General features: G+C 52.7%; 45 protein-coding genes (2 of these 45 only partly in view). 28 read left to right on the top strand and 17 right to left on the bottom strand.

Annotated elements, in window-relative coordinates; all coding sequences use genetic code 11:
* Positions 1–298, bottom strand: the 5' end (the start) of a protein-coding gene (locus tag H9Q13_RS00960; RefSeq protein WP_191181888.1) for a 2-hydroxyacid dehydrogenase. 632 nt of this gene lie to the left of the window's left edge; the window shows 298 of its 930 coding nt (coding positions 1–298); it begins with the start codon at positions 296–298; its stop codon lies beyond the left edge, outside the window.
* A gap of 181 nt (positions 299–479) precedes the next feature.
* On the opposite strand from H9Q13_RS00960, the gene H9Q13_RS00955 reads away from it, so the two are divergent.
* The 5 genes from H9Q13_RS00955 (at position 480) to H9Q13_RS00935 (ending at position 6,341) form a co-directional block, all read left to right on the top strand.
* Complete coding sequence (locus tag H9Q13_RS00955) at positions 480–2,036, top strand: protein adenylyltransferase SelO (RefSeq protein ID WP_191181887.1); 1,557 nt, start codon at positions 480–482, stop codon at positions 2,034–2,036.
* 225 nt (positions 2,037–2,261) lie between these two features.
* On the top strand, positions 2,262–3,323 hold the full coding sequence (locus H9Q13_RS00950) for a hypothetical protein (RefSeq protein ID WP_191181886.1): 1,062 nt from the start codon (positions 2,262–2,264) through the stop codon (positions 3,321–3,323).
* Positions 3,324–3,399: 76 nt separating this feature from the next.
* A complete protein-coding gene (locus H9Q13_RS00945) occupies positions 3,400–4,326 on the top strand; it encodes a hypothetical protein (protein WP_191181885.1) in 927 nt (308 codons plus the stop codon).
* 25 nt (positions 4,327–4,351) lie between these two features.
* Positions 4,352–5,026 carry a response regulator transcription factor gene (locus tag H9Q13_RS00940; protein ID WP_191181884.1) on the top strand — a complete coding sequence of 225 codons (675 nt, stop codon included), beginning with the start codon at positions 4,352–4,354 and terminating at the stop codon, positions 5,024–5,026.
* Between the two features lies 1 nt (position 5,027).
* Positions 5,028–6,341 (top strand): sensor histidine kinase, encoded by a 1,314-nt coding sequence (locus tag H9Q13_RS00935; RefSeq protein ID WP_191181883.1) that lies wholly within the window; start codon positions 5,028–5,030, stop codon positions 6,339–6,341.
* Positions 6,342–6,623: 282 nt separating this feature from the next.
* On the opposite strand, the gene H9Q13_RS00930 is transcribed toward H9Q13_RS00935, so the two are convergent.
* The 4 genes from H9Q13_RS00930 to H9Q13_RS00915 are packed head-to-tail and all read right to left on the bottom strand — an operon-like array spanning position 6,624 to position 9,285.
* Positions 6,624–7,565, bottom strand: coding sequence for a hypothetical protein (locus H9Q13_RS00930; protein ID WP_191181882.1), 942 nt, complete (start codon positions 7,563–7,565; stop codon positions 6,624–6,626).
* Complete coding sequence (locus tag H9Q13_RS00925) at positions 7,562–7,744, bottom strand: hypothetical protein (protein ID WP_191181881.1); 183 nt, start codon at positions 7,742–7,744, stop codon at positions 7,562–7,564. The genes H9Q13_RS00930 and H9Q13_RS00925 overlap by 4 nt, the downstream gene beginning before the upstream one ends.
* Positions 7,744–8,838, bottom strand: a complete 1,095-nt coding sequence (locus tag H9Q13_RS00920; RefSeq protein WP_191181880.1) for a toxic anion resistance protein — start codon at positions 8,836–8,838, stop codon at positions 7,744–7,746. The genes H9Q13_RS00925 and H9Q13_RS00920 overlap by 1 nt, the downstream gene beginning before the upstream one ends.
* 9 nt (positions 8,839–8,847) lie before the next feature.
* On the bottom strand, positions 8,848–9,285 hold the full coding sequence (locus H9Q13_RS00915; protein ID WP_191181879.1) for a hypothetical protein: 438 nt from the start codon (positions 9,283–9,285) through the stop codon (positions 8,848–8,850).
* Positions 9,286–9,656: 371 nt separating this feature from the next.
* Between H9Q13_RS00915 and H9Q13_RS00910 the strand changes: the two genes are divergently transcribed.
* The 4 genes from H9Q13_RS00910 (at position 9,657) to H9Q13_RS00895 (ending at position 13,808) form a co-directional block, all read left to right on the top strand.
* Positions 9,657–10,226 carry a pseudouridine synthase gene (locus H9Q13_RS00910; RefSeq protein ID WP_191181878.1) on the top strand — a complete coding sequence of 190 codons (570 nt, stop codon included), beginning with the start codon at positions 9,657–9,659 and terminating at the stop codon, positions 10,224–10,226.
* Between the two features lie 118 nt (positions 10,227–10,344).
* Positions 10,345–11,940 (top strand): M20/M25/M40 family metallo-hydrolase, encoded by a 1,596-nt coding sequence (locus H9Q13_RS00905; protein WP_191181877.1) that lies wholly within the window; start codon positions 10,345–10,347, stop codon positions 11,938–11,940.
* A gap of 193 nt (positions 11,941–12,133) precedes the next feature.
* The gene (locus tag H9Q13_RS00900; protein WP_191181876.1) at positions 12,134–13,273 is read left to right on the top strand and encodes a putative sensor domain DACNV-containing protein; all 1,140 of its coding nucleotides are present in this window, start codon (positions 12,134–12,136) and stop codon (positions 13,271–13,273) included.
* Positions 13,274–13,352: 79 nt separating this feature from the next.
* Positions 13,353–13,808 (top strand): exonuclease domain-containing protein, encoded by a 456-nt coding sequence (locus H9Q13_RS00895; protein ID WP_224743989.1) that lies wholly within the window; start codon positions 13,353–13,355, stop codon positions 13,806–13,808.
* 137 nt (positions 13,809–13,945) lie between these two features.
* On the opposite strand, the gene H9Q13_RS00890 is transcribed toward H9Q13_RS00895, so the two are convergent.
* On the bottom strand, positions 13,946–14,338 hold the full coding sequence (locus tag H9Q13_RS00890; RefSeq protein ID WP_224743988.1) for a winged helix-turn-helix transcriptional regulator: 393 nt from the start codon (positions 14,336–14,338) through the stop codon (positions 13,946–13,948).
* A 149-nt stretch (positions 14,339–14,487) separates the two neighbouring features.
* Here H9Q13_RS00890 and H9Q13_RS00885 point away from each other — a divergent pair, with 149 nt between their 5' ends.
* From H9Q13_RS00885 to H9Q13_RS00870, 4 genes are all read left to right on the top strand, one after another.
* The gene (locus H9Q13_RS00885) at positions 14,488–15,117 is read left to right on the top strand and encodes an NAD(P)H-dependent oxidoreductase (protein ID WP_191181874.1); all 630 of its coding nucleotides are present in this window, start codon (positions 14,488–14,490) and stop codon (positions 15,115–15,117) included.
* A gap of 75 nt (positions 15,118–15,192) precedes the next feature.
* The gene (locus tag H9Q13_RS00880; RefSeq protein WP_191181873.1) at positions 15,193–15,894 is read left to right on the top strand and encodes a DsbA family oxidoreductase; all 702 of its coding nucleotides are present in this window, start codon (positions 15,193–15,195) and stop codon (positions 15,892–15,894) included.
* A gap of 51 nt (positions 15,895–15,945) precedes the next feature.
* A complete protein-coding gene (locus H9Q13_RS00875; protein WP_191181872.1) occupies positions 15,946–16,974 on the top strand; it encodes an LLM class flavin-dependent oxidoreductase in 1,029 nt (342 codons plus the stop codon).
* A gap of 307 nt (positions 16,975–17,281) precedes the next feature.
* Positions 17,282–17,641 (top strand): spore germination protein GerW family protein, encoded by a 360-nt coding sequence (locus tag H9Q13_RS00870; RefSeq protein ID WP_191181871.1) that lies wholly within the window; start codon positions 17,282–17,284, stop codon positions 17,639–17,641.
* Between the two features lie 44 nt (positions 17,642–17,685).
* Here the strand turns inward: H9Q13_RS00870 and H9Q13_RS00865 are convergent, their stop codons facing one another.
* Positions 17,686–18,294, bottom strand: coding sequence for a hypothetical protein (locus H9Q13_RS00865; protein ID WP_191181870.1), 609 nt, complete (start codon positions 18,292–18,294; stop codon positions 17,686–17,688).
* A gap of 250 nt (positions 18,295–18,544) precedes the next feature.
* Here H9Q13_RS00865 and hflK point away from each other — a divergent pair, with 250 nt between their 5' ends.
* Together hflK and hflC are read left to right on the top strand one after the other, a co-directional pair.
* Positions 18,545–19,516 carry an FtsH protease activity modulator HflK gene (gene hflK, locus H9Q13_RS00860; RefSeq protein ID WP_191181869.1) on the top strand — a complete coding sequence of 324 codons (972 nt, stop codon included), beginning with the start codon at positions 18,545–18,547 and terminating at the stop codon, positions 19,514–19,516.
* A 3-nt stretch (positions 19,517–19,519) separates the two neighbouring features.
* Positions 19,520–20,458, top strand: a complete 939-nt coding sequence (gene hflC, locus H9Q13_RS00855) for a protease modulator HflC (RefSeq protein ID WP_191181868.1) — start codon at positions 19,520–19,522, stop codon at positions 20,456–20,458.
* Positions 20,459–20,694: 236 nt separating this feature from the next.
* On the opposite strand, the gene H9Q13_RS00850 is transcribed toward hflC, so the two are convergent.
* The 5 genes from H9Q13_RS00850 to H9Q13_RS00830 form a co-directional block, all read right to left on the bottom strand.
* Positions 20,695–21,534 (bottom strand): MBL fold metallo-hydrolase, encoded by an 840-nt coding sequence (locus H9Q13_RS00850; protein WP_191181867.1) that lies wholly within the window; start codon positions 21,532–21,534, stop codon positions 20,695–20,697.
* A gap of 187 nt (positions 21,535–21,721) precedes the next feature.
* Entirely contained in the window at positions 21,722–26,689 is a 4,968-nt protein-coding gene (locus tag H9Q13_RS00845) for a DNA repair ATPase (RefSeq protein WP_191181866.1), read from the bottom strand.
* Between the two features lie 125 nt (positions 26,690–26,814).
* Positions 26,815–27,543 carry a hypothetical protein gene (locus H9Q13_RS00840; protein WP_191181865.1) on the bottom strand — a complete coding sequence of 243 codons (729 nt, stop codon included), beginning with the start codon at positions 27,541–27,543 and terminating at the stop codon, positions 26,815–26,817.
* A gap of 67 nt (positions 27,544–27,610) precedes the next feature.
* On the bottom strand, positions 27,611–29,743 hold the full coding sequence (locus H9Q13_RS00835; protein WP_191181864.1) for a flotillin family protein: 2,133 nt from the start codon (positions 29,741–29,743) through the stop codon (positions 27,611–27,613).
* A 5-nt stretch (positions 29,744–29,748) separates the two neighbouring features.
* Positions 29,749–30,375 (bottom strand): OB-fold-containig protein, encoded by a 627-nt coding sequence (locus H9Q13_RS00830; protein ID WP_191181863.1) that lies wholly within the window; start codon positions 30,373–30,375, stop codon positions 29,749–29,751.
* Positions 30,376–30,555: 180 nt separating this feature from the next.
* Here H9Q13_RS00830 and H9Q13_RS00825 point away from each other — a divergent pair, with 180 nt between their 5' ends.
* The gene (locus H9Q13_RS00825) at positions 30,556–31,206 is read left to right on the top strand and encodes a CatA-like O-acetyltransferase (RefSeq protein ID WP_191181862.1); all 651 of its coding nucleotides are present in this window, start codon (positions 30,556–30,558) and stop codon (positions 31,204–31,206) included.
* 80 nt (positions 31,207–31,286) lie between these two features.
* On the opposite strand, the gene H9Q13_RS00820 is transcribed toward H9Q13_RS00825, so the two are convergent.
* Positions 31,287–32,021 carry a Mut7-C RNAse domain-containing protein gene (locus H9Q13_RS00820; RefSeq protein ID WP_191181861.1) on the bottom strand — a complete coding sequence of 245 codons (735 nt, stop codon included), beginning with the start codon at positions 32,019–32,021 and terminating at the stop codon, positions 31,287–31,289.
* A 116-nt stretch (positions 32,022–32,137) separates the two neighbouring features.
* On the bottom strand, positions 32,138–34,621 hold the full coding sequence (locus H9Q13_RS00815) for a TonB-dependent receptor domain-containing protein (RefSeq protein WP_191181860.1): 2,484 nt from the start codon (positions 34,619–34,621) through the stop codon (positions 32,138–32,140).
* Between the two features lie 359 nt (positions 34,622–34,980).
* On the opposite strand from H9Q13_RS00815, the gene H9Q13_RS00810 reads away from it, so the two are divergent.
* Both H9Q13_RS00810 and H9Q13_RS00805 read left to right on the top strand, forming a co-directional pair.
* A complete protein-coding gene (locus H9Q13_RS00810; RefSeq protein ID WP_191181859.1) occupies positions 34,981–36,291 on the top strand; it encodes an NCS2 family permease in 1,311 nt (436 codons plus the stop codon).
* Between the two features lie 59 nt (positions 36,292–36,350).
* Positions 36,351–39,629 carry a S41 family peptidase gene (locus tag H9Q13_RS00805; RefSeq protein WP_191181858.1) on the top strand — a complete coding sequence of 1,093 codons (3,279 nt, stop codon included), beginning with the start codon at positions 36,351–36,353 and terminating at the stop codon, positions 39,627–39,629.
* Between the two features lie 157 nt (positions 39,630–39,786).
* On the opposite strand, the gene H9Q13_RS00800 is transcribed toward H9Q13_RS00805, so the two are convergent.
* On the bottom strand, positions 39,787–40,551 hold the full coding sequence (locus H9Q13_RS00800) for an oxygenase MpaB family protein (protein ID WP_191181857.1): 765 nt from the start codon (positions 40,549–40,551) through the stop codon (positions 39,787–39,789).
* Between the two features lie 248 nt (positions 40,552–40,799).
* Here H9Q13_RS00800 and H9Q13_RS00795 point away from each other — a divergent pair, with 248 nt between their 5' ends.
* Both H9Q13_RS00795 and H9Q13_RS00790 read left to right on the top strand, forming a co-directional pair.
* Positions 40,800–41,660, top strand: coding sequence for a bestrophin family protein (locus tag H9Q13_RS00795; RefSeq protein ID WP_191181856.1), 861 nt, complete (start codon positions 40,800–40,802; stop codon positions 41,658–41,660).
* A 94-nt stretch (positions 41,661–41,754) separates the two neighbouring features.
* On the top strand, positions 41,755–41,988 hold the full coding sequence (locus H9Q13_RS00790; RefSeq protein ID WP_191181855.1) for a DUF3820 family protein: 234 nt from the start codon (positions 41,755–41,757) through the stop codon (positions 41,986–41,988).
* 6 nt (positions 41,989–41,994) lie between these two features.
* On the opposite strand, the gene H9Q13_RS00785 is transcribed toward H9Q13_RS00790, so the two are convergent.
* Positions 41,995–42,456 (bottom strand): DUF4268 domain-containing protein, encoded by a 462-nt coding sequence (locus H9Q13_RS00785; protein WP_191181854.1) that lies wholly within the window; start codon positions 42,454–42,456, stop codon positions 41,995–41,997.
* Between the two features lie 169 nt (positions 42,457–42,625).
* Here H9Q13_RS00785 and H9Q13_RS00780 point away from each other — a divergent pair, with 169 nt between their 5' ends.
* Both H9Q13_RS00780 and H9Q13_RS00775 read left to right on the top strand, forming a co-directional pair.
* A complete protein-coding gene (locus H9Q13_RS00780) occupies positions 42,626–43,264 on the top strand; it encodes a dioxygenase family protein (protein ID WP_191181853.1) in 639 nt (212 codons plus the stop codon).
* A 139-nt stretch (positions 43,265–43,403) separates the two neighbouring features.
* Positions 43,404–44,843 carry a M48 family metalloprotease gene (locus tag H9Q13_RS00775; protein ID WP_191181852.1) on the top strand — a complete coding sequence of 480 codons (1,440 nt, stop codon included), beginning with the start codon at positions 43,404–43,406 and terminating at the stop codon, positions 44,841–44,843.
* Positions 44,844–44,941: 98 nt separating this feature from the next.
* Here H9Q13_RS00775 and H9Q13_RS00770 read toward each other — a convergent pair whose 3' ends face one another.
* Positions 44,942–47,761 carry a DUF4961 domain-containing protein gene (locus H9Q13_RS00770; protein WP_191181851.1) on the bottom strand — a complete coding sequence of 940 codons (2,820 nt, stop codon included), beginning with the start codon at positions 47,759–47,761 and terminating at the stop codon, positions 44,942–44,944.
* Positions 47,762–48,184: 423 nt separating this feature from the next.
* Here H9Q13_RS00770 and H9Q13_RS00765 point away from each other — a divergent pair, with 423 nt between their 5' ends.
* The 6 genes from H9Q13_RS00765 to H9Q13_RS00740 all read left to right on the top strand — a co-directional run.
* Entirely contained in the window at positions 48,185–48,751 is a 567-nt protein-coding gene (locus tag H9Q13_RS00765) for an RNA polymerase sigma factor (RefSeq protein WP_224743987.1), read from the top strand.
* A 357-nt stretch (positions 48,752–49,108) separates the two neighbouring features.
* On the top strand, positions 49,109–50,149 hold the full coding sequence (locus H9Q13_RS00760; protein WP_191181849.1) for a FecR family protein: 1,041 nt from the start codon (positions 49,109–49,111) through the stop codon (positions 50,147–50,149).
* A gap of 14 nt (positions 50,150–50,163) precedes the next feature.
* Entirely contained in the window at positions 50,164–53,466 is a 3,303-nt protein-coding gene (locus H9Q13_RS00755) for a SusC/RagA family TonB-linked outer membrane protein (RefSeq protein WP_191181848.1), read from the top strand.
* 11 nt (positions 53,467–53,477) lie between these two features.
* A complete protein-coding gene (locus tag H9Q13_RS00750; RefSeq protein WP_191181847.1) occupies positions 53,478–55,082 on the top strand; it encodes a RagB/SusD family nutrient uptake outer membrane protein in 1,605 nt (534 codons plus the stop codon).
* A gap of 74 nt (positions 55,083–55,156) precedes the next feature.
* Positions 55,157–56,245, top strand: a complete 1,089-nt coding sequence (locus tag H9Q13_RS00745; protein ID WP_191181846.1) for a SusE domain-containing protein — start codon at positions 55,157–55,159, stop codon at positions 56,243–56,245.
* 107 nt (positions 56,246–56,352) lie between these two features.
* On the top strand, positions 56,353–57,671 hold the 5' portion of the coding sequence (locus H9Q13_RS00740) for a glycoside hydrolase family 31 protein (protein WP_191181845.1). Its footprint extends 1,150 nt past the window's final position; 1,319 of the gene's 2,469 nt are visible here — the first part of the coding sequence; its start codon is at positions 56,353–56,355; its stop codon lies beyond the right edge, outside the window.

The following is a 57,671-nucleotide window of genomic DNA, read 5'->3' as shown; positions in this document are numbered from 1 at the left end:
CGAAGGCAGCCATGTCATGGGTCAGGTTTTCGTCCACAATGCGGGTGATCTTCACCCCTTCCGGCAGCTCCGGGTCGCGCAAGATGTGGTCTACTCCGGCCCCCGTTGAGGCGATGCATTTCAGGTTGGGGAAGGCTTTGAAAACTCCCTGCGGATGATTCCAGGCCAGGGCGAACTCCACTTCGTCCGGAGACCCTGTTTCAGGATAAGTGCGCACCTCCAAACCGGGACGCCGCTCGCGAAGCGCATCTGCCCAACGGCTTGTGTTTCTTCCTTGGCTAAATATGGTGATTGACATAAGGTATAGTCTGCTTTAGAATGAATAGCTCGGTATTGTCAGCACATACATACGGTCTATTCTGGGATTGTCCGCTTAAATTTAACTAATCTTGCAGAAATCTTGTTAAGAGAAGTTAAAAGGCGGGCAAAAGTAGAAGCCACAGGCCCACTAATCTCTCCTACACCTTAAACTGAAAACGATGGAGCCATTAAGCTCAAAAACCTATAAGAAAGAGTTTGTCAGCCACTTCGCCGGCGACGACAGCGGCACTCTAACCCCGCGCCAGACGCCGGGCATGTTCTACAGCAAAGCCAAACCCACCCCAGTTGCAAAACCCAGCCTTTTGGCCTGGTCCGACGAGCTGGCCCATATGCTAGGTATAGCCAAACCGACGGATCAGCAAGACATCGATATTCTGGGAGGTAACCATGTAACGGAAAGCATGTACCCCTATGCTGCCTGTTATGCCGGGCACCAGTTCGGCAACTGGGCCGGGCAGTTGGGCGATGGCCGCGCCATTACCCTGGGCGAGTGGGAGGCACCGGACGGCAAGACCTGGGAACTGCAGCTGAAAGGGGCAGGGCTCACCCCCTACTCCCGCCGTGCCGATGGCCGAGCCGTACTGCGCTCGTCCGTGCGCGAATACCTGATGAGCGAGGCCATGCATTATTTAGGGGTGCCGACCACACGGGCCCTGAGCCTGGTGAGCACCGGAGAACCCGTGCTGCGCGATATGTTCTACAACGGCAACGCGGCCTACGAGCCGGGCGCTATTGTGATGCGGGTGGCGCCGAGTTTCCTGCGTTTCGGTAATTTTGAGATGCTGAATGCCCGCAAGGAAATTGACAACCTGCGCCAACTGGTTGACTGGACCATCAACCGGTACTACCCGCACATCACAGGGGATAACAAAGTAATCGACTGGTTCAAGGAGGTGGTGGACCGCACTGCCCGCCTGATGGTGGAGTGGATGCGCGTGGGCTTTGTGCACGGTGTGATGAACACCGACAACATGTCCATACTCGGCCTGGCGATTGATTATGGCCCCTACTCTTTCGTGGACGATTACGACCCCGACTTCACACCCAACACGACTGATCTGCCGGGCCGCAGGTACGCCTTTGGCAAACAGCCGTCTGTGGGTTACTGGAACCTGGGTGCTTTGGCAGGAGCCCTGTTGCCGCTGGCTGACAAAGACCAGTTGGTGGCCACGCTGGAGACGTTCAAAGATGTGTACTGGACGGAATACTACGGGATGATGGGCCGCAAATTGGGCCTTGACCAAGTATCGCAAATAGATCGCGACCTGATCAGCCAGTTTGAAAAGGTGCTGGCCGAGATCAAACCGGATATGACCATTTTCTACCAATTGCTCATCGACCTGCCCCTGGCTGTTGACAGCGAAGAAGAGGTAGCGGCCTATTTCAAACAGGCGTTGTACAATGACTTGACGGCCGAGCAAAAAACAATACTCTATACCTTGATCAGCCATTACCTGGATCGGTTGAACACAAACACGATCAAACGTTCTGACTCGCAGGATATGATGCGCAAAGCCAATCCGCGGTTCGTGCTGCGCAACTACCTGCTGCACCAGGCCATTGAGGGACTGGAGAAAGGCGATGATACACTTTTTGTGAAGTTGCAGGCAGCGATGAAGGAGCCCTACACCACCAAGTTCGACGAGTTTTTCCAGACCCGTCCTGACTGGGCCAGTGCCAAAGCCGGATGTTCCATGCTCTCCTGCAGCTCCTGATCCATAGCCTTTCCTTAGCCAATAACCCTGATTCCGATGGGTTTATACCTGTTTTACCGTTTGGATAATGACAGGTATAAACCTATCGGATTACCTTTGTAATTAACATTTGAACAAGCACTTGAAAAAAAAATTAAAAAAAACTGAAAAAAAACTGTTCTTCATGTTGTCTTCATCTTGACAATATAGTTTTGGAGCATAATCTGATTAAAACCATTTAAAGACATGAAGAAAATAACTATCCTTGTTGCAGCTCTGCTAAGCACAGCTACAGCGTTCGCCCAATCAAACAATGCATCTACAAAAGCGTCCTCTAACACATCAGCACAAGTGGCTGCAAATGATAAAGGACAACAGATCGCAGTAAATAACGCCACCTCCGCTACCTCCGAGACAGAAGCCAGTCCTGCCAAAAGCAAAGCCAATGGCAAAGCTGCCCTGGACGGATCTGCCAAAGTGAAGACGAAGAAAGACAAGAAGAAACCAGCCGAAACAACGCCGGCTCCGGAATCGCCTGCGCAGGACAATGAAAAGGCGCCACAAGAAAACCATGGCAAGGTAGTCTCTGAAACGGCACATAGCCTGAAGGCAACAGCCACTACAGAGGGTGAGCAGTCGCAACAGCGCGGTCAGGCCGTGGCCGAGGTAGCGCAGAGCAATGCAACAGCTGCCGAAGCAAAAAGTCGTAAAACAGCCCAGGAGGGTGCCGAAACCGCTGTTGAAGTAGGCCAGAAGTCTGAGAATAAAGTAAAAGCCGAAGGAAAAAGAGCTGAAAATACCGGAAGAGCAAACGTGGAAGCCACCCAAAAAACCCAGGCTTCGGTACAGGCCGACGCAGCTGAACATTCGGACAAGGGTCTTCAGGTAGCTGCTGCAGCTTCACAGAAAAGCAAAGCTCAGGTTGCCTTGCAGGCTGAGAATGCACAGACACACGGTCAGGCAGTTGCAGAGGCAGCACAAGGCACCCAGACGTCTGGCCAGGCAAAAGGCCAGGAGGTGAAAGAAGTAGCCACTGCCAAAGCAAAGGAAAAGCCTGCTACGGTAAATGCGAAGGGTGAAGCGTCCAGCAAAACCAGTGTAAAAGGCGGTGCCAGCCGTGCGGCCGGCGTTACGAGAGCCAGCGGCGCTGCCAGAACTAATACAAGTGCAGAGTCTGCCAAGACAAAAGTAGGTGGAGCGGTAAACTCTGCCACAAAAGTGGCAGTGCCTAGCCAATCTAACCGTCCGGTGCAGGTAGGCGGTGCCATCAATGTAGGGGTGGGCAGCAAGATAAAAGTAGGAAACTAATCTATACCTGAATAAGTATTGCCTGGCAGTCCGTGCTAACTCACGGACTGCCATTGGCTATTAAAAGCTGAATCGAATGAAGACAATTTGGACACGCATTGGGTTATCTGTGCTTCCTTTGCTACTCGTCGCCTTCTCGGCACGGGCAGGCATGGACGAAGCGGCAGACTCCACCAAAACCGGATGGTGGGTCGTTGGGATGGAGGCTTCTAACAACTCATCTTTCTATGGCCGCAATACTGCCAACCGCTACCCTTACATCGCCCCATCTGTGAGCTATATTCACCGCACAGGTATATGGGCTTCGGTTTCAGTTCATCAGCTGTTCAACACAGAGGACTATATCGACCAGCTAGATATGACCTTAGGGTATAGCTTTAAGATTCGAAAGCGGCTTGAGGTCGATCTGGCTTACTCCCACTTCTCGTTCGGGGAAAACACGCCCCTGGTGAATGCCAGCACGACGGATGCCCTGCTGGCCAAAGCCGCCTACGACTGGAAATATGTCTACACGGCGTTCACGGGCAGCTACATCCTGGGCAGCGGCAACGATGTGTTCACGGTGCTGGAGAATTCGCGCTACATCCCGCTTAACCCCCTGTGGCAGGGGCTCCTGCCTGTCGGGCTCGATCCGAAGGTAAGTATAACAGCGGGTACCCAGCGTTTTTCAGAAACGCACACCACTACAACCCGAAAGAAAGCGGCAACAGGCAACGGCTCCTCAGGCAGCGGACCGGTTGGCGGCATATTGGACCCGTTGAAGCCCGGCGGTGGCTCTAATAACCCGAGCCAAGGCCCGGACGAGGAGGTTACAACAACTACCACCACAAATGTAAGCCGGTTCAGGGTGTTGAACTATGAGCTGAAAGTGCCTGTGGTGGTTTACTATGGCAATTTTGAGTTTGAGCCTTCCTGGCGCTATGCCATCCCGGTGAACAAACTGGAAGGCGATGAATCAAGGGCGCAGTCTTTCTATACCTTAAGCGTGAAGTACACGTTTTAGCACTCTACCAACATCCTACCGAAACATGCACGTACTCATAGTGGAAGATGAGGTTAGCCTGGCAAATGAACTGAAGCATTTTCTGACCCAGGAACATTACCTCTGCGACTGGGCCTTTACAGGACGTGAGGCCTCTGAGAAAATTGCCGTCAACCGTTACGATTTCATACTGCTGGACCTGGGTCTCCCCGATTACGAGGGGCTGGACCTGTTGCGCGAAACAAGGGAGCTGGAGCACCAGCCTGCCATTATTGTGCTCACCGCCCGGGGTGCCCTCGAAGACCGCATCGAAGGGCTGGGCCTGGGCGCTGACGATTACCTGCCCAAGCCATTCTCCCTGCTGGAACTGCAGGCCCGCATGCAGGCCATTATGCGCCGTAAGTTTATGCTCAAATCCAATGTGCTGGAGTTTCGGGGTATACACCTCGACAGCCTGGCCCGCACGGTAACCTACCAGGGCCATGACATTTCGCTCACCAAAAAGGAATTCGACCTGCTGCATTACATGTTGCTGCACCGCAAGCGCATACTGACCAGGCTGCAACTCACCGAGCATATCTGGGGCAACATCGTGGAGGATAACTACGACTCCAACTACATTGATGTGCACATTAAAAACCTGCGCAAGAAGCTCTCGGAGTACATACCAAACGATTGGCTGGAGACAGTACGGGGCGTTGGGTACAGGCTAACGGTATAACATGAGACTGCAGTCCAAGCTCATCCTCTTCAGTGCGGCCACCAAGGTAATTATTTTGCTGGTTTTAGTGATGGTGTTGCCGCTTTTGATCAATCGCATCGCCTTGCACAGTACCGACCAGCGCCTGCTTCAGAAAAAAGAAGAGGTGTTTGATATTGTGGAGCAACGCGGCATAGATTCCTTTTTGCCGGATAAGACGGACAAGGCCTATGGCAGTTATAACCTGCTCAAGGAAGAGTTCATTTCGATGGAGCCGATCGACCCCATCCAGATCAATAACCGGATCGAAAACACCTTGCGCAAAGTGGAGGGCGAGATAGTGGAATACCGTGTGCTCAGCCTCGCCTTTGAGCTGCACGGCGAAACGTACCTCCTGGAGATTGGCCGTAGCTTGGATACGATCCGCGAGACCAGCAACACACTGCAACGCTATGCGCTGTATTTCCTTTTCGGTGTGGTCATCCTCACGCTCTTTCTTGACCTGGCCTTTGTGAAAGTGCTGCTGCGCCCGCTTTCCCTCATCCTGCGAAAGTTGCAGAAGATCGCGCATCCCGACGCATTCAAACCCGGCCCGATTCCTTCCAACACCAGCGATTTTGTATACCTCAACGACACCATAAACGCCATGATGGGGCAGGTGCAGGAAGCTTTCCGCAAGGAGAAGGAGTTTATCGGCAATGTGTCGCACGAGTTGTTAACCCCTGTCTCGATATTGCAGAACAGGCTGGAGAATATGATGACCGACCCCGAGGTACCTGACTCTGTGTTGTTAAAACTGGTGGAAAGCCAGAAAACCCTGCATCGCCTCAAAAACATCATACAGGCGCTTCTCCTTATCTCCCGCATCGAGAACGAACAGTATTTGAAAAACGAGCGGGTAAACCTGAGGGATTTGGTGCAGGAGGTGGTAGATGAAATACAGGACAGAGCAGAACTGAGGGAAGTGAAAATCAGCACCTCTGTGCCTGACCATTTTATGGTGCCCTATGCCAATTACTCGCTGCTTTTTACCATGATCTTTAACGTGGTGAACAATGCGATCAAGTACAACAAGGAAGGCGGCAGCATAACCATTAGCGCCGCGAAACAGGGTAAAAAGCTAGCACTCACCGTAAGCGATACCGGCACAGGAATAGCGAAGGACCAACTCCCCAAAATCTTCACACGCTTTAAACGCACACACGCCCCCGACGGCGAAAGCCATGGCTTAGGGTTGGCTATTGTACAGACAATCGCCAAGTTTCATAAGGTGAAGCTCGATGTAAGCTCGGAGTTGGGTAAAGGGACAAGGTTCAGCTTTGTGTTTAAAGTATAGAACGAAGGTTAGCCAGGCCTATCCAGTAGTATTTACCAAAATTGAGAACAGGTGTAGCGCTCCCTAGAACCCGGCTACCTGAAAAGCCCTGCAACTCATTCGCTTCTACTGCTTACTGCTTTGGCCTGTGAGATTTCCTGCCCAAAAGACTGCGAGACAATAGGAGCGGCATGTTCAGACGCTATGACTCATTAGACAACAGCGCCTCTGCCAAAGCAGAGGCGCTGTTAATTTGGTACTTACTGTTCAACTCAGAACTCGAGACTCAGCACTCAGGACTCTTTACAAGCTCTTCCGATGCATTCTCACCGGAAACAAACGATAGTCCATTAAGCTCACCGCATAGGGGAATCCACGCCAATGCACGATCGGCACATGCCGGGCTGGACTGGGCCCCTTGGTGTCAGGTATAGCCAGCATAGCGTTGCCCACATAGTTCATTTCCGATTTATCAACTCCCAGTTTTCTGGCCACATGCTGCAGAAACACGTCCTTATCTGTATCGGAGGCTGTAAAGGAAATCTCGCGGGACATCGTGCTGCCGCCTTCCAGTTCTGTGGCATAAAACACGCGGGAATAGGTATCGATGGCGACAACCGGGGCAGCCAAAGCAGGTATGCTGGCCTGCATCGTGTCCGACTGGCCCATGGGGGCTTGGTTGGCAACCCGTTTGACCATCTCCGTTACCTTCTGGGCGGTATAGATGCCCTTGATCGTTTCAGACTCGATGCGCTTGAGCACCTGCTCCACTTTTGTCTCGAAAGGCTGGGGCGGATTTCGCTGGGGTTGCGGCGCAGCCTGGCGCTGGGGGCTCACGGTCGGCTTGGGTTGCGAGGTAGGCGGATGCGGAAGCGGCTGTGCCCTGCCTCTTTCCCGGTCCGGCACGTAACTGTCTTTGATGTGCCGCTCGTGCACGTTGATGACCGTGGTGAAGGTGCTGATGAAATGCTCCGTGTTCTGCACATGAAACATCTCCAGTTCGTGCACCCGCTTGCGGGTGACCAGGTAGTTATGGATGAGTTTGGTCTTTTCGAAAACCGCCAGGATCTTGTCGGCATGCACGGTGCCCTTATACCTATCGTAGAGCTGGTGCAGGGCATTGAGGCGAGCGTTGGAGGCCCGGATGTATTGCACTGCGCTGGCGTCGGCTGCGTTGGGGTGCGCCATTACCGTGCGGGTAGACTCCTGTTCCAGCCCGAAAAATGAACGGAATATTCGGATCATCGGGACAGGATTCGTTTCAGGTGCTGGGTTTCGATCTCGACCTGCAGTTTCTCCGATAGTTTCATCTCCTCAAAGATATGGTCGATGTGCTGTATATAAAGATCCAGCACAGCCTCCTGCTCACTGCTCAGGATGCGGTGCTGGTGGGGTACTTCGTCTTTCTTGTCTTTGAATAGCATTATTCGATTTCAATCTTTTTGGACTTGCCGAAAGTGCCGATGATTTTGCTGTTGAGCTCTTCCTGCACCTGTGCCAGTTCTTTTACGGCTTCCGCCCGCTTCTTGCTTCCCTCCTCCGATATTTTGATCACCTGGTCGAGCGTTTCCACCATATCCTTGTTCACTTTTTTGAGTGTCTCCACATCCACAATGCCGCGTTCGTTTTCCTGCGCCGCGATCACCACGTTTTTCTTCAGCAGCTCAGAGTTTTTGCGGAGCATCTCGTTGGTCGTATCGGTCACTTTTTTCTGGATCTCGAGTGCCTTGCGCTGTTTCTCCAAACCCAATGCAATGGCCACCTGCTGCCGCCAAACCGGTATAACCGTGACGATGGAGTTCTGGATTTTCTGGGCCAGCACATCGTTGGTGGTCTGGATCATGCGGATCTGCGGCATCGACTGCGTGGCAATGGTATGCGACAGCGTGAAGTCATGCACCTTTTTCTCCAATCGCTCCTTAAAGGCGATCATGTCGCTGAGGCGTTGCACAGCCAGTTCGTCCTGTCCGCTGTTCTCCACTTCCTCCTGCATTTTCGGGATGATGTCGCTTTCGATCTCCTCAATCTTCATCTTGCCCGCTGCAATTACGGAGCGGATCTCGTGGATGTACTCCACCGCCTGGTTAAACATCACTTCCAGCGAAGTCGAGTCTTTCATGATGCTCTGGCGGGTGCGCTCCAGCTTCACCACCACGTCGTCCACATTGGCCGAAACGGAGTTGTACTGCGAGGCGATCTGCTTCGACTTGTCCGAAAACTTTCTTACGAACGGCAGCCGTGAAAAGAAGCCCCCCTTCTCCTGCTCATCGATCTTGATCATGTTGATCTGGTTGAGCAGTTCGTTGATGGCGTCGCCGGCCTCACCGGAGTCTTTGGCTTTCACTTTGGTAAGCAATTCGTTGGAGTAGTGACCTAGCTTACGCTGCGTCTCCACGCCAAAATTGCTCAGGCTTTCCGGGTTTGCCGGGTCTATGGACTTGGAGATAGCCAGTGCCTTCTCTTTTATCTTCTCCTGGTTCTCAGCAATTGTAATCTCTGTTTTCTCTGTTTTTTCCATCTTGTTCTATTACCTGAAAAGGTTGTGGTTGATTAGGTCCAATGAGTTTAAGTATTTTTTGATGTTCTCGTGCCGGTCGGTGGTTTCGTACCACTCAATGTCGTTGAGCGGCAGGTACTCGCCAAGCAGGTCGCGCACTTCCAGAAGCAGTGCCTCGCCCTTTTTTGTTCTGAAGTCGGGGTTGCGGTACTGGGCACTCAGATACTCCACCTTCACCTGACCGGTTTTGGTCACGGCCAGTTCGCGCACTTCCACCACCAGCTCCGAGGATTTCCCGTTGTCGGAAACGATGGTTTTATACACGCCTTTGTTGCCTTCCTCGAGTGCTGTAGCGCACTGCTTGCGCACGTCCTGCAGGGCCTGGCGCAGTTGCCGATTTGGCACGATGTAGTGCCCTACGATATAGCCAAGTATAGCCGCTATTAAGAATGTCCAAAAAATAGCCATTGGGTTTATAAAGTTTAACGCTCCGTTACCTATGTAATGAAGCAAAATAAATTGATGTAATCAAGCGCCGGCGAGGCAGATGTGTCCTGGATAGGCTTATTGTAGCCGGAATGATTCCTTTCCCCTCCTGTTTCGTCTATACCTGACCGGCCGTTTCTTTTATTCTATACGCGGAAGCGGTTGCGGGGGCTGCCGCCTGTGCCGGGTCGCGATGGGCAAGGTATAGCGCAGGCCACTTCCCGGCCCGGCCTCATCTTATGTTTGTCCTATTACGCAAAACGAGCTGCTGCCTTTACGGTGCTTGCCGATAAATTCGGGGGTTTTGTCTAATTTGCAGCTTTATCTACCCCTCATTTTATACCTTCGCTTACATGCAGCACCGGCATTTTATTTTGCATAAACCCTACGGTTACATCAGCCAGTTCGTGACCGACAAGAAAAAGAAGAAACTGCTCGGCGACCTGCACGATTTTCCGGCCGGCACCATGGCCATCGGCAGACTGGACGAGGCCAGCGAGGGCCTGCTCCTGCTCACCACCGACGGCAAAACGAGCGAACAGGTACGCAGCAAGCAGGTCGAGAAGGAATACTATGCGCAGGTGGACGGCCTGATCACGGACGAAGCTATCGCACAAATGCAGGAAGGCGTGGCCATCGGGATTTACGGCGAACAGTACGGCACCCGCCCCTGCACTGCCTTTCGGCTGGAGACCGCACCCGATTTTCCGGAGCGCAGCCGCCGCATCCGCGACGACCGCCACGGCCCCACCAGTTGGGTGGCCATCACGATTTCGGAAGGCAAAAACCGGCAGGTACGCAAAATGACCGCCGCCGTGGGCTTCCCGACGCTACGGTTGGTGCGGGTTCGGATTGGGAATATGCACCTGCAGGAGTTTGTGCCGGGTACTGTGGCTGAAGTGGAGCAGTTTGATTTGGGGTGAGGCTATACCTGCCGCCCGGGAAAATTATGGCGAAAGTTAAACCAAAGCACCTGAAGTCAGTCTGAACATTAGATTTTGAATAGTCTATCCCTTACATAACCTATACCTTAAACCAACCATGAAGAAACACCCTTTCCGCATTCTGGCGCTGGCCTTGATGCTTTCAGGCGGCGTGAGCAGCGTAACCTTTGCGCAGCGACCGCAGCAGCACCAAGCCCAGAAATCGCAAGATCCTGTTATCGAGAAGATCATCAAGATGGCCACCGAAAACTCACAGCTGGAGAAGCTGGGCCACGAACTGATGGACGGTGTCGGTCCGCGCTTGGTGGGCACGCCACAAATGAAGGAGGCCGCTGACTGGGCCGTAAACAAATACAAAGACTGGGGCATTGATGCCCGCATAGAGAACTATGGCGAATGGCGTGGTTGGGAACGTGGCATTACCCACATCGACATGGTGCACCCACGCGTGAAGTCGCTGGAAGGTATGCAGCTGGCCTGGAGCCCTTCTACCTCCTCCAAAGGCGTAACGGCTGAGGTCATCACCATGCCTGAGTTTACCGACTCCCTCGCGTTCCAGCGCTGGTTGCCAAGCGTGAAAGGCAAGTTTGTAATGGTATCGATGAACCAGCCGAGCGGCCGTCCGGAGTACAACTGGAAAGAGTTTGCGACCGAGGAGTCATTCGAGAAAATGAAGAAAGAGCGTGATGCGCAGAACGAGGCATACCGCAAGCGCATCAGCGCGACTGGCAAAAACGCCCGCACCCTGCCGGTTGCCCTGGAGAAAGCCGGTGCAGCCGGTGTTGTGATGTCGAACTGGTCAAGCGGTTTCGGCGTGAACAAGATCTTCAGTGCCTACACCAAAAATATCCCAACGGTAGACATCGCGCTGGAGGACTACGGCATGCTCTACCGCCTGGCCGAGAACGGCAGCAAGCCAAAGATCAAAGTGGTGGCAGAGTCCAAGCATGCCAAGAAGCCAGTGCCGACTTTCAACACGATCGCCGAGATCAAAGGCTCTGAGAAGCCGGACGAGTACGTGATCCTGTCGGCTCACTTCGATTCCTGGGACGGCGGCACAGGTGCTACGGACAACGGCACCGGCACGATCCTGATGATGGAGGTAATGCGCATCCTCAAGCAGGTATACCCGAACCCGAAGCGTACCATTCTGGTAGGCCATTGGGGCAGCGAAGAGCAGGGCCTGAACGGTTCCCGCGCTTTTGTGGCTGACCACCCGGAGATCGTGAAGAAAACACAGGCCGTTTTCAACCAGGACAACGGCACGGGCCGTGTGGCGAATATCTCGGGTCAGGGTTTCCTGCACGCCTATGACTACATGGGCCGTTGGCTGAGCGCCGTGCCACGCGAAATCACCAAGGATATCCAGACCTCCTACCCTGGCTTCCCGGGCGGCGGCGGGTCAGACCACGCCTCGTTTATTCCGCATGATGTGCCGGCCTTTATGCTGAGCTCCCTGAGCTGGTCTTACGGCAACTATACCTGGCACACCAACCGCGACACTTACGACAAGATCGTGTTTGACGACGTGCGCAGTAACGTCATCCTGACCGCCATTTTGGCTTACATGGCCAGCGAAGAGCCGGAAATGGTATCGCGAGAGCGCAGTGTGCTGCCTGTCAACCCACGCACCGGCGAAAGGGCAAGCTGGCCGGAAGCCAGACCTGCGACGCGTAAAGGTGGCCTTGACTAAGCAAACCTATACCTGGTCTTAGGACATAACTTCAAACAGCCGCTGTGGGTACTCCTGCAGCGGCTGTCTTGCTTTTAACCAAATGCTTTGCCTCAACACTACTCCTCAAAATACAGTACAGGTGTTTGGGAACTTACATACGGGCCGGACAAACTCAGGTTAATCAGGTTCAGAACACATAGGCCAGCAAATTATGATTGGAAAATCGACTTACCAGGCAGCCCGCAAGGTCTCCAAAACCATGGAACAGCATTTCGCCGGTCAGATTGCCGAGGCGCGACTGCGGGGGGACGACCATGTGGCCACTGCGCCCAGGGCGGAGATAATAGAAGCGATGATAGATGCTGCCTTTTGGGCGAGCCTGCGGCGTGAGGAAGGGCACTCCCCGAAAATATCTTTGGCTTTTCTGCCCCCTGATCAGGCGGTGCAGCCCCTGCTTTTTGAGCATCACCTCACCCTGTCGCCATCCGTGCTGACTAAAATCGGGCCTGGGGTGGAGCGTCCGGGCATTCACCTGGGGGTATGGTATGAAAAGGACTACCTCTACATATGGGGTACGACGCGCATTATACCTAATTTCTGCTTTGTGCTGGATGTGCCCGAGCCGGGCCTGCTCGTCGTTAAACACCGCCGCCAGGACGGCTTCGGCAAATTCGTGAACGTAGCCGTGCTGCTCGGCGATCAGGTCAAGATTGTGAAAGAGCAAAACGCACAGGTGCCCGAGTGCCCCGATCTGCTTAACTCCCTGCTCGGATTCAGCACACTGAGCGCCTGGAATCAGTCACTCAACGTATTGGTGCAGCTGGCCGTGTCGATGCGGGCGCACAAAAGAGGCGGTATACTGCTGGTAGTGCCTGCCGGCACGGAGGAATGGCGGCAATCTATACGCCACCCCATGAAGTATTCGGTCGGCCCTGCTTTCTCCGGTCTTGCAGAGCTCATGCTCAAAAATGAAGATGAGCACGAGTATAGCTGGCAGGATGATGTGAACCGGGCGGTGGACGCCCTGGCCGGCCTGACGGCAGTGGATGGCGCCACCATCATCAGCGACAGGTATGAGCTTTTTGGTTTTGGAGCGAAAATAAAACGCCGGGAAGGCTGCCCCTTGGTGGAAAAGATCATCGTAACAGAGCCGGTTGTGGGCGGCGAGGCGATGGTCGACCATCCGGCTCAGAGCGGGGGAACACGGCACTTGTCTGCCGCCCAGTTCGTGCACGATCAGCAGGATGCCCTGGCTTTGGTGGCCTCTCAGGACGGGCGGTTCACCATTTTCAGCTGGTCGGCCTGCGAACAAATGGTGCTGGCGCACCGCATTGATACCCTGCTGCTGTAACAGGTCTCAAAAAACCTTACCTTTGCCGGGAGCAACACATATTCTCCCTTTATGCCCCACACCTTTACCGCCATCGATTTTGAGACAGCCCAGGGAAAACGATGCAGCATCTGCCAGGTCGGATTGGTCCGCATCGAAAACGGGCAGATCACGGAGCAGATCAGCAAGCTGGTTTGCCCCCCCCGAGAACGCCTATTTTTACCGCAACACAGCCATACACGGCATCAGACCACAGGACACCTGCCACTCCCCTTCCTTCGAGGCAGTTTGGCGCGAAATAAAACCTTACATTGAGCACCAGACCGTAGTGGCGCACAACGGTGCGTTCGACTTCAGCTGCCTCCGCCATACCCTGGATTACTACGGCGTGGAACAACCCTCCTACCTGCCTCAATGTACCCTCAAAATCTACAAAAAAGACCTGGCCACGCTCTGCCGGGAGCACCGGATACAACTCAACCACCACGATGCCCTCTCGGATGCTCTGGCCTGCGCCACGCTATACCTTCATGCCCTGCAAAACCAGGAGGTTTAAGCCTTGCCCCACTCCCTACATTAAAAATCCCGGTTGCTTTTGAAGTAACCGGGATTAGAGTAAAAGAGACTATGGCTCGGATCGCAGATAATGACTAAGATGCGGCAAGCTCAATCTTGATTGATGAACTATAACGCTTAGACGCTTTTCCTGCTATACCTGGCCCTTGCCTCCAGTATCTGGTCGACGTTTAGTTTGGCCCAATCAGCCAGATGCAGCAACTGCAGCAGCAGGCTCTGGCCCAGCGGAGTCAGGCTGTACTCTACCCGGGGCGGAATTTCAGGGTACACGGTTCTGCTCACCAGCCCGTCTTCTTCCAGAGATCGCAGTGTAACGGTAAGCATGCGCTGCGAAACGCCTGCGATCAAGCCTTTCAACTCGTTAAACCGGAGTTTTTCCTGCTTCCCCAACATCAGAATGGTATAAATGGACCATTTATCGCCAAAGCGGGCCATTATATCTTTGATCGGGCAGCATGGCTCGGGTTCTGTTTGTGTACACAAAACTTTATCGATCTTTTCCTTTATCATAAGTTGCTGATTTTCAACAATAGTTACTGCCATGATACTTAGTACTGTGCAGGTGCCTTCTTGTCTGTCTCAAATATACCGCATAATTTTGAGTTACCAAAAGTAACCTAGTTATGAAACGTTACTGAAACTTTAATGGTTGTATAGACATGAATATCCTGGAATCTTTAGAATGGCGCTATGCGTCGAAGCGAATGAATGGCCAGCGTGTGCCATCTGATAAAGTAGAACGAATCTTAGAGGCGATCCGGCTGGCTCCTTCCTCCATGGGCCTGCAGCCCTACACCGTGCTGGTGATTGAGGACGAGGAGCTGAAAAAGCAGATCAGGCCGATCGCCATGGACCAACCCCAGATCGAGGAAAGCTCTCACCTGCTGGTGTTTGCCGCCTGGGACGATATCACCCCGGATCAGATTGAGGAGTACATCCAACACGCGGCGGAGGTACGAAACATGCCGGCTGAGCAGCTGCTGGACTTTAAGAACATCCTGCTAGGTATAGCCGAACGCAATACACAGGAACAGAACTTTAACTGGGCTGCCCGACAGGCTTACATCGCCTTTGGCGTGGGATTGGTGGCTGCTGCCACCGAGCAGGTAGACGCCACTCCGATGGAAGGTTTCGACGCTGCCGCTCTCGACAAGCTACTCAAACTTAACGAGAAAGGATTGCGCAGCGTAACCTTGTTGCCGCTTGGCTACCGCGATGCTGAGAACGACTGGCTGGCTGCTTTGCCAAAAGTGAGAAGACAGCGAGAGAAGTTCATCATCGAAGCCTAAGTTTTTTCAATTGCCTATGGCCGACAGCTGCCCCATCGGACAGCTGTCGGCTTACGCTTTTTTAACAAAATGACCATGACGAAGCAAAAAATCAAAATAGATATCTTCTCCGACATCAACTGTCCCTGGTGCTATGTGGGCGAGCGCCGTCTCGGCAAAGCCCTGCAGCAGGTACAGGACCAGTACGATGCTGAGATTAACTTTAAGGCCTTTGAGCTGAACCCGAACATCCCGCAGGACGGTATGGGCCGACTCGAATATTTCAAGGGCAATTACGGCGAACAGATTTTGCCGCAGGTACCTGCCATGGACCAGCGTATGGCCGAAGCAGGAACCGAAGAAGGTATAAGGTTCAATTTTTCGGAGGAGATGACGGTGAACAACACCTTCAACGGCCACCGCCTGATCTGGCTGGCTGAGCAGTATGAAGTACAGCATGCAGTAGCCAACGCCTTATTCAAAGCTTATTTCACTGAAGGCCGCAACATGAACGACACTGCCGTGCTCCAGGAAATAGGGATAGCGCAAGGTATACCGGCCGAGCGACTGGAGGGATTTTTTGAAAGCGAAGAAGGGAAGCAGGAAGTGCGCGAGATGGAAGCCTTCGCCCAGTCTGCAGGTATAACAGGCGTACCGGCTTTCGTGATCAACGACAAATTTTTGGTGAGCGGTGCGCAGCCGGCTGAGACTTTTCTGAATGTGTTTCAGCAGGTAGCCCCTTCTATTCAGAAACTGGACGTAGAAGGAAACAGCTGCGGTGTGGACGGCATCTGCTAAGCTTGTTTCAGGCTATACCTGCATGCATTGATTTCAAACTTAACTAGCAAGATGGGAAGTAACAGCAAAAAGCTAAGCGATATCAAATTATCCGTACTGGACCTGGTTCCGATCCGGACGGGCAAATCCATAGCCGACTCATTTGAGCACAGTCTGGCCTTGGCCCGGCACGTGGAGCAATTGGGCTACACCCGCTACTGGATGGCCGAGCACCATAATATGCCCGGCATTGCCAGCTCGGCTACAGCTGTGCTGATCGGCCACATAGCGGGCGGCACCACGTCCATCCGGGTAGGATCGGGTGGCATCATGCTGCCCAACCATGCCCCACTGATTGTGGCAGAGCAGTTCGGTACGCTGGAGGCTCTGTACCCTGGCCGCATCGACCTGGGGCTGGGCCGTGCGCCCGGCACCGACCAGGTTACGGCCCATGCCCTGCGCCGCGACCTGCAGGGCAATGTGGAGGATTTCCCGAATAACGTGGCCGAGCTGCAGCAGTACCTTAGTGCCTCCAACCGTTCCTCTAAAGTAAGGGCTATACCGGGAGAGGGACAGGATATACCGATCTGGCTGTTGGGATCCAGTACGTTTGGCGCACAGTTGGCGGGCATGTTGGGCCTGCCTTACGCCTTTGCGAGTCACTTTGCGCCGGCCGCCCTACATGTGGCCCTTAAGGTATACCGCGACAATTTCACGCCATCCAACCAGTTAAAGGAGCCCTATGCCATGGCCTGCGTAAACGTGATCGCCGCGGAAACGGATGAAGCGGCAAACCATCTGGCCACTTCCCTTTACCAGTCTTTCCTGAATGTGATCAGGGGAAAAGCGCTCCCGATGCAGCCACCCGTGGAAAGCATGGGCAACCACTGGAGTCTGCAGGAGGAATACGCGGTGAAGCAAATGCTCCGCTATACCTTTGTGGGCAGCCCGAAAACCATACAGGAGGATTTGCAGGCTTTTCTGGATGAGACGCAAGTGGATGAGATCATGGTCTCGACGGGTATCTATGATACGACTGCCAGATTGCGTTCCTATGAGCTACTGGCTGAAACCTGCGCAAAAACCGCTAGTATAGCCTGACAGACTTCGATAAGCTACGGATGAAGTAGCAACCTAAAGCGAAAAGCCAAAGAGGCGCGGGACCAACCCCAGCGCCTCTTTGGCTTTTATACCTGGTTCACTAATCCCTAAACCCTCCAGAATCGGCTACCCGTTTGCGCTCACGAAAATTGGCAGTACGTTCCCTCCTATTCGGTGTCCCTCACGTTTGACCAACCGTACATTAAGTTCAGGCATTTTCATAAGATCGGCAACGGCCTCCGGCCTTGACTGAATTTTATGGGCAATTGCTAATTGGTAGGATAACCGACATCTAAAACAGACGACAATGGATACTCAGCATAACAACAAAGCTTCTGTTATTGAGCAACTGGCCCAGCGGTTGGGCATATCAGCGAACGCCGCCACCATCTATGGCGAGCCGGTGGAGCGGGAAGGCGTTACGGTTATACCTGCGGCCAAGGCCATGTATGGCTTCGGCGGTGGCGCAGGCTCCAAGGCAGGCGAAGAAGGCACCGGAGGCGGTGGCGGGGTGGCCATCAAACCGGTTGGCTACATCGAGATAAAAGACGGCAACACGAAATTCAAGTCCATTCCGGACCCGGAAAGGGTGATCAAGATCATCGGTGTTGGAGGTGTTGTTGCTTTTTTGTTGATGAAAAGCATAGACAAGTTGGTGAACCGCTAGCGACAGGTTAGCAGTTCATGCAGACATCAGTGCTTTAGTCTTGGCTACTGGCCTGTCTTGCTGCGTGGCGGATTGATCATGATATGGGCTCCGTGCGTGCCGGGGTACATGATCCAGGGCATGGCATCAGCCCCTGCGTCCGGCTTTAGCGGCAGGCCGGTGCTTTCGGCTGTGGCCCAAGGGATGTACACCACATAGCGCAAATAGCCATTTTTCACCTCCCCCGTTTTCATATCCGCATCTTCTTCGGAGGCGGTGTACACGAAGAGCGAAGTGGGTTGCTTGGGCATGCGCAGCTGACCGCTCTTGGCTTCTTTTTCACGCGTCTCGAAAATCTCCTCGCTGCTTTTGCCGGCTTTTCGCAGCTCCCTGCCCCGGGCCATGAACGGCTCCAGATCGCGGTGGTAGCACGAAACGGAGAAGCCTTTCTGCTTCGGATCGTCTGCCAGGCAAATCAGCTCATTGGAACCTTTGCGCAATGTAACGAACTCCCCTTTCTGGTTATACCCGAGCACGGTGGCTCCCTCCCGCTTGTCGGCTGGGGCAGCCAGCACGGCAGATTTAATTTGAGCCTCCGAAGAAGGTATAGTACCCTGTGCCTGCGCACCGTAACCGGCAAGCAAAGCGAATAGAAGCGTTAGTATCTTTCTCATGGTCCAATGATTTTTGGTGTTGAAGTAGATGATGGAGATTTTTCACTGCTTACCTCCTTTACGGCACTTCTACAGAAAAAGCCGTTTTGTTATTTCATTTATACCTGAAAATCAACCAAATACAACCGAAAGTCTGTCACCTATACTGCTCTACAGTCGGCCAACCTGTTGGTCTATACCTGATATTGCAAATTAGAACTTGTAATAATTTTATATTAACTTAACGCTATAAACCATTTGCCCCGCACCCATGGCAGAACCCAACTACCGGTTACAATACTATATGTTCCTGCTTAGCAAGCATTTCCGAAAGGTCTTGCTCGGCTTGATTTTATTGATCCTCATTTTCACCTCTGTGAAGACGGTTGGCCCCGAAGAAGAAGGCGTGGTCATGTATGTGGGCCACTACGACCGCACCGTACAGCCCGGACTGAATTTCATTCTTCCCTTTGGCATAGAAGAGATGAAAAAGATACCGGTGCAGCGACAGCTGAAGCAGGAGTTTGGTTTCAGAACGGTAGAGGCAGGAACAAGCACGCAGTACTCTAAAGCGGACTTCAACGATGAGTCGCTCATGCTGACCGGTGACCTGAATCTGGCCAATGTGGAGTGGGTGGTGCAATACCGAATTGTTAACTCTTACAATTACCTGTTCAAGGTACGCGATGCTGAGAAGGCCCTGCGCGATATGTCCGAGGCTGCCATGCGCAAAGTCGTAGGCGACCGCACCGTGAACGAAGTGCTGACAGTGGGTCGCCAGGAGGTGGCAACGAGCATGGAGGTACTCCTGCAACGGATGTGCGACGAGTACGAAAACGGTATACGCATCGACCAGGTTGTGCTGCAGGATGTGAATCCGCCGGAAACAGTTAAGCCTTCTTTCAACGCTGTGAACCAGGCGCAGCAAGAGCGCGAAACACTCATCAACCAGGCCGAGTCCGAGTATAACCGCATTATTCCGCGTGCCCGTGGCGAGGCCAGCGAAACCATTCAGTTGGCCGAGGCTTTTGCCCTGACCCGAGTAAATGTAGCCACCGGTGAGGCTGCCCGCTTTAATTCCCTGTTCGAAGAATATGTGAAGGCGCCGGAAGTGACCAAAAAGCGTCTCTACCTGGAGACCATGGAACGTATTCTGCCCAAGATTGGCGGTAAGATCATTGTCGATGAAAAAGGTAATAACGTCCTTCCTTTGTTAAACCTGAACCAGACTGAAAAGAAATAGCCCGTGAAAACCAGAAACATACTTTCGCTCATAGTTGCTGTTCTCCTGCTCACGCTGGCCTTTACCAGCATGTTTGTGCTCGACGAAACACAACAGGCCATCGTGACGCAGTTCGGAAGGCCCGTTGGGGAGCCTCGCACACAACCGGGTCTGCACTTCAAAATACCCATTATTCAAAAGGTGCAGTTTTTTGACAAGCGCTACCTGGAGTGGGATGGCGACTCCAACCAGGTTCCGACCAAAGACAAGAAGTTTATCTTCGTAGACACCTACGCCCGCTGGCAGATCATCAACCCGCTGCAGTTCTTTATCCGTCTGCGCGACGAGCGCTCCGGCCAGTCACGCCTCGATGATATACTGGACGGCGAGACACGTAACGCCATTGCCAGCCACGACCTGCTGGACATTGTGCGCTCCACCAACCGCGAACCTGAAGTATCCGACGCCTTGATGGAAGACCTCGACAACCTGGACGATATCACCGTGGGACGCGACAAGATAGAGGCCTTGGTACTGAAGCGCGCCAACGAGCGCACTGCCGACCTTGGTGTTCAGATTCTGGATTTTCGTTTTAGACGCATGAACTACGTGGATGAGGTGCGCAACCGGGTATACGACCGTATGATCAGCGAGCGAAACCGTATTGCGGACCAGTTCCGATCTGAAGGACAGGGAGAGGCACGCAAGATACAAGGTAACAAGGAGCGCGACCTGGCCAAGATCCAGTCCGAAGCTACCCGCGAGTCAGAGATGATCCGTGGTAAGGCCGACGCGCAGGCAACTTCTATCTATGCTTCAGCCTACAACAGAAACGCCCAGGCCCGCGAGCTTTACAGCTTCCTGCGCTCCATGGAAACCCTCGACAAATCCTTCGATGAGAAAACCAGCATTATCCTGTCTACCGATTCAGAGTTGTATAAGTACCTAAAGAAAGCAAACTGATAGGAGTTTGGGAGTTTAGGAGTTAGGGAGTTTGAGAGTTGAAGAGTTTAGGAGTAGATATGAAATAAAACTGTTTGCAGGGACAGGCGACAAATTACCTGAATCGGGCACAAGCGCATTACCCTAAGTGAATTATCAGAATAAGAAAGGGCCAGCTGTTATCTAGCTGGCCCTTTCTTATTATCAAATCTTCTTGAGATTATAAATCTAGCATCTAATATCTGGCATCTACAAGCTCAAAACAATGACAGTTGCTCCCCTGCCGTTGTGATATCCTCTACAGTTAGGGTGCGACCGAAGATATCGCCTTGGTTGCTGATATGGTACACGGCTGTTTCTGCAAACCTAGAGGCTACAACGATCTCAGTGCCATCAGCGCATACATCGAACAGGCTTTTTGCGTGCTTCGGGCAGTTGTTGTCTTTGGAGAGGTGCGACAGAAACACATGGCTCATAAAAGCCGGTTTGTGCGCCACAAACAGCTCCAGCGCCTGCTTATTAGATAAATGCCCGTGGTTGCCACTGATGCGGCGCTTCAGGTAGTAGGGGTAATAACTCTGTTCCAGCATACCGTCGTCGTAGTTCGCTTCCAGAAAAGCGGCGTGGCACTGCTGGAAATGCCGGATCAGGTGGTCGCAAGGGGCTCCTATGTCCGTAAAAACGCCGATCTTCACACCGTTGCCTGCCACCACAAAACTGTGCGGATCCGCTGCGTCATGAAATTTCGGGAAGGCCGTCACCGACAGTGCCCCGACTGCTACAGGCTCGTATCCGGTAAATGAAAGCACTTCTATTCCACTCAAGTCCATCCGGGAACGGTATAGCGTATCGGGCGTGATGTATACCGGCAGTTTGTACTTTCGGGCGAGCACCGGTATACCTCTGATGTGATCGGAATGCTCATGCGACACAAAAATGGCCTTCACCTGCCGCATGCTCAGTCCAAGCCGCTGCATGCGCCGCTCGGTCTCCCGGCACGAAATACCTGCATCCACCAGCACGGCTTCCTGGCCGTTGCCGATGTAGTAACAGTTTCCGTTGCTGCCGGAATTTAAAGAGGTGATGGCTAATGGCATAGTGGCACAAAGTTCGGGCTTATCCAGGGATTAATCAACCTGATGGCATCCAAAAAGATTCCTGTACATTGATTATAAATATTTGGCACCAATGCTATACCTGGGTAAATAAATAAGCCCCAGCAGTTTATACCTGCCGGGGCTTATTTATCTCAGTTCGTAGTGAGGGCATTTCTCAGCTATACCTTTACAGCCCCTCCGCTGCCTCCAACCTGTTCGATTTAAACTGACTCAACACCTCTTTTATACCTGCCAGTCCGCCGGAGATGTTTTCCATTTCGGAAAGCACCTGCCCGACCTGGTTGTTGCCGCCAAAGCCTTTGAGCTTGTTGTTGCGCACGAAGGTCGCTTTGATGTCCTCCCAGCGTTGCGCCTCTGCCTCAGTCATAATCCCGATCAGTTGCTTGAATTTGAGCATGTTGGCTTCGGCACCGGAAGTGAGCGTTTGAGACTCGGCTTCGTAGTGCGACAAGATGAGCGTCTGCAGTTCCTGGTCGTTCATGATCGGCATAACCTTTTCGGCCAACTTGTTCATGTTGCGGTAAGAGCCCTGCAGCTTGAAAGCCGGCTCGGTGCGGTACTCGTCTGCCTGCGCCGCCGAGCGGATGTACTCCAGGTTCACTTTCAGGATCACGTCCTGAATCCTGAGCAGTTTTTTCAGCACCAGCACATACTCGTTGAGCTCGGCAGCCGAGTGGTTACCTTCAAATTCCAGTCCTTCGCTGTCGCCGGTTTCGGCCAGTTGAAGCAGCGCATAGATGTCCTTCTGACTCTTCGCGGCCAGCTTCGCCAGCACCGTGTTCGACGTGAGGGAGTTTTCGATGTAGCTCAGCTTGAACACGTCTGCGGTGTCGCCGATTATATCACCCAGGTTGTAGATGTCGGCACGGTTGGCAAGCATGTCAGGTATGCGGAACTTCTCCCCTGTCTCGGTATAAGGGTTGCCGGCCATGACCACGCATACCTTCTTGCCCCGGAAGTCATAGGTTTTGCTGCGGCCTTTGTACACACCTTCGATCTTGCGCTGGGCGTCGCAAAGCGAGATGAACTTCTGCAAAAACTCCGGGTTACAGTGCTGGATGTCGTCGAGGTAAATCATCACGTTATCGCCCATCTCGAAAGACAGGTTCAGCTTCTCCAGCTCTTCGCGGGCAGCGGCATTGGGCGCCTCTTTCGGGTCCAGCGCCGTAACCTGATGACCAATGGCCGGACCGTTTATCTTCATAAAGATAATGCCCAGCCGGTTGGCGATGTACTCCATAATAGTGGTCTTACCATAGCCTGGAGGCGAGAGCAGGAGCAGCATACCCATCAGGTCGGTGCGCTTGGTCTCGCCTGCCGAACCAATCTGCTTGGCAAGGTTCGCGCCGATTAGCGGCAGGTATACCTGGTCGATCAGCTTGTTGCGCACAAACGACGAGAGCACCCGCGGCTTGAATTCGTTCAGACGCAGCGCCTGCTCGGCCTGCTGCGTGAGGCCCTTCTTCAGCTCCGTGAAAGCTGTGAAAGCGGTGGCAGTGCTGTAGGTATAGTTACGGAGGCGGTGCAGGAACTGGTGGTAGTTCAGCTGATACTGCCGGCCCTGTACCTGCTGGTGTGCGCCCTGCATACCTTGCAAATTCTCTTTCAAAACGGTATGCACCACTTGCAGTGGACTGTAGCTGTCGGTCAAAAGCAAAACAGCTACTTCGGCTACAAACTCGGTCTTGTCGTGCTGACCCGTCTGTGCGATGTAAGCCTTGAGCCAGTGCTGGATCAATTCAAACTGGTGCGCCACGTTCTCCTGCAGTGCCTTCACGGATTCCTCAAATCGGTCCAGCACTTTGCGCTCCGTCAGGAAATGCTTGAAACCGTCATACAGCACATCCGCCTGACTGTCGATCACAAAGTGGTCGCCACGGGTGAGTTCGTAAAACAGGTATGCGCCTGCCTCGCTTGCATTGGCCGCTATGCACAGTCCGGTCTCCTGCTGAAAGGTAGAGAGCTCCTGCTGCAGATCGGCCTTCACGTCGTCAAACTCGTGCGTGTCGGGGAACACCTGCAGGATGGCGCTTATACCTTGGAGCTGGTGATGGAGCATTTTCTTTTTGGCTTCCGGCACAAATACTTTCCAGTACAGCTGCGCACAGGCTCTGTCGATGGAGGTATAGCGGAGCAAATCGGCGGTTTTGATCAGGCGGATCAGCGCACCTAAAATCAGGGCCGCGTCGTGGTCGTGCACACCTTTCATGTAGCCCTCGTTGAAGCGCACGGCCATGAACTTGTTCACGTAGTCCGTCAGTTCGGCTTCAGTGAGTTTGTGGAGCTCGTCAATAGTCAGGTGATGAAAACTGTTCTCCTCATGCTGACCGGCTATACCTGTTTCCTGCGCTGCTTCCAGCACTTTAAAGGCAAGGTACTCGGCGCGGTATACCTGATTGTTTTCCGATACCAGCGTCTGCTCCCACACCGGACGGAAACTCAAAAAAGATTCATCGGTGATCTTCTCGAAAAAGTTGGTACCCGTGAGGTGGTAGTACATGGCGTTGTCGCGGTGCACCACGCTCAGCTCCAAGGGTTGGGTGTTTACGGTGAACTGGTGCTTGCCAAACTTCAGGATGTTGGCGCCTTCCACGAATAGCTCCTGCTTGTCCTTCAGCTGACGAACAGCGTCTTCCTTGAGCGTTTTAAGGCGGCTCTGAATGGTGTCGGCTTTTACGGTATCACCGATCCTGAGCAACTCCTCTACCGTGCTCCGCACCTTCTCGATCATCAGATCGGAGGCGAAGTAGCCATTGATCTCGTTCACCGAAGTCAGTTTGCCGGCCCGGTTCTGCACCGCTTTCAGGATACGGTCTGCTGCTTGCTGCAGGCTGTTGGCACGCTTGTTCTGCGTCTCCTGTAGCTGCACTTTTTTTGATTCAAAGGCACTGTAAATCTCCTCCCGTTTGACGGTGAGTTGCTCCATGAACTCGTCGAAATCCGGAAAACGGCCTTCGAGCTCTTCCAGCTGCACCATCAACTTAGCCAGATACTCTTCGCACTTCTGCGGCGAGTCCGACACGTCGAGGTAGTTGACCACGCTCTGACTGATCAGCTTGATTTGCGAGTTGAATTCGGCCTTGCCTTCCTGACTCAGGAGCTCCTTGCGCTTGCGGCGCAGGGTGGCTTTGGTCTGGTTGAAAGTGGCGTAAATGGCCGAGATGGTGTCGATGATGCGGGTGGTCTGTGTCGCGTCTTCGATCTTGAGGTTGCTCACCACATCGATCAGCATTTCCAGCTCTGCCGATACAGCTGCAATCTCTTTGTCAGTCGCATCGGCCTCCACCACCTTCGCAATCCCTTCAATGGCTGTGTTGATCTCTTTTACCTTTTGCTCGTAAGGTGCCAGCGCATGGGGTTGCAACAGGAATTCAACCGCTCCGTTGGCGGTATCCTGCGCAAATTGATGCAGCTGTGCCTCGTATTTTTCAATGGTTGGCAGGTCGGTGTAGCGCAACTCTTTCAGTGAGATCACCTCACCGCGTATACCGCGCAGGTCGGCCAGATATTTCACATAGTCGTTAATGCTCTCGGCCTTCTTAAACTTCAGCGTCTGGATCAGCGCATCGGCCTGCCCCAGCACCTGACTGATCTGTGCCTGCGTGTTTTTCTTGATGCTGAGCACCTTTTCGTACTCCTCCACCGCCGCCGTGGCCGTTTGCCGGATTGCCGAAATCGGGGTAGCCAAGTTATACGTCTCCGCACGGTTGAGCCAGTGGTAAGAATCCAGCACATCCGTGGTCTTCTTGATCAGATCCAGGTATAGGTTGGCATAGGAATCGTCCTTGTGCAAGAGGGACAGTACCTCGTTGCTCTCGGCCATGGCCCGCACAATATCCTTGTTGCCGATCTTGTAGAGGTATGACTCCTGCGTAACAGGTATAACAAAGTTCGGCCCAATATAAGGTGTCTGCCAGATCTGGATGGCGTGGTGTTTCTGCGCCTCCTCGTCGGCCCGGAAATAGCACAGCTCGCCATTCTCGTAAATGGCATAACCGTGGCACACGATCGGCGTTTCGATCTGCTGCGTGATCAGGTTATAGGACAGCAGCAGGTATACGCCCGACTCCTTGTTGTAAAACACATACAAGAAATCCTCACCGTTCGGGGAAGCAATGCGCTTCTCAAACAGCATATCCTGCAGGTTGTTGTCGAATTGCTTGAACTCGCCCGTCTGCAGGTAGTAGCCATAGGCGTAGATAATCCCCTGCCCGTCCGGCAACAGTACACAGCTATGCTCCAGCGCATCGATGCGGCGGGCCTCCTGCAACTTGGAATTGTAGACAAAGTAGCGGTAGTTGTTCTCGCGGTATGGCCGGATTTTTAGTATGATGATGTTGCCGAGGATGGCGTAGTAGATCTCCGAGTCGTCGAGCGTCTGGTCCTTGTCTTCGACCTCTTCCGAATAAATGCCGCGGCCGGAATCGGTGTTGTCCTCTACCTTGATGGTGAGGTCGCCGCCTACCGTCTCCACAAACACCTTGTCTTCGATGGACACGTGCGGGTGCTTGCCTTTGCGCTGCGCCTCACGGGTGGTGCGTTTCCAGCTGAAATCGTGCTGGTTGGGGAACACATACTCGTGGTCGCTGCGGTTGTCGATGTAGGTGATCGTGTCGCCTTTGAGCAACCACTTAAAAGTCTTGACATCGTTGAGGCCCTTGCCCACTCGAAACACCATGTACAGGTAGTTGCCGATGTGTGCGAACTTAACAAACTGGGTATTCTTGTAGTACTTGTAGAGCTTCTGAAAATCGTCCTGAAAGGTCTTGTCCTGCAGTAAATCGAGCGACTGCTGGTGGAAGCTGTGCCCTTCGTAGGTATAGACGCCAAACACATCCGACAGCTCCACCTCCGACTTCAGGCCAAGGAATACGTTGTAACCAAAAAGCAAGGTATAGCCCACCGGCACCATGTCCCAGGGCACGCAGTTGTTCTCGGTGGTAATGCGCTCGGTCGTAATCAGCTGCGTCTCAATGGCCCCGAACACGCTCTTCCGCTCCTGATTCAGCTGTTCCAGTTGCGCACGCAGTTCGGCCCCGCTTTTCTGTAGACGGTTCCGTAAGATTTCATAGGTACCGCCTTCCAGTTGCACGTTTTCGGCAGCTGAAGAAGCGGTGGTATTAGTATCTTCCATTAGGTTGGAGGATTAAAATTGAATGATGATAAGTTTTTGGCTTTGTTCAAAGCCAAGTGTTTTCACGGCTTACTTTGTACTAGTGGCTTCTTTAATAGCTTAACTAAAGCACGCCTAATTGCACCTTATTTCTTGTTGTTAAGTATATTTTCATGCAAAAGCTCTTCAGCTGCTATTACTGCTTCTTTCCTGTACCCCTTTTTTGAGATCTTCTCTACAAGCTCTTGTTCAGTGTGATCCTTAAATTTCAACTTAAAGCTTTCTACTAATACCCGTAGCTGGTCTTCAATCTCTGCATTTGTCAACTCTTCTTCGAAAGTTTCATCTATGTCGGGCAGGAATTTGTATTGGGTCTCTGTTTCCTTGATAAGCGGGTTTATCGGGTCAAGCATGAGGGATGTTAGCAAGAAGACGGTATTGTCATGGGTGACTAATTTCAGGTATCCATATTTTCTCCATGGAACTGGAAACCAATTCTGCTGCTTCTCAGGAAGTCGGTAATCTCGCTGCACCACCCTTGCTACTTGTTTTATATCTGAGGCATGTATAACGTGCTTTCCTTTTTTGTCAGTAATTGTTATTAGTTGCTGCTGCTTATCTACTTCTACAACTGTATATCTGTTCGTTAGATAATAAACAATATGTAAGTAAAATGCTGGTAGGAAGGAAACAGTGCAAACTCCTAATAGGAGAAAGTAAAAGTTTAGCTCTAAAAGCACACTACTCTCCTTAAACCAAATTAATTCCTTTAACCAAAGTAACAGAAGACCTACAGGATAGCCTAATATCACTAATGCTCCGTTGGAGATAGACTTTAACTGATGTCTCTTATTTATCTGTAAAACTTCTTTCATTGATATGATACCACCACAGGTATAAAAAGCCCCTCTCCTGTTTTTAGGAGAGGGGTTTGGGGTGAGGTTAGTTCAATGAAATATACGGCTTGTCCGCTATACCCATGGCCGTGGCCGTCGAGGTCAGCTGCTTCAGCGTGTCAAGTGTGCTTTCGTCGGCGCTTTGCATCATTTTCAGCAAGAGGGCCGATACACTCAGGTTGCGCACGTCTTCAGAGTTCATGCCGAACTGGTTGATGAAACGCTGCAGGTTCTCGCGGAAGTCCACATGGCCGTTGCCGTTTGGCTGGAAGAAGGTATCCTTCACCGTGTTTAGCACTTCGCTGTTACCTACCAGTCGGTCTACCTGCTTGCCTTTGGTGATGGAGCCCACGATCTGGTCGAAGAACATGGTTTCGCCACCCACGATGTCAATCTTCGCTGACTTCAGGGCTTCGGAGATCACCTCGGCCTGTGAAGCGGCAATGTCTTTCTGGATGTTGATTTGAGCCAGTTCGATGGCCTTGTCTTTCTCCAGGCGCAGCTTGAATTCTTCGTGCTCTTTGCCCACGCCATCGAGTTTGCGCATCGCATCGGCTTTCTCCTCTATACCTTTGGCATCCACGGTGAACTTCTCTCCGATCACACGGGCCTCTGCCAGTCCGCGCTTCTCTTCGGCTGTTGCCATGTTTTCTACCACAGTGGCCTCGGCTATACCTTGCTCCTTCGTCACTTTGGCGGTTACCATACCCAGTTTCTCGTCGGCTTCGGCCTGTGCGTTGGCCTTGGCTTTGATCACCAGCGCCTCCGCTTCGCCTTCTTTCTGACGGGCATGGGCTTTGGCCTCCATCACCTGTGCTTCTGACAAACCAATCGCTGCCGCTTGTGCCGCTTCGGCTTCTGCCATGGTCTTGATCGCCTGTGCACGGTTGTTCGACGACACCTGCTCTGCCTCCGCATCGATCAGCATTTGCTTGGCTCTGAACTCGGCTGCTTGACGGGCTGCTTCTGCGCCTTTTATTTCTTTTACCAGCGACTCTTCCGCCTCTTTCTCAGCATTCTTGATGGCCACCAGTTTTACACGATCTGCCTCAGCAAAAGCCTTGGTGTCCTTGATCTTTTCTTCCTCTTCCACCACTGCTTTCTCCACGGTCACACGCTCGCGGATGATGCCCTGTATGTTCTTACGCTCTTCTTCAATGGCTTTCTCTTTCTCGATCTGCGCCAGTGCTACGATACGTTCTTTCTCGTTGGCCTCCAGCAAACGGGCCTGCTCTACACGCTCTGTTTCTATGGCATCGGTACGCTCCTTGCTGCGCTCGGCTACCAATATCTGACGGTCTTTGTTCTGCTCGGCGATCTTTACTTCCTCGTCCGTGGCAATGCGGGCTTTCTCCGCTTTCAGGCGCTCCTCGTGGCGCACTTTCTCCATTTCGGCAAACTCACGCGATTTGATGTTGGCAATCTCACGCTTCTGCTTCTCTTCGTTCTCAGCCAGCTGTTTCTCAAGCTCCAGAATCGTTTCCTGTGCCTCCACATCCTGCTTTTTGATCGTTTTCTGCTTCTCCCGCTCAATCAGGTTAGCCTGCACTTTTTGCTTGGCCGTCAGGTCGATGATTTTCTTGATACCCTCGGCATCGAGGATGTTGTTCTCGTTCAGGTGGGTCAGTGGCGTTTGCTCCAGGTAATCAATCGCGCAGTCGTCGAGCACGTAGCCGTTCAGGTCGGTCCCGATTGTCTGCAGGATCTGCCGCTTGAAATCGTCGCGGCTCTGGTACAGGTCCACAAAGTCGAAATGCTTACCCACGGTTTTCAGTGCTTCGGAGAACTTGGCGTCAAACAGGCTTTCCAGCGCCGAGTGATCAGAGGCACGCTTACAGCCGATGGACTGCGCCACCTGTATCACGTCCTCCGGCGTTTTGTTCACACGCAAAAAGAAGTTCACCTTGATGTCGGCACGCAGGTTGTCCTTGCAGATCAAACCCTCGGAGCCTGTTCTGGAGATCACGATCGTTTTAAGGGTGATGTCCATCACTTCCAGTTTATGGATGACTGGCACCACAAAAATACCGGAGAAGGATACTTTTGTATCGCCCAGACCGGTACGCACCATGGCCTCGCCCTGGATGGCCTTCTGGTACATTTTGATAACGATGGCAATAAAGCCAATAGCGACTACCGCCAGTATAACGACGATAGACAGAGATAAAGATTCTAGCATGCGAATTAAATGGTTTGGTAAGGTTGTATGAGGTAAAATTTGTTTTCAGCGTTGTACTCGAGCACCAGCGCGGTTTCGCCTTTCTGCACGGCAGCGCCTTCGGTGGTTTTCACGTTCAGCAAGAGCGGAGCCCCGGAGGTCTTCACGGTCGCCTGTCCCAGTTCGGTCGGGTTGGCCGGCAAAATAACCGTGCAGAGCTGGCCGATGATGGAGGCGGCGGTTTCATGCTCTTTCTCGAGCGTGGCAAAAAGCTTGACAAACGGGGTTGTCAGAATTTTGGAGACAAACAGCGCTGCGATAAAGGAAGGCACCAGGTATAGCAGCCCCAACAGCGCATAGTCATTGTTGAGATAGTAGTTAGCCAGAATGGAGATCGCCCAGAAAGGCAGCGCCAAAAAGGACAGGAACACCATGAACGGCACCTTGCCCAGGTTGAAGAAAGCCAGTACAGAATTGAGCCACGTAACAGCAGACACGCCATCGGCATCCACTTCCGGCTCCACCTCCACATCAAAGAAATCGAGGTCCAGAAAACCGAAAATCACAGCCAGCCAGTACAGCAGCACAAAGACGAGCAATGCGGAAGGCAGGAGGTTGACACCGGAAAAAGCGGCTTGTAAAAGTTCGTTCATAGGCAAAAGTAGATCGTAACATGTATGGTGCTATAAATATAATAGAATATTCATAACAATGCATATACTAACTGTCTTTTGCACTGGCATCAACTTAAATAATCTGTTTCCTTATCTTTGCAAGTCATTTAACCGATCTGCTGCCTGGCCTGCTTCGGCCTGAGCAGAGACTACTATCTAATGCAAACACGCTACACCAAACAAATTATACCCCTAGATGGATGGGAACGTGAAGAGACCTTTCGCTTTTTCAGCACCTTCACGCAGCCCTTTTTCAATGTCCATACCGAAGTAGAGATTACCCCGCTTTACCGCTATTGCAAACAGCACGGCCTCTCGGTTTCGCTGGCCTATATGCACGCCACCACGCAGGCGGCACGTGCTTCAGAGAATCTGCTGCTGCGCATCGAAAACGGCCAGGTAGTCCGGTTCAGCGGACTCGATTTGTCTACCACCATCCTTAAAGACAACCAACAGATCGCCTTTACCCATTTTCCTTACCAGGAAAAACTGGAGGATTTCTGTGAGGAAGGTGCCGAGATTATCGCCTCGGTGAAAAAGAGCAAGAAGCTTTTCAACGGCCATCAGGGTATAGACCTGTTGCACATGACCACCCTGCCCTGGTTCACCTTCAAGGGGATGGAGCACGCTTTCTCGATTGGTCAGGAAGACCCAGGCGTGCCCAAGATCGGGTATGGCAAGCTGGAAATGCGTGATGAAAAGGTATACCTGCCCATGAGTATTGGGCTCCACCACGCTTTGGCCGACGGTTATCACATGCATTTATTCCTGGAGGAGCTGGGAAATGTGATCAAGGATTATTCTTGTTAGCTGGCGACCTCGGTAGCGCCGTTGGGACTGGCATGAACATCAACGCGATCTGCTACCGGGTATAAGGTATAGGTGAACCATCACGCATGCCGATCAGCCGCTAGCCGCCTGACCAGTTCCTGCATGCGCTCGTAATGGGAGCCTTTCCAGTAAACTCGCCGGCAGTTTTCGCATTGGTAAAACTCCTGAAAGTACCGCTTGGTCTTGGGTGGCAACAGGTCCAGCACGGCTGCTTTAGTGACCTCACTGATATTTCCGTTGCAGACCATACAGCGGGTGAAAGGCCTGCTATGCTCCAGAAGCCGGAAGCGCCTGATAACTGCTGCCAACTGCTCCTCGGTCTGCTGGGAACGCAGCCAGTAGCCTACAGGTATAGCTTTGTGCTTGAGCAGGTTGACATCCCGCGTCAGGACAATGCGCTGCTCCGTCTGTGCCTGTGCAACAATCGCCTTGTCCGTCAGGGCGTTGTCGTATGCCGCATCGAAACCCAGCAGGCGCAACGACTTAGCCAGTTTGCCCAGGTGCACGTCCAGCACAAACCTGAAGGCTGCTATACCTTGCAGCAGCTCCGATTCCCTCCCATCAAAAGGAAAAACCGCTACCCTGTCCTCGGGTTGCAGCTGGTGCGTCAGCGGCACAGGCAAGTCATTGATTAGCACTTCCCTTACCTCCAGGTGAGGTATGCCGATCGCCTCAATTGCGTCTTTCACGGCCGGGTGCCCTATAAAGGTATAGGCGAACCAGGTAGCCCTCTTGGGGCGGCGGAGAAAATCGTTGAGGGACCCATGAAAGTAGAAGCAGGCAGTGTGCGACATCGGTATCAGGTTTACACATCAGGTATACGAACCCCTAAAAAAACCGCCCAGACAAGATCCGGGCGGTTTAACAATTAACAGATAACAGTTTTTTGGCGCAATAGGCCTGGCTATACCTAGCCCGCCCTGCGGGTCTCTTCTTCGGCCCCTCCGGTGCGGCGGCGGGAAGGAGCTGACTGCGCATTGCCGAAGCGATAGTTGAAGCTGATGGTGGCCACCTGCGTGTCGCGGCGCTGGTAGAAGTTCTCGGCATAGCGGGCCAGGTGGGTATAGCCCCGCACCTTGTTGGTGTAGAAGGCATCGGTCACATGCAGCTTGAGACTTGCTTTTTTATCCCAGAACTGCTTCTGCACCCCTGCCGACACAAACCAGATCGGGTCGACTTCCAAGAACCCGTATACCTCCTGGCTTCTGAACACCCCCGCCAACTCGGCTGACCAGTTGTTTGGCAGCTTTACCGTGTTGTTCGAGTTCAGGTTAAAGGTGGGTACGCCGTTGCGCAAATCTGTGTCGGCGAGGTTTCCTCTGTACAAACCGTAGTAGAAGGTGGCATTGTTCACGCTATTGAACCAGTTGCCGATGGAAAAGGGGGCAGTTGCCGTCAATCCGAAATAATCGAGCGTGGCCAGGTTCTCAAACCGCTGCCGCACCAGTTTATCTCCCTCCGGGGCAGGCGAAAGCACATTCACCATAACGTCGGTGGTACAGCTGTAGCTCAGTTTGGTGATAAAGCGCTGATCGAAGGTATGGGTCAGTTCGAAGGAGTAGGACAGCTCAGGATTCAGGTAGGGGTTGCCGGCGGAGTAGGTGCTCGGGTCCAGGAAGTTTTTGAACGGATTGAGCTGGTTGTAGGACGGTCGGTTGATGCGGCGACTCACCGATAGCCCCAGGTCATGCTTTTTGCTCAGGCTGTAGTTCATGGCCGCGCTCGGGAACAGCTGGGTATAGTTCCGGTCAAATGGTTTATCAGTGGGCACCTCGGACCGCTGCTCCCCTTTTGCATTCGTATGCTCCAGACGCAGGCCGACCTGTGCATTCAACTTTGACCATTTCTTGTTGGCATTCACATAGGCGGCGTTGATGTTCTCATCGTACAGGAAGTGATTGCTCTTGTCGGTATCGAATACATCACCGCCATTGCTGCGGTCGTAGAACTGCAGGTTGTTGTCGGCACTCACCAGACTGCTCTTCAGGCCGGCCTCCAGGTTGCCGCCTATGGTGGGCATCGGCTGCCGATAATCTACTTTCGCCGATCTGATGGTCAGGTTTCCGTCCAGCGAGCCATAGAGCAGGTAGGGATTGCGCAGCGGCTCGTTGCTCAGATTGTAGTAGTTGGTCGTGAAGTTCTGCTCATCAGCGTTCTTGAAGGCGATGTAGTCCAGGTCGGCTGTGATCTCGCGGCCCAGACTGTCGATGGTATGTTTCAGGTTGAAGTTGATGCCCTGGTTGCGGCGATCATGCGCTACCAGCGCATTGGTCAGGAAGGAGGACTCGGGCTGATTGCTGGCATTGATCACGGCTGAGCGGTTGTAGGAGGTTCTGTCAATCCCCATGAAAAAGCCGTTGGCCACCACCCCCACAGTGGTTTTAGGGGAAAGTAGGTAATCGGCGCCCACCCGGACAGTATGGTTGCTGAAATTCATTTTGAAAACATTCTGCTGATCGTAAGCCCCTGTGTAAGCCCCGGCCTCATCGAAGAAGCGCCGGTAAATGTCAAGTTCGTTAAAATCCTTGCGCAGCACGTAGTTGTAGTTGCCAAACAGGTTGAACTTCCTGGCCCGGTGGTTCAGCTGCAAACCCTGGTTGGTCTTGGCGTAGCGTCCCTGCCCGAAGGAAGAAGAGAAAGTCCCGTTAGTGCCCAGGCTCTTGTCACGTTTCAGGCGGATGTCAATAATCCCGGAGTTGCCCGCCGCGTCGTATTTGGCCGAAGGGTTCGTGATCAGCTCGATCTTCTCGACGCTGCTGGCCGCCATACCGCGCAGCATGTTCGCCAGTTCGGAGCCCGACATCGGTACCGGCTTGCCGTCCACCATCACGATTACGCCCTGGCGGCCGCGCATGCTGATGTTGTCGTTCTGGTCCACCACCACGCCCGGCGCTTTTTCGAGCACCTCCAATGCCGTGCTGCCCGCCGACACAATACTGTTCTCCACGTTCACCACCGTTTTGTCGAGGTGCTGCTCAATCAATGGCTTCTGCCCCTCGATCACCACTTCCTTCAGTGCGGTGGCGGCCTGGCTCATCAAAATGGCGTCTAACGTAAGGCGTTGATCCGGGGCGGTTATATGCGCTTCCATAGCTTTTGACTTACCGAAACCGACCATGCTGGCGACTACCTTATACCGGCCGATGGCGATTCCCTCAAACTGAAAAGCGCCGGCCTCATCGGTCAGCGTGCCTTTTACCAGGGCAGAATCAGCAGCCTGCAGCAGCAGCACATTGGCATAGCCCATGGGTTTGTTCGCATCTTCGAGCACTTTGCCTGCAATAGTGGCCTGTTGCGCAAATGCCGTGGAAAAGGTCAGCCATAGAGCGGGCAGCAAGCCATAACGGAGCACCTGGTGCACGGCCTTGCCAGGTTGTGATAGAAACTGATTCATAAGACAATTTGGTTTAGGTTTTTCATAGTTTTTTTAAATTTATCAAAGGCGTTTTATCAGACATAAGTATCTCTAAATAAATAGGTTAACCCTTTCAAAATACTTGAACTGCTCCAATTTGCCTTAAGAAACGGACACTGCTTTAAGAAACAAAGCGGATACAAAAGATGGTTGAACAGAGAGGGAAGTTGCATGGCCCGACCGGGGCGGTGTGTTAAATATTTGTTAAATAACCTGAAAGGGGCTAGAGAGCGGCGACAGGGCTCGGCTCTACCTGACCCTTCGTATATTTTCAGAGGTTCTCCGTATAAATTCCCTAATATGCGGCTTCCTTTCAACACAAACCCTCTCCCATAGGTATGGAATCATATTTTGAACTGAAAAAGAACAATACTACTGTCAAAACCGAGGTGTTGGCCGGCCTTACCTCTTTTCTGGCGACGGCTTATATCATTGTGGTTAACCCCTCTATTCTGAGTCAGGCGGGCATGCCGTTTTCGGGGGTGCTGACGGCTACGGTGCTGGTCTCTTTTTTCAGTAGCGTGATGATGGGCCTGTATGCCCGTAACCCGATCCTAGTAGCGCCGGGCATGGGCCTGAATGCTTTCTTCACTTTCTCAGCCGTGCTGGGCATGGGCATTACGTGGCAGGTAGCGTTGGGCGCTGTTTTCTGGTCGGGTATCATTTTTCTGCTGCTCTCATTGTTCAATGTGCGCACGCTCATCGTAAAGGCGATTCCCCGTCCGTTGCGCTATGCGATTGCCGCAGGTATAGGTTTGTTCATTACCCTTATCGGGTTTGCCAATGCTGGCTTTCTCGTTGCCAATCCGGCCACTATCATCGGTATAGGGGCACTTTCGCCGGCCGTACTCACGTTTCTGGGAGGACTGCTCCTGATGGCCATTCTGATCACCCGCAACGTCACAGGCGCTATCCTGCTGGGCATCGTGCTCACGACACTGGCTGCCTATCCGCTAGGTAGATGGTGGGCAACGGAGGTCGATCCGGTGATTACCTGGCAGGGCCTTGTCTCTGCTCCCGACTTTAGCCTCATCCTGCAACTGGACCTGGTTAACTCGCTGCAGTTTTCGATCTTCCCGGTAATCTTCGCCTTCGTTTTCACGGACCTGTTCGATAGCCTCTCCACTTTCGTGGGCCTGGCCGAAGCCGCCAACCTGACCGATGAGCACGGAGAGCCCCGCAACGTGAAGCGATCACTGGCCACGGACGCTGTAGCAACCACTTTGGCGGGTCTGGTAGGTTCCAGTCCGGGTACGGCTTACATCGAGTCGGCGGTAGGTATAGAGGCAGGCGGACGCACCGGGCTGACTGCCGTTGTAGGCGGCTTGCTGTTTCTCCCGTTCCTGTTTCTGGCTCCGCTCCTCTCCATGATTCCGGCCATTGCCACAGCCCCAGCCCTGGTGTTGGTAGGCGCTTTTATGGTGCGTCCGGTTGTTAAGATCAACTGGCTGAAAATGGAGGAGGCGATACCTGCTTTTCTGGCAATGGTACTGATTCCTTTCACCTACTCCATCTCGCAAGGCATCATCTGGGGCTTCCTGAGTTGGGCCGCACTGAAGGTTGCCACAGGCAAAGGCCGGAGCATGTCGCCTACTTTGTGGGTGATCGTGGGCTTTTGTGTGCTGGCCCTGGTAATGCAGTCTTATTAAAAAATACCACACCAACTTACCTATATCTTCCTTAATTTAGGGTTCTCAATCAGAACCCTATGATCAAAAAATTAGTACTCTCAGCGTTACTGACTGCCGGATCGGCCATGCCAATAGTTGCGCAGGACGCACCTTCCTGGATGCGCTACCCGGCCATCTCACCGGACGGTAAAACCATCGTATTCACTTACAAAGGCGACCTTTATACGGTGCCGGCCACGGGCGGCACGGCCATTCCCTTAACACTGCACGAGGCGCACGATTTCATGCCGGTCTGGAGTCACGACGGCAAGTCAATCGCCTTTGCCAGCGACCGTTACGGCAACTTCGACATCTTCGTGATGCCGGCCACAGGTGGTGCCGCCCAGCGGGTGACGCACCATTCGGCCAACGAATTTCCGTACGAATTCAGTGCCGACAACAGAACGGTTTATTTTGGATCTAACCGCCTGGATGCAGCCAGCAACCGCCAGTTCCCGACGGCTTCGCAGCCGGAGCTATACCAGGTGGCTGTTTCTGGTGGACGTGTGACGCAGGTATTGACCACCCCGGCCGAGGAGGTAAAACTGAGCCGCGATGGCAGCAAAATGCTGTACCAGGACAAAAAAGGAGGCGAGAATACCTGGCGCAAACACCATGTTTCGTCCGTGGCCCGCGACATCTGGGTATACGACACCAAAACCGGCAAACACAGCAAACTCACGACCTACGAAGGCGAAGACCGCAACCCGGTTTTTGCTGAAAATGACAAAACCATCTACTTTCTGAGCGAAGCCAGCGGCACTTTCAACGTGCACAAAATGGCGGCTCAAGGTCCGGCCAAACCCGAGCAGGTAACCAGCTTCGAGAAGCACCCGGTTCGCTTCCTGACTGCGGCCAACGACGGCACCCTGAGTTTCAGCCAGAACGGGGGACTCTATACCCTGAAAGCCAATGGCAAACCCCAAAAAGTAAACATCCGGATCGCTATTGACGCCAAGAGCAACAACGAGAATGTTCTGACGGTGGGCAACGGCATTCGTGATCTGGCGGTGTCGCCTAACGGCAAAGAGGTGGCGTTTATTTACCGGGGCGAGGTGTTTGTGAGTGCCGTGGAAGGCGCTGTAACCAAGCGCATCACCAACACACCGGAGCAAGAGCGCAGTGTAAGTTTTTCACCGGATGGCAAGTCTCTGCTCTACGCCAGCGAGCGGGGCAAGAGCTGGAAGATCTACAAGACCGATATGGTGCGCTCGGAGGAGCCGTACTTTTACGCCTCTACCCTACTGAAGGAAACGGCCCTGGTTGAAAACGACAAAGAGAATTACGATCCGCAGTACTCCCCTGATGGCAAAGAGATCGCTTTTCTCGAAAACCGCATGACCTTGAAAGTGCTTAACCTGGCCAGTAAGCAGGTACGCACGATCCTGAACACGAATGAACTGTTCTCCATGCGCGACAACGACCAGTACTATACCTGGAGCCCGGATGGCAAGTGGCTGTTGTTTGAATACTCTGAGCCGGGCTTTGCTAATGGTGAGGTAGGCATTATTGCATCGGACGGCAAAGGCCATAAAGTAAACCTGACCGAGAGCGGTTACAGTGATTTCGCGCCGAAATGGATGGTGGGCGGCAAAATGATGATCTGGAACAGCACCCGCGACGGCATGCGCAACCAGGCAAACAGCGGCGGTGCCCAGGCCGATGTATACGCTTTGTTCCTGACGCAGGACGCCTACGACAAATACAGACTAAGCAAAGAAGATTACGCCCTACTAAAAGAGCAGGAAGAGAAAGCCGCCAAAGAAAAGGAGAAGGAAAAAGAGCAGGAGAAAAACAAGAAAAAGAAAGGCAAGAAAGACGAATCAGCCCCTAAAGACGACTTGCAGATTGACTGGGAGGGCCTGACTTACCGTAAGGCCAAACTGACGCTGCACTCTTCCAGTCTGTCGGATGCGCTGGTATCGAAGGACGGCGAAACGCTTTACTACCTGGCCAAGTTTGAGAAAGGCTTCAACCTGTGGTCGACCAGCCTGCGCTCCAAGGAAACCAAAATGCTGGTGACCCTGAACGCCAACCGTGCCCGCATGGTATGGGACAAAGAGCAGAAGAACCTCTTCCTCGAATCGGATGGCAAAATCGTGAAGCTGGACCCTAGCACCAGCAAGCAGGAAACTGTGAAGATTGACGGCGAGATGAACCTGGATGTAGCCGCGGAGCGTGCCTTCATGTTTGAGCATGTATGGCGTCGCACCAAGCAGACCTTCTACACGGCTGGCTACCACGGTGCCAAGTGGGACGAGCTGAAAGCTGACTACGAAGCCTATCTGCCGCACATCAGCAACGACTACGAGTTCTCTGAAATGCTGAGCGAACTGCTGGGCGAGCTCAACGTGTCACACTCCGGCTCAAGCTACAGCAAAAACGACCCGAACGGCGACGCGACGGCTTCATTGGGTATCTTCTACGACCAGACCTATGCAGGCAACGGCATCAAACTGGACGAAGTGATTGTAGGCGGTCCGCTGAACAAGGCCGGTCTGGACCTAAAGGCAGGTATGATCATCGAGAAAATAGACGGCGAAACGGTTACACCTGACAAGGATCTGGCACAGTTCCTGAACCGCAAAGCCGGCAAGAACACCTTACTGACCGTAACCGACGCCAACGGCAAAAACAGAAGGGACATCACTGTAAAGCCGATCTCACAGGGCGAAGAAAACACCTTGCTGTACAAGCGCTGGGTACGCCGCAATGCCGATGAAGTGGACCGTCTGAGCAATGGACAGTTAGGCTATGTGCACATACCCGGCATGAACGACCCAAGCTACCGCACTGTGTATGAGGAGGTAATGGGCAAGTATGCCAACCGCAAAGGCATGGTGGTAGACACCCGCAACAACGGCGGTGGCGACCTGGTAGCGGACCTGGCCATGTTCCTGAGCGGCAAGAAGTTCCTGGATTATACCACTGATACCCGCTCTGCCGGCTTTGAGCCCTCCTTCCGCTGGACCAAACCGAGCATTGCCTTAGCCAACGAAGCCAACTACAGCGACGGCCACTGCTTCGCCTTCAGCTACATCGACCTGAAACTGGGCAAGCTGGTCGGTATGCCGGTACCGGGCACCTGCACTTTTGCCGGATGGGAAATGCTGCAGAACGGCAACGTGCGCTGGGGCGTACCGCCTCTTGGTGTGAAGGATATTCAGGGACAGTACCTCGAGAACCTGCAAACCGAGCCGGACGTGAAAGTGATGAACGAGTACGAACTGGTAAGCAAAGGCAAAGACCAGCAACTGGAGGCAGCCGTCAGAGAGCTGCTAAAGGACATCGAAGCCCAGGGAAGGGCACAGAAATAAGCATCCCACAGGTATAGCAAAAGCCTCGGCCATCATGGTCGGGGCTTTTTGTTTGGGGTTGCCACTGTAGACTTTGATTAGAAATATAGTATGGTCAAAGGCAGCACTCTCGATTAATACTATTTAACATAAATAAACAACCAAAGAAACAACACCTCTAAACCGGTCTGCTATCCAGAGCACTGATCTCTTTTTTATAGGCCGGTGGTAAGATGAGCGCCTTGATTAACCAATCGGCCCGCAGGCGTCTGCTTAGTTTGTATACCTGGAGCACAGGTTTTAAAAAGGACCACTTCCCGAATTGCAACAGTTCACTCACTACGGTAGGCACAATCAGCTTCTGCCCTTCCAGCAGTAGCTTATACCTGACAGGCCCCAGGTGTTTGCGGTATTGTTTGTACAGATCGAAGGTATAGTGGCTTTGCTGCAGGTTCTGCTTTAGGTAGTCATCCCGCATGATTTGCCAGTCCTTGAAATTAGAGGGCAATCCCTGGAGGCCCATCCGTATACCTACCTGGCTGAAAACGTCGAACACCTCTTCCTTTTCAGCAAGGCTCAATTCCCTTTCCAATAACTCAAACGAGCGGATAGAATAGTCGATCAGCATGAACAGGACATCCCGGTAGGCCCAGTCAGGTATAGCCATGCCCCGTTTGGCCTCTACCCCGGCATGTATTTTGGCCATAGTGTCGATGGCTTTGTGAGCACCTGCCTGACTAGAGAAAACGATTTGCCTGGCATACTCCACCGTCGAAAACAGGCGCCCCAGCGGATCGGCGGGCAGCTTGCCGGTAAAATACAGCCAGTCGACCGCCTTGTTGAGCGCGAACTCAGCCGAGGCCCCCGCAAAAATAAACAGGATGGTGTCGCTCTTGCCCCAGATCTCACGCACAACAGCGCCTTCTTTCACAAAATAGTTCATATTATCTCAACATTTATTCGTCTTAAATTGTGCGGGCATACACTAAATTATAGCACACCTATACCTGACACAAGGCTCACAAACACCTCATAACAGTCAGGTTTATAGCACTATATAAATTTTTACAAATATCAGACTTGCGTTTAAAAAAAAATTGTGTTTATCTTTAGGCTCAACTTTTAGCCGAGTAGAACCCGCTTAGCCTGCCCGCTCACCTAGGGTTGGGCTAAGCGGTTTTTTTTTTCATTATGATCAACTACAACCCAAAAGACTGGTTCGTTTTCATCTTCCGCTTCTCCAAGGCCGACACCTTCAGGAGGCTGCTGCCGCTTATGCTGGCCGTCGGACTCTATGCCGGTATAGTAGCCTATCTGGAACTGAATTACCTGAACCTTTCTGAATCGCAGTATATCCGGAATGTGGGCCTCATGCACGGAGTGCTTGGCTTCGTGATCTCGCTCCTGCTGGTGTTCCGCACCAACACGGCTTATGACCGCTGGTGGGAAGGGCGCAAGATCTGGGGGGCCATCACTAACAGCTCCCGCAACCTGGCCATTAAGCTGCAGGCCATCACCGCCGACGAGAAAGACCGGCAGTTCTTCCGGCTCATGATCCCTAACTACGCCTTCGCACTCAAGAACCTGCTGCGCGAGAACGAGGACTTCACAGAGTTAGATCCGGTGCTGGACCTCAAAAAGGGAAAGCACTTGCCTAACCAGGTGGCAGCCAAAATGTACAGTCGTCTGAATACCATGCTCGGCCAGGGCAAAGTTGACACGGCCCAAATGCTTATCATCAACGAAGATCTAAAAGCCCTGACCGACCACTGCGGTGCCTGCGAGCGTATCAAAAACACGCCTATACCTTTCACTTATAGCGTCTTCATCAAGAAATTCGTTTTCTTTTATGTCATGACGCTGCCTTTCGGCTGGGTATTCAGCATGGGGTATTTTATTATACCTGTGGTGGTGCTCATACTTTATGCACTGGCAAGTTTGGAGCTGATTGCTGAGGAGATCGAAAACCCTTTTGGCACCGACCCCAACGACCTGCCCATCGATCAGATCTGCCATAACATCCGGAAGCATGTCGGGGAATTGCTGGATTGATGATGTAGCGCCTTGGGCTATTGGGTATATTTGCCAGCTAGCTTGCCAGTGGGCTATACCTTTCAATTAAAAATTCGAATTACAAAAAAAGCCTATGCAGCCCGACGCAAACATACTCCCAGACCTGGTAAAAATGAAGATGCCGTTTGGCAAGTACAAGGACACGGTGCTGTGCTACCTGCCCGTGTCCTACCTGGAGTGGTTTGCGCGTGAGGGCTTTCCGCCGGGCAGGTTGGGGATGCTGCTGGCCACCCTTTTCGAAATCAAAGCCAATGGGCTGGAGTACCTTCTCGAACCGCTTAAACAACAGGCACGAAACAGGCGGTAAGCCAACCTAGCGCAATTCGTCGAAGCTATACCTGGCGTCGTTCCAGAACGCATCGAGCGCGATGATGCGTGGTTTGAAAAAAGAGATGAGAGCCGGCCAGTCATTTTGGTTGAACACACTCACACCGTTTATCTCGGTATAGATGCGGCTGATCATTTTGCCGTTTTCGTCATAGGTATGTAAATCCCATTCCCACTCCTCTCCCACGCTACCGTGCAGCAACTCCCTGAGGGCTGTGAACTGCTCAAAGAACATCTGCTGAATCTCCGGGTCGCGTTGGGCCATCTCGATCGCAATGGAGGCTTTCTTCTTATCGGCGTTCATCTTGAAGAACACATCCTTCAAACCTGTTTTGTAGTTGATCCAGTTGGTGGGCATTCCCTCGGCGGAGGTGACCGGGGCCATGTACTGCCCGAATGCAGTCCAGAAAGCCTGGCGGAGCTTGGATGCCTGTTCTCTTGTATACATATAGCAAAATTGGCAATTGCCTGAATGATTAGCAAAGTATACGAAGATCGGGCAGGTACTTTCAAAGTACTTCTTACATTTTCCTTCAATCCGATACCCTAATGCTCGTAGGATAAGTAAAAGATTAAAGAACGCTTCTTTTTGAAAGTTACTCCAAGCAGCTATCGGCATGAAAAAGTTACGCACCTTGTTTACGGTACTCCTACTCACCACAGGTTGCCAGGCACAGGACAACCGGACGAAGCTGGATGTCTTGCAACATGTGGGCGGTCCCTGCGAGGGCTGTGAGGCAATACATGAATACGGAGAAAAAACACTGTCGCCCGTCGATACCCTGCCTGCCTTCGGGAAACCAGGAACTGATAAGCTGAAAATCACCGGAACCGTTTACCAGCAAGATGGCGTAACACCGGCCAGGGGCGTCATCCTATACATATACCACACCGACGAAACCGGCCTATACCCCAAACGGGGAAACGAAACAGGCTGGGCCAGGCGGCATGGCTACTTGCGTGGCTGGATCAGGACGGGCCCAGACGGTCGCTATACCTTCTATACCTTGCGGCCCCACACCTATCCTTCCAGAACCGAGCCAGCCCATATCCACATCACGGTAAAGGAACCGGATAAAAATGCCTACTACCTCGACGATTTTCTGTTTGACGATGATCCTTTACTGAGTCAGAAGATCAGGGCTTCCAGGGCTAACCGGGGCGGCAGCGGCCTTGTTTCCTTGCAAAAACAAGGCGACTTGCTCATGGCTGAAAGAGACATCATCCTGGGTCGCAACATACCCGGTTATGACTGATACCATATCCGGCCTGAGAACAAGGACCTAAGGGCAATCGCAACTTAATAAATTGCATCATCGTTGCAGGGATACATATAGTTTTCCTAAGATGTATCCCTGCAACTGGTTTAGATGCAGGGCCCTAAACACTAAAACAATGAAAAAGAAAATAATAACCGGATTACTGGCGTCTGTCTTTCTGATGGCCAGTTCCTGCTCCACCAACCCGGTAACCGGCAAGAAGGACGTTATGCTGATGTCCGAAAGCCAGGAGATCGCTTTGGGCAAGGAAGCAGACCCCCAGATAGTTGCCCAGTTTGGACTATACGAAGACCCCGCCCTGCAGCGCTTTATCAGCGAGAAAGGGCAGAAAATGGCGGCTGTCTCACACCGCAGCAATCTTAATTACGAATTCAAGATCGTGGACTCCCCCGTGATCAACGCCTTTGCAGTGCCGGGCGGCTATGTGTACTTCACCCGGGGCATCATGGCGCACTTTAACAACGAGGCGCAGTTTGCCGGGGTGTTGGGCCATGAGATCGGCCACATCACTGCACGCCACTCGGCGCAGCAGCAAAGCAAATCCATCCTGACGCAGGGCGGCCTGCTGCTCGGCATGATCCTCTCGCCCACGATTGCGCAATACGGTCAGGAAGTTTCGCAAGGCCTTGGCCTGCTCATGCTCAAATATGGCCGTGACGCCGAGCGCGAGTCGGATCGTTTGGGTGTGGAGTACTCCACCAAAATAGGCTATGATGCCAAAGAGATGGCAGACTTCTTCATCACGCTGCAACGCAAGCAGGAAGAAAACGGCCAGTCTCAGTTGCCCTCCTTCCTTTCCACCCACCCCGACCCAGGCGACCGCTACACCACGGTAACTAAGTTAGCAGCAGAAGAAAAAAGAAAGCAGAACCTGACCAATGCGCAGATCAACCGCAACAATTACCTGAAAATGATCAACGGCATGGTCTATGGTGAAGACCCGAAGCAGGGTTTCGTGGAGAACAGCGTGTTTTATCATCCGGAACTGAAATTCCAATATGCCATACCTACCAACTGGGACTACCAGAACTCCCCGCAGCAGGTACAGATGGCCGCCAAGGACGGCAGCGCGATGATGGTGCTTACCCTGGCCCCCGGCGCCAACCTGGAGGAAGCCGCCCAGCAAACCCTGGAGCGTTACCAGCTCACGGCCTCGGAGGCGAAACAGGTGACAGTAAACGGAATGAATGCCATTGCCATGATAGCTGACCAGCAGCAACAGCAGCAGACCATCCGTACGCTTACTTACCTGATCCAGTACGACAAATATATCTATAGCCTGATGGGGATCACGGCGGCTAACAACTTTAACAACTACTTCCAGCTCTTCAGCAACAGCATGCAGAGTTTCAGGAAGCTCAGCGACCCGGAAAAGCTAAACCGCCAACCGGAGCGTATCCGCATTGTGACGGTAAACCAAAGCACGACCCTTAACCAGGCCCTGCGAAACAACAAGATACCCGAGGCCCGGCTGAACGAATTTGCCGTGCTGAATGGCATGGAACTTTCAGATCAGGTACAGGCCGGCACCATGATCAAGGTTATCGGCAAATAAGCCGCTTTAGTTAAATGTGATAAAATCTAATTAACAGAAAGGCCCCTGCTTGAAATTAAGCGGGGGCCTTTCTGGTGATGGGCTGGTTCACAAAGGAATTACTCCTTCAGCTTCATCATTTTGTGCGTTGTTTTCTTATCGCCCTGCTCCACCTGCAGGTAGTAAACGCCTGACGAAACACGCTGGAACCGCACGGGTTCCCGCTGGTGCTGCTGGTTTTTGAGGAACCGAACGGTCTGCAGTTGGCGACCTGTCATATCGATCAGCTGCACGTGCACCGGGCCACGGTAATCGCCTTCTAACTCCAGCAACGTAATTTCCTGCATAGGATTAGGATATACGTGTATGCCTTTTTCGGACAGTCCTTCCTCCACAGAAAGCACGATGTCTTGCCAAGGCACAAGCCCTGCCTGCGGGGTCTGCAGTTTTTTGGTTGTATAAATGTGAAACTCGCCCGGTTGCAACTGGATGTCCTCGTTGGTGTCGGCTATGCTGATTTCCCTTCCCGAGAAATAATCGAACCAGGTACCCGCCTTCGGAAAGCCGGATTTCACCAACTGGGTTTTTGTGTCGAAGTTGCCGACAATGTATACATCCATGCTGGCATGGGACAATATAATGCGCTTCACCTGGTTGCCTAACTGCAGATCAAAATCGGTTGTTGAGAAGGCTGGCTCGGTCAGTTTGAGTTTGATGAGCGCGGCGTATACCTGGTACAGTTTCTGGCGGTCGGCCTGCTGCTGGTACTCCCAACGGATGGGCTTCATACCGGTGCGTCCGTTCTGATCAATCGGCACATCGTATCCCAATTCCCCGAACTGCCAGATCATTTTCGGGCCAGGTATAGGCAGGAAAAAAGCGGCTGCCAGTTTGGCCCGATCCAGGGCGGTGGCCAGGGTGCGTGTGTTGTAATTGCCGTTCCTATTGCCGTTCTGCAGCACATCGTACATGAGGCGCTCCTCATCGTGGCTCTCCATGTACCCGATCACATACGGGTTGTTCCATCCACGCTCTTTATAGGAAATCCACTGTGGGTTGGCGGAAACACCTTTGGCCATGTTGCGGTAGTCGTGGTTGGAGTTGCCCCAGAACAGCATGCCGTAATTAGACAGTTCTTTCTCTTCCTGGTTCTCGCCGAAATGCTCCAGAATGACATAGGCCGTTTCGTCGTAGCTTCTGATTTCGTTGTAAATGCGCTTCCAGATGGCGACGCGGCTGGCATCGTAAGCGCCCCAGGCCCCAACGTTGTCACCAGTATTCTTCTGCGTGAAGCCTTTGGACAGGTCAAATCGGTAGCCGTCGATGTTATATTCCTCTATCCAATGGCGGTTCACCCGCTCCACCAATTGCTGGGTGGCCTTGCTTTCGTGGTTGAAGTCGAAGAACACGCTGAACGGGTGCGTGGCCTGTTGGTTGAAGAATGGGTTGTTTTCGGCAGGGCGATTACCGTTCCAGTACATCTTCACGTACGGGTATTCGTAATCGGCCTGATTGAGCACAATGTCCAGAATCACCGCTATACCTTGATCGTGGCATTTGTCGATGAAAGCTTTCAGGTCATTTTTGGTGCCGTAGGCTTTGTCCGGTGCAAAGAAGAAGATCGGGTTATAGCCCCAGGAGTCGTTGCCGGAAAACTCCATCACCGGCATCAGTTCGATCGCATTCACGCCGAGGCGCTTCAGATAGGTGAGCGTATCGGCCAGCGTCTTGTAATTGCGGGCTTCAATGAAGTCACGCACGTGCAGCTCATACACCACCAGGTTCTCCGCTTTAGGACGCTTGAAATCAGTCACTTTCCAGGTATAGGCCTTTTGGTTGGTCTGAAGCACCGATACAATGCCGCTGGCTCCTGTCGGGTAGGCTTTCAGGTTCGGATAGGTATTGGAAGGTATGTACTGGTCATTGTTTGGGTCCAGTATTTTTTCGGCGTAAGGGTCAGCCACAGCCAAGGTGCCGTCCACCAGGTACTGAAAAGCCACTTCCGCCCCAGCCTGCAAACCAGTCAGTTCAACCCAGTAGCGCTCGCCGTCTGGCGTGCGGTTCATCAGGTGCTGAGGCGTGCGCTGCCAGTTATTGAACTCCCCTATGGCGTACACAAAGCTTTTGAAAGGCGCATACAGCACCAGCACGGCACTGGTCGCACTGGTATAGTTGATGCCGTCCTTCATACCGGCCGGCAGTGCGGCCACCGCCGACTGCGGCTTTACGGTGAAGGTGAAACTTTCAGTTGCTGTCTCGCTTCCTTTTTTGGCCTCGATGGTCACGGTCCGGGTTACCCCGCGCTGCGAACCCGCATCAATCGACACGTTTACTTCTTCTGCATCACTGGCCGTGTGGACCACTGTGTTGTCGAGCCGTACGGTCAGGTCTGCCTTGGCAGAGGAAACCGCCTTGACAGGTATAGCGGCATTCGCTTCCACAAAAAAGTTCTTTTCCTGCGGCTCCCGAATGGCAACCTGCAGTTTGTCTGTATAAATGGTGACAATGAAGTCTTCGGTCTGGGCAGTGCCACTGCCGTTCTTGAGCAAAAGCCCCATCTTGTCGATTGTCTCATTGGCGGGCACCCCGAAATAGGTTCGTGGCACCAGTTTAATCTGCCAGCGGTCATTGCCTAGCGGGGTCATTTTGCCTGGGTTGAAAGGCTGGCTGAAGTTTGTCTGCCCGGCTGGTTGGTACTGGAAAGCATTGGGGTTGCCGACAACACCCGCACCTGCCCACAGGTATACATCGTCTGTTTTGCCCAGCAAGCCACTGGCACGTCCGTCTTTGGCCTGCTTCACGTCGAAAATAAGCGTCACCTCCTGCTCACCTGTCGGAAAGGCCGGTACTGTCTGCACTGCCTGTCCCAGGGCCTGAAAATGCAGCGGAAGCACAATGAGGAGGAATGCACAAATCTGATAAAAGTATTTGTTTGCCATACTGAATGGGGAAAATGATGAGAATTGAATCTGACGGTTATACTGCCTGGAGGGGCTGGTAGTATACGCTGGAAATAGCAAATAGCGTATTTTCAATATAAAAAGCCAATTTTATGCTGATAATCGTTCAAATTATGCTTCACTACCCTGCCCGCCACTATACCCAGGCGCGATCAAAAAATGAACAGGGGGCCTCCATACGTACAGCTTGTCGAAGGCGCAACCCTAACACGGCACGTTCATCGAAACAATGAACAAGCAGGTTTGTTTAGGCACCAGGATCGTCCTCCCAATGGCCATCTGCCCGCAGATGAGTGTTATAACACCGGATCAGATATGATTTTTTCACTCCCCGGAGGTATGAATTTCGATTAAATTCTAATATTATTGTTGAAACCGGAGGGTATACTGAGGCATTCGCACATGGACGAGTTGGCAGTTTGGGAGAGTTTCAAGGCAGGTAGCGAGGAGGGATTCTCGTTGCTTTACGGCCATTTCGCTCCTGTCATGCTTCGCTATGGCAACAGGATGTGTCCGGACCGGGAACTGGTGCGGGACTGCATGCAACAGGTCTTTTTCACCCTCTGGAAAAGCCGCGAAGCGCTGGGCTCGCCGGTGAGCGTGCGCAATTATCTCTTCAAGTGCCTCCGAAACGAGATTGTTCGAAAAGCAAACCACACTAGCCAGCACGACTCTCTTCCCGAAAACTATCATTTTGAGCAGGAGGATTCCTATGAGCAGGTTCTGATCCAGGTGCAGACAGCGGAACTGACCAAGCAGCGCATCGCCGAACTGCTGACGCGTTTACCCGCCAGGCAGCGCGAGGTGATTTTCCTAAAGTATTACGCCAACCTAAAATACGATGAAATTTCGGCGATCATGGACATCGAACAGGAATCCGTCTACAAAATCACCTACAAGGCCATCGCCAAACTGCAGCAGTTTCTCACCCACACTCCCCTCCTGCTTCTCTCACTTTTCGTTTTCTGATCTAAAATTATACCTGACGCGAATCGCCAGATTCGTGACTTTGTACTAAGTCGAGTCTGTGACGCGACGGGGTCGCAGAGCCCAATATAGCACGTCTCCGGCATCGGACACCCCTAACAGACACGCAGCATGCCTGGCCCTTCGGCCCATTCTAGTCTTCATATTATTTAGGAGCACGAATCCGGCAATTTGCGCCAGGTATAAGCAATTAAAGGCTTGAGGTATATGCTTAACGTCCGACTTCTTAACAATTAAAAAATATTTTTATATCGAAGGGATAATACTGCCGCTTGCTGTCTATTACAGTAAAGAGACCGGATATAATTTTTGACAGTGCCCTTTACAAATAACCCTAGAATGGACCATACCGAGGCGCTAGCCGCTGACTTTGCAGCAGACCATGATTTCATCCAGTGGGTGAAATACCCCACTTCCGAAAGCAATATTTACTGGAAGAACTTCATGATGGCGCATCCCGAAAAGGAAGAGACAATAGCCGAGGCCAGGCAATTGGTTCAGCTCCTATCGCAGGAAGATGCGGATGAAGAGGCATATGACCGGGACATGCAACTGGTTTGGCAAAAACTGGCCGAGGCACGTCACTCCGATACCGGGCTTCAGCCTGAAACAGGCAAAGTCATTTCGCTGCGCAGCTTCTGGCAGGAGCGCACTTGGCTTTCGGTAGCAGCCATCGGGTTGCTCCTGATCATGAGCGGCATCGTGTATTGGAAGCTACAGCCAGAACAACGGATAGAGTATGCGACACAGTTTGGTGAAAAACGAACTATCCAATTACCTGACAATTCCGTAATAGTACTTAATTCAAATTCTGTTGTAACTATTCCGGAAAAATGGCCTATAAATGAGCCACGTCAGGTATACCTGAAAGGAGAAGCCTTCTTTTCGGTAACACATCAGGCGAACAACCAGAAATTTGTAGTGACCACCTCAGCAGGCACACAAATCGATGTTTTGGGTACAGAATTTAACGTATATGACTGGGGCCATGAGAACAGAGTGGTGCTGGCTTCAGGCAAGGTTAGCCTGCAAGTGGTGCAAGGCGACAAGAGCAGCAGGCTGGACATGAAACCAGGCGAAATGGTTAGCGTAACAACAGACGCCGGGATCACAAGAAAACAGGTGAAACCTGCACTCTATATCTCCTGGAAAGAAGACAAGGTCTATTTTGACGATTATACCCTGGCAGAAGTAGCCACCATGCTGGAGCAGAACTATGGTTACCAGGTGGTTTTTAGGGACAAGACCTTACAGGGACAGAGAATAACAGCTTTCCTGGATGCAAAAGGGCTGGACGACATTCTGAGTACGATTGCGGAGACTTTCGAAGTGGAGGTTTCTCGCCAAAACGATAAAATCATCATTAACTCACTACAATAATTCACTATAACTCTATGCTTTATAAATCTACCAAGAAACTTGGTTCCCTCGGTCTGGCGGTGGCTTTAAGCTGCTTCCAGGTGCCCGGAACCGCTCAGGGTTATCCCGGACCAGGGCCAAACCTTGCGGCAAACCACACCTCTGGACCGGCATACACGGCCACGACACTCAAGGATCTGCTAAACGATCTGAAAAACGCACACGGTATCCAGTTCTCCTACCAGGCCAGCCTGGCAGAGGACCTCAAACTGATCGTGCCTGACGCGAAGGTGGAAGCCAAAAACGTGGACGCCTTCCTGGGCCAAACGCTGGCCAGCAACAGCCTGGAGTATAAAAAGGTAAAGGGCGTTTATATCATATCCAAGAGCAAGCAGGCGCCTTCTGCAGCTCACGCTGTACGCACGGCTACAAAACCTGCGGTCTCCGTGCAGCAGGACGTAACCGTAACGGGTCGCGTGATCGACGATACAGGTATGGCGCTGCCTGGCGTAACCGTGGTTCTGAAAGGAACCACCCGCGGCACATCGACCAACGCAAACGGCGACTTCTCACTTTCTGTGCCCGCCTCTGGCGGTACACTGGTGTTCTCCTTCATTGGCTACACCACGCAGGAAGTGGCTATCGGCAACCAGTCTACTATTAACGTAAGCCTTAAAACTGATACTAAAGCACTGTCTGAGGTAGTAGTGGTAGGTTACGGTACGCAGCGCAAAACCGATGTATCCGGTGCTGTAACCCAGGTGACCTCCGAAGACTTCGTACAGGGCCAGATCACTACGCCTGAGCAGTTGATTCAGGGTAAGGTAGCGGGTGTGCAGATTACGCCGAACGGTGGCGCTCCGGGAGCCGGCAGCCGCATACGCATTCGTGCCGGTGGGTCGCTCAATGCCAGCAACGATCCGCTTATCGTGATCGACGGCGTTCCGATCGACAACTCTGGTGTATCCGGTACTGCCAACCCTCTGAGCTTCCTTAACCCAAATGATATTGAGTCATTCAACATCCTGAAGGATGCTTCGGCCACAGCCATCTATGGTTCGCGCGCATCCAATGGTGTAATCATCATTACCACCAAGAAAGGAAAAGCCGGACAGAAATTAGGAGTAACTTTCACGACGCAGCACTCTTTGTCCAGAGTAGGCGATAAGGTGGATGTGTTGACGGCTGACGAGTTTCGCAATGTGATCAACGAGCGTGGCTCCCAGGCACAACGTGATTTGCTCGGCACTGCCAATACTAACTGGCAGGACCTGATTTACCAGACTGCTTACACCACCGACAACAACCTGAGCGTAGACGGCTCGGTGGGCTTCCTGCCTTACCGCGTTTCGCTCGGTTACCTAAACCAGGATGGTGTGCTGAAGACCGGTAACTTTGAGCGTGGTTCCATTGGGGTGAACCTGAGCCCGCGCTTCCTGGATGACCACCTGACGGTGAACCTGAACTACAAAGGGGCCATGACCCAAAGCAAATTTGCCGATGAGGGTGCCATTGGCGCTGCCGTTGCCTTCGACCCGACACAGCCGGTTCGTTCGGGTAATGACCAATTTGGCGGTTACTTCCAGTGGCTGGATGCAAACGGCAGGTATAACCCACTTGCTACCCGCAATCCGATCAGTATGCTGGAGCAGCGCGACGACCAGGGCGAGGTGAAACGCCATATTGGTAATGTGCAGCTGGACTACAAATTACACTTCCTGCCTGAGTTGAGAGCCAACCTGAACCTGGGTTTTGACCGCTCCAACAGCGAGGGGTCTACTTTCTGGCCTGCGGATTTTGCCCCGGAAGCGCCGAACAACGGCAGAATTAACCGCTACGAGCAGGAGAAAAGAAACAGCCTGTTTGACTTCTACCTGAACTACGTAAAGGACCTGACCGGCATTAACAGTCGCATTGATGCCACAGCCGGTTATTCCTTCCAGGAGTTTGAGAACGAGAGCCCGCAGTTTATCTCAACCGACGCTGACGGTGTTCCGCTTTCGGATCTGCAGCCCGGCTTGCCAACCAACGACTTCTACCGTCTGAGATCCTACTTTGGCAGGTTAAATTATGTGCTCCTCGACCGCTATATCCTGACGGCCACTGTCCGTAGAGACGGTTCTTCCAGATTCGGTGACGAGAACAAGTGGGGTACCTTCCCTGCACTTGCCTTAGCCTGGAGAATAAACGAGGAAAGCTTCCTTAAAAATTCTCCGTCTGTTTCTGAGCTTAAGTTAAGGTTAGGTGTTGGTGTAACCGGACAGCAGGATCTGCCAGGTTCGTTCTTCCCATACCTGGCCCGCTATACTGTCAGCGATAACACCGCACAGTACCAGTTCGGCAACCAATTCTTTAACCTGCTGCGTCCGGAAGGATACGATACCGGCATCAAGTGGGAAGAAACCGTAACTTACAATGCAGGTATAGACTTTGGCTTTGTCAATAACAAAGTGAACGGTAGCCTGGACTATTACTTCAAGGATACCAAGGACCTGCTTGCCCTCATCTCCATACCTGCCGGCACCAACCTGACAAACCAGTTGGTGACCAACGTAGGCAACATGGAAACACGCGGCCTGGAAGCAACCCTGAATTACATGGCCATCAGCACCGATAAAGTAAGCTGGAACATTGGCGTGAACGGTACTTACCAGAAGCGTGAGATCACGAACCTGAGCAAGATCGAAGACCCTAATTTCGAGGGTTATGAGGTTGGCGGCATCGCCGGTGGTGTAGGCAACAACATCCAGATCAGGACAGTGGGTTATGCCCCAGATGTATTCTATGTGTACAAGCAGGTATACGATGCACAGGGCAACCCGATTGAGGGCCTCTATGCAGACCTGAATGGAGACGGTGTGATAGACGCAGCCGACCGCTACCGTTACAAAAAACCGGAGCCAGACTTCTTCCTAGGGTTTAATACCCAGTTGACTTACGGTAACTGGGACCTGGGTCTGATCATGCGTGGCAGCGTGGGCAACTACATGTATAACAACGTGTACTCCAACAACGGCGCTTACAGAGCCTTCTCTTTCCCGGGCTACCTGCAGAATGTATCGCCGAACGTACTGGAAACCAATTTCAACGACTTCCAGCTGTTCTCTGACTACTACATGGAAAATGCTTCGTTCCTGCGCATGGAGAACATTAACCTGGGTTACAATTTCGGTCGCATCATGAACGACAAGGCCAGCCTTCGTCTGAATGCCAACATTCAGAACCTGTTCGTGATCACCAATTACAATGGTCTTGATCCTGAGATCGCAAGCGGCATAGACAATAACTTTTACCCTAGGCCGCGTGTTTACACTTTAGGCCTGACTGTCAATCTTTAATTCATCCCAACATGAAAAATCTGAATTTCAGACTCATAAGAAATCTCGCGCTGGTAGGCGTTATTACACTGTCAGCTGCTTCCTGCGACCATAGCCTCGACATCGAACCAAAGTTCGATGTGGTGTCGGCAAACGTATACCGTGACTTTGCCAACTACAAGCCGATCCTGGCCAAAATGTATGCAGGCTACGCGGTTACAGGTCAGCAGGGTCCTGCCGGACGCCCCGACATCAGCGGCATCGACGAGGGCTTCTCCAACTACCTGCGCCAGTACTGGCAGGCACAGGAGCTGTCCACAGACGAGGCGATCATTGCCTGGAACGACGGTAACCTGCGCGACCTCCACGACATGGACTGGAACCCAAGCAACGAGTTCCTGCGAGCCTTGTACAACCGCATTTACTACCAGGTATCGCTCACCAACGAGTTTATCCGCGAAACGTCGGACGACATGCTAAGCGAAAGAGGCATAACAGGTGCCAATATGGAGGAAGCCCGCCGTTTCCGCGCCGAGGCCCGCTTCCTGCGAGCCCTGAGCTACTGGCACGCCCTCGACCTCTATGGCAACGTGCCGTTTGTGACGGAGAAGGACCGTGTAGGCTCTTTCTTCCCGGCGCAGACAAGCAGAACCGAACTTTTCAAATATGTAGAAAGCGAGTTGCTGGCCATCGAAAACGAGTTGGGAGATCCCCGCTTTGAGTATGGCCGCGCCGACAAGGCAGCCGCCTGGACCCTGCTGACCAAGCTATACCTCAATGCGCAGGTATACACGGGCCAGCCACGGTATGCAGACGCGGTAACCTATGCCACCAAGGTGATCAACTCCAACCAGTACCAACTGGAGGAAGAATATGCACACCTGTTCCTGGCGGATAACCATACCTCCAGGGAGATCATTTTCCCGATTACCTTCGACGGAATGAGAACCACTACCTGGGGCGGCATGACGTACCTGGTGCACGCTCCGGTGGGCGGCAACATGAATGCCGCCGCTTTTGGCATCAATGGGGGCTGGGGCGGTTTGCGCACCACCAAGAACATCGTGAATCTGTTCTCTGACCTGTCCGGTAACACCGATGAGCGCGCCATGTTCCATACCAACGGGCAGAAGTTGGAAATCGAAGACATCTTCACCTTCACCGACGGTTACCCGATCACCAAATACAAGAACGTGAACAGAGCAGGTCAGGCAGGCTCTGACCCATCCGGCAACCACCCGGACACTGACTTCCCGATGTTCCGTCTGGCTGACGTATACCTGATGTATGCCGAGGCTGTGCTGCGTGGCGGCGGTGGTTCTGTAGCCACTGCGCTGGGTTATGTGAACGAGCTTCGCCGACGCGCCTATGATGGCACAACCGGGAACATCACACAGGGGCAGCTGACGCTTGACTTCCTCATCAACGAGCGTGCCCGCGAACTCAAGTGGGAAGGACACCGCAGAACTGACCTGATCCGTTACGACAGGTTCACGTCGGCTGCCTATGTATGGCCATGGAAAGGTGCTGTGCCTGAAGGCAGAGGCGTAGAAGCCTTCCGTACGCTCTACCCGATTCCGTCTACTGACCTGACCGCCAACCCGAATCTGACACAGAACCCTGGGTACGGCAGATAATAAGAAACCCGGAGGCTGGTGACAACTGTTCCCAGTCTCCGGGATATTACTTCAACATTTAGAAATGATCTAATATGAAAACCTGGATAAATCAATTGTTCCTACTGTGCGCCCTCTCGGTGACGCTTTTTTCCTGCGATAAGGATGAAGAGAGACTCATCCTGCAGGATGGCACCGCTCCGGTGCTGTCAGCCTCTACCACTAGCCTGGAACTGAAGGAAGAGAATGCCACCAACGACGCCATCACCCTAAACTGGACGGCGTCGGACTATGGCTATCAGGCCGCAGTGAACTACGTCCTGCAGCTGGACATGAAGGGCAACAATTTTGCGGCACCTGTCGAGTCGGGCATGGGGAGCGTCCTGACGAAAAAATTCACCGTGGGTGAGCTCAACACGCTCCTGAACAGACTGCCGGTTACGGCTTTCAAAGTAAATGATGTCGAAGCCCGCGTTGTTTCAAAAATTTCGGATAAGGTAACTGCCGTCAACTCCAACGTGATCACGATGAAAGTGACGCCATACCTGACAGAGCCGCCTTATGCGACCGTGTACATGGTAGGCGACGCCACTCAGGGCGGTTGGGACAACACCAAGGCAACGCCAATGTACCGTAGCGAGCAGGATATCTTCATCTATACCTACACAGGCCCTCTGAAAGGCGGTAACCTGAAGTTCCTGGGTATGCTGGGCAAATGGGCGCCGCAGTGGGGCAATAACGGCAGCAACGGCGTGGCCTTCCGCGAAACAGAGGCTGACCCGGACCCGGGTACCTTTACGGTGCCATCTACCGGTTACTACACCGTGAACCTGGACCTGCGCAACAACACTTTCAGCATTACGCCATTTAACGAAACCGGAGCCAGAACTTTTGCCTCCGTTGGTATTATCGGTGGTTTCAACGGCTGGGGTACGATCGTGCCGATGGAAAAGACCAGCTTTAACCCGCATGCCTGGAGCCTGATGCATACCTTCGCCGCTGACACTGAGCTGAAGTTCAGACACGCTCCGAACTGGGATGTGAACTGGGGAACTGACCAGGGTAAAGAAACCAACCCGTTTGGCAAAGGCAAGCAGGGTGGCGAAAACCTGAAAGTAAGTGCAGGTACTTACCAAATTCTCTTCAACGACCTTACTGGTCACTACGTGTTCATCAAAAAATAATTATTTGATGGCGTGCACATATTAAACCCGGCAGGCAGCTCCGCTCTGCCGGGTTTTTTCATGTCTGATAGAACGTATTTTCCAATTCCTTTACAAAATATCCGCCTATGAAGATTTCTTACAAAACGTTGGCAGTACTTCTGCTAACCACATTCATCAGCTTACCGAGCTTGGCGCAGAACAGCCCTGTGAAAGGTGTTGGTGCTGTCAGCAAGGTGAGCATTTCGGCTCAGAAGGTCACGATGAACACCGACCAGAATGCGCATGTGGAAGTAACGGTATACACCCCTACCGTGGTGCGCGTGCGCATGGACAAACAGCCACTCGGCAAAGACTTTTCCTATGCCGTGGTTACGCAGCCGCAGCAGGCTAAAGTAAACATTACCCAAAATGATAAAGAGGTCACCATACAGACGGACTCGCTACAGGCCCGCATCACCAAAAACCCGTTTGCGGTGGCTTTCTATACCCGCGATGGCAAGGTGATCAACCAGGACGAGGAAGGCCTGACCACTTCCTGGATAGGCGAGGAAGTGACCACCTACAAGAAAATGCAGAAAGGCGAGCGCTTCATCGGGCTGGGCGAGAAAACCGGCGGCCTTGACAGAAGAGGCAGTGGCTATACCAACTGGAACACCGACGCTTATGCCTATACCACCGGGCAGGACCCGCTCTACACCACCTTCCCTTTTTACATCGGGATACACAACGGCCTCAACTACGGCATCTTCTTCGATAACAGCTACCAGAGCGATTTCAATTTCGGGGCCAGCAACGACCGCTTTTCCTCCTTCGGGGCGCAGGGCGGCGAGATGGATTACTACTTCTTCTACCACACCAAACTGGCTGACCTGATCACGTCCTATACCTTCCTGACGGGCCGCATGGAACTGCCGCCGCTCTGGAGTCTGGGCTACCAGCAGAACCGCTATTCCTACTACCCGGAAACGGAGGTGTTCCGCATTGCCCAGACCCTGCGCGAGAAGAAAATCCCGGCGGATGGCATCACGCTCGACATCCATTACATGGACAAGTACAAGCTTTTCACCTGGGACAAAACCCGCTTCCCTGATCCAGCTGCCATGAACAAGAAGCTCAAGGACATGGGCTTCCGGACAACCGTGATCGTGGACCCGGGCATCAAGATTGAGGAAGGCTACGGCGCCTATGAGCGTGGTGTGAAAGATGACGTGTTCCTGAAATATCCGGACGGCAAGTATTACGCCGGCGAGGTATGGCCAGGCTGGACGCACTTCCCGGATTTCACGAGCCAGAAAGGCCGCGAGTGGTGGAAAAAAGAGATCAAGTTCTTTGCCGAGACCGGTGTGGATGGTTTCTGGAACGACATGAACGAGATTGCCACCTGGGGGCAGAAAATGCCGAACAACGTGCTCTTCAACTTCGAAGGCAACATCACCACGCATAA

Source organism: Pontibacter aquaedesilientis (genome assembly GCF_014773225.1).
Lineage (GTDB): Bacteria > Bacteroidota > Bacteroidia > Cytophagales > Hymenobacteraceae > Pontibacter > Pontibacter aquaedesilientis.
The sequence above is the reverse complement of the archived record's forward strand: the minus strand, read 5'-3'. Positions and strand labels throughout refer to the sequence as shown.

Bases quoted from the DNA above. Each gene is read 5' to 3' on its own strand.
- H9Q13_RS00885 (WP_191181874.1), top strand. From the start codon at position 14,488: ATGAATATCCTGGAATCTTTAGAATGGCGCTATGCGTCGAAGCGAATG.
- H9Q13_RS00775 (WP_191181852.1), top strand. From the start codon at position 43,404: ATGAAAAAGAAAATAATAACCGGATTACTGGCGTCTGTCTTTCTGATG.
- H9Q13_RS00815 (WP_191181860.1), bottom strand. From the start codon at position 34,621: ATGAATCAGTTTCTATCACAACCTGGCAAGGCCGTGCACCAGGTGCTC.
- H9Q13_RS00780 (WP_191181853.1), top strand. From the start codon at position 42,626: ATGAAAAAGTTACGCACCTTGTTTACGGTACTCCTACTCACCACAGGT.
- H9Q13_RS00830 (WP_191181863.1), bottom strand. From the start codon at position 30,375: ATGAACGAACTTTTACAAGCCGCTTTTTCCGGTGTCAACCTCCTGCCT.
- hflK (WP_191181869.1), top strand. From the start codon at position 18,545: ATGGCAGAACCCAACTACCGGTTACAATACTATATGTTCCTGCTTAGC.
- H9Q13_RS00900 (WP_191181876.1), top strand. From the start codon at position 12,134: ATGATTGGAAAATCGACTTACCAGGCAGCCCGCAAGGTCTCCAAAACC.
- H9Q13_RS00915 (WP_191181879.1), bottom strand. From the start codon at position 9,285: ATGGCTATTTTTTGGACATTCTTAATAGCGGCTATACTTGGCTATATC.
- H9Q13_RS00850 (WP_191181867.1), bottom strand. From the start codon at position 21,534: ATGCCATTAGCCATCACCTCTTTAAATTCCGGCAGCAACGGAAACTGT.
- H9Q13_RS00765 (WP_224743987.1), top strand. From the start codon at position 48,185: ATGGACGAGTTGGCAGTTTGGGAGAGTTTCAAGGCAGGTAGCGAGGAG.
- H9Q13_RS00875 (WP_191181872.1), top strand. From the start codon at position 15,946: ATGGGAAGTAACAGCAAAAAGCTAAGCGATATCAAATTATCCGTACTG.
- H9Q13_RS00755 (WP_191181848.1), top strand. From the start codon at position 50,164: ATGCTTTATAAATCTACCAAGAAACTTGGTTCCCTCGGTCTGGCGGTG.
- H9Q13_RS00945 (WP_191181885.1), top strand. From the start codon at position 3,400: ATGAAGACAATTTGGACACGCATTGGGTTATCTGTGCTTCCTTTGCTA.
- H9Q13_RS00930 (WP_191181882.1), bottom strand. From the start codon at position 7,565: ATGATCCGAATATTCCGTTCATTTTTCGGGCTGGAACAGGAGTCTACC.
- H9Q13_RS00920 (WP_191181880.1), bottom strand. From the start codon at position 8,838: ATGGAAAAAACAGAGAAAACAGAGATTACAATTGCTGAGAACCAGGAG.
- H9Q13_RS00935 (WP_191181883.1), top strand. From the start codon at position 5,028: ATGAGACTGCAGTCCAAGCTCATCCTCTTCAGTGCGGCCACCAAGGTA.
- H9Q13_RS00800 (WP_191181857.1), bottom strand. From the start codon at position 40,551: ATGAACTATTTTGTGAAAGAAGGCGCTGTTGTGCGTGAGATCTGGGGC.
- H9Q13_RS00925 (WP_191181881.1), bottom strand. From the start codon at position 7,744: ATGCTATTCAAAGACAAGAAAGACGAAGTACCCCACCAGCACCGCATC.
- H9Q13_RS00870 (WP_191181871.1), top strand. From the start codon at position 17,282: ATGGATACTCAGCATAACAACAAAGCTTCTGTTATTGAGCAACTGGCC.
- H9Q13_RS00770 (WP_191181851.1), bottom strand. From the start codon at position 47,761: ATGGCAAACAAATACTTTTATCAGATTTGTGCATTCCTCCTCATTGTG.
- H9Q13_RS00865 (WP_191181870.1), bottom strand. From the start codon at position 18,294: ATGAGAAAGATACTAACGCTTCTATTCGCTTTGCTTGCCGGTTACGGT.
- H9Q13_RS00795 (WP_191181856.1), top strand. From the start codon at position 40,800: ATGATCAACTACAACCCAAAAGACTGGTTCGTTTTCATCTTCCGCTTC.
- H9Q13_RS00940 (WP_191181884.1), top strand. From the start codon at position 4,352: ATGCACGTACTCATAGTGGAAGATGAGGTTAGCCTGGCAAATGAACTG.
- H9Q13_RS00825 (WP_191181862.1), top strand. From the start codon at position 30,556: ATGCAAACACGCTACACCAAACAAATTATACCCCTAGATGGATGGGAA.
- H9Q13_RS00955 (WP_191181887.1), top strand. From the start codon at position 480: ATGGAGCCATTAAGCTCAAAAACCTATAAGAAAGAGTTTGTCAGCCAC.
- H9Q13_RS00845 (WP_191181866.1), bottom strand. From the start codon at position 26,689: ATGGAAGATACTAATACCACCGCTTCTTCAGCTGCCGAAAACGTGCAA.
- H9Q13_RS00890 (WP_224743988.1), bottom strand. From the start codon at position 14,338: ATGATAAAGGAAAAGATCGATAAAGTTTTGTGTACACAAACAGAACCC.
- H9Q13_RS00785 (WP_191181854.1), bottom strand. From the start codon at position 42,456: ATGTATACAAGAGAACAGGCATCCAAGCTCCGCCAGGCTTTCTGGACT.
- H9Q13_RS00910 (WP_191181878.1), top strand. From the start codon at position 9,657: ATGCAGCACCGGCATTTTATTTTGCATAAACCCTACGGTTACATCAGC.
- H9Q13_RS00750 (WP_191181847.1), top strand. From the start codon at position 53,478: ATGAAAAATCTGAATTTCAGACTCATAAGAAATCTCGCGCTGGTAGGC.
- H9Q13_RS00805 (WP_191181858.1), top strand. From the start codon at position 36,351: ATGATCAAAAAATTAGTACTCTCAGCGTTACTGACTGCCGGATCGGCC.
- H9Q13_RS00840 (WP_191181865.1), bottom strand. From the start codon at position 27,543: ATGAAAGAAGTTTTACAGATAAATAAGAGACATCAGTTAAAGTCTATC.
- H9Q13_RS00835 (WP_191181864.1), bottom strand. From the start codon at position 29,743: ATGCTAGAATCTTTATCTCTGTCTATCGTCGTTATACTGGCGGTAGTC.
- H9Q13_RS00880 (WP_191181873.1), top strand. From the start codon at position 15,193: ATGACGAAGCAAAAAATCAAAATAGATATCTTCTCCGACATCAACTGT.
- H9Q13_RS00760 (WP_191181849.1), top strand. From the start codon at position 49,109: ATGGACCATACCGAGGCGCTAGCCGCTGACTTTGCAGCAGACCATGAT.
- H9Q13_RS00820 (WP_191181861.1), bottom strand. From the start codon at position 32,021: ATGTCGCACACTGCCTGCTTCTACTTTCATGGGTCCCTCAACGATTTT.
- H9Q13_RS00745 (WP_191181846.1), top strand. From the start codon at position 55,157: ATGAAAACCTGGATAAATCAATTGTTCCTACTGTGCGCCCTCTCGGTG.
- H9Q13_RS00950 (WP_191181886.1), top strand. From the start codon at position 2,262: ATGAAGAAAATAACTATCCTTGTTGCAGCTCTGCTAAGCACAGCTACA.
- H9Q13_RS00905 (WP_191181877.1), top strand. From the start codon at position 10,345: ATGAAGAAACACCCTTTCCGCATTCTGGCGCTGGCCTTGATGCTTTCA.
- H9Q13_RS00790 (WP_191181855.1), top strand. From the start codon at position 41,755: ATGCAGCCCGACGCAAACATACTCCCAGACCTGGTAAAAATGAAGATG.
- H9Q13_RS00810 (WP_191181859.1), top strand. From the start codon at position 34,981: ATGGAATCATATTTTGAACTGAAAAAGAACAATACTACTGTCAAAACC.